This is a genomic window from Amycolatopsis sp. NPDC104863, from assembly GCF_055582965.1.
The window spans coordinates 252,155-307,621 of sequence record NZ_JBVJOW010000003.1; the positions used below are offsets into that span (position 1 = coordinate 252,155).

At 71.9% G+C, this 55,467-nt stretch carries 51 protein-coding genes (1 of these 51 running past the window's edge); 30 read left to right on the forward strand and 21 right to left on the reverse strand.

Annotation, left to right across the window (positions count from 1 at the left end):
- The first annotated feature begins 225 nt into the window (after positions 1-225).
- On the forward strand, positions 226-1,068 hold the full coding sequence (locus ACZ63J_RS17820; protein WP_465403226.1) for an NUDIX domain-containing protein: 843 nt from the start codon (positions 226-228) through the stop codon (positions 1,066-1,068).
- On the opposite strand, the gene ACZ63J_RS17825 is transcribed toward ACZ63J_RS17820, so the two are convergent.
- Genes ACZ63J_RS17825 through ACZ63J_RS17835 form a run of 3 tightly spaced genes read right to left on the reverse strand, consistent with a single transcriptional unit; the run spans position 1,065 to position 3,513 of the window.
- Entirely contained in the window at positions 1,065-2,204 is a 1,140-nt protein-coding gene (locus tag ACZ63J_RS17825) for a glutamate--cysteine ligase (RefSeq protein ID WP_465403228.1), read from the reverse strand. The genes ACZ63J_RS17820 and ACZ63J_RS17825 overlap by 4 nt on opposite strands.
- An 11-nt stretch (positions 2,205-2,215) precedes the next feature.
- Positions 2,216-2,749 (reverse strand): hypothetical protein, encoded by a 534-nt coding sequence (locus ACZ63J_RS17830; protein WP_465403230.1) that lies wholly within the window; start codon positions 2,747-2,749, stop codon positions 2,216-2,218.
- A complete protein-coding gene (locus ACZ63J_RS17835) occupies positions 2,746-3,513 on the reverse strand; it encodes an alpha/beta hydrolase (RefSeq protein ID WP_465403232.1) in 768 nt (255 codons plus the stop codon). The genes ACZ63J_RS17830 and ACZ63J_RS17835 overlap by 4 nt, the downstream gene beginning before the upstream one ends.
- A 211-nt stretch (positions 3,514-3,724) precedes the next feature.
- Between ACZ63J_RS17835 and ACZ63J_RS17840 the strand changes: the two genes are divergently transcribed.
- Both ACZ63J_RS17840 and ACZ63J_RS17845 read left to right on the forward strand, forming a co-directional pair.
- Complete coding sequence (locus ACZ63J_RS17840; RefSeq protein WP_465307680.1) at positions 3,725-4,486, forward strand: lysophospholipid acyltransferase family protein; 762 nt, start codon at positions 3,725-3,727, stop codon at positions 4,484-4,486.
- 17 nt (positions 4,487-4,503) lie between these two features.
- The gene (locus tag ACZ63J_RS17845) at positions 4,504-4,992 is read left to right on the forward strand and encodes a polyadenylate-specific 3'-exoribonuclease AS (protein ID WP_465307678.1); all 489 of its coding nucleotides are present in this window, start codon (positions 4,504-4,506) and stop codon (positions 4,990-4,992) included.
- Positions 4,993-5,004: 12 nt separating this feature from the next.
- On the opposite strand, the gene ACZ63J_RS17850 is transcribed toward ACZ63J_RS17845, so the two are convergent.
- Positions 5,005-6,090, reverse strand: coding sequence for a 3-deoxy-7-phosphoheptulonate synthase (locus tag ACZ63J_RS17850; protein WP_465403234.1), 1,086 nt, complete (start codon positions 6,088-6,090; stop codon positions 5,005-5,007).
- Positions 6,091-6,377: 287 nt separating this feature from the next.
- On the opposite strand from ACZ63J_RS17850, the gene ACZ63J_RS17855 reads away from it, so the two are divergent.
- Complete coding sequence (locus ACZ63J_RS17855) at positions 6,378-7,403, forward strand: 6-phosphofructokinase (RefSeq protein ID WP_465307674.1); 1,026 nt, start codon at positions 6,378-6,380, stop codon at positions 7,401-7,403.
- A gap of 23 nt (positions 7,404-7,426) precedes the next feature.
- On the opposite strand, the gene ACZ63J_RS17860 is transcribed toward ACZ63J_RS17855, so the two are convergent.
- Complete coding sequence (locus tag ACZ63J_RS17860) at positions 7,427-8,863, reverse strand: aromatic amino acid ammonia-lyase (RefSeq protein WP_465403236.1); 1,437 nt, start codon at positions 8,861-8,863, stop codon at positions 7,427-7,429.
- 35 nt (positions 8,864-8,898) lie between these two features.
- The gene (locus ACZ63J_RS17865) at positions 8,899-9,384 is read right to left on the reverse strand and encodes a group II truncated hemoglobin (protein ID WP_465338017.1); all 486 of its coding nucleotides are present in this window, start codon (positions 9,382-9,384) and stop codon (positions 8,899-8,901) included.
- A 67-nt stretch (positions 9,385-9,451) separates the two neighbouring features.
- Here ACZ63J_RS17865 and ACZ63J_RS17870 point away from each other — a divergent pair, with 67 nt between their 5' ends.
- Positions 9,452-9,787 carry a winged helix-turn-helix transcriptional regulator gene (locus ACZ63J_RS17870; RefSeq protein WP_465338016.1) on the forward strand — a complete coding sequence of 112 codons (336 nt, stop codon included), beginning with the start codon at positions 9,452-9,454 and terminating at the stop codon, positions 9,785-9,787.
- A 141-nt stretch (positions 9,788-9,928) separates the two neighbouring features.
- On the opposite strand, the gene ACZ63J_RS17875 is transcribed toward ACZ63J_RS17870, so the two are convergent.
- Positions 9,929-10,237: an ArsR/SmtB family transcription factor gene (locus tag ACZ63J_RS17875; protein ID WP_465338107.1), complete on the reverse strand. Its 309-nt coding sequence runs from the start codon at positions 10,235-10,237 to the stop codon at positions 9,929-9,931.
- Positions 10,238-10,406: 169 nt separating this feature from the next.
- On the opposite strand from ACZ63J_RS17875, the gene ACZ63J_RS17880 reads away from it, so the two are divergent.
- From ACZ63J_RS17880 to ACZ63J_RS17915, 8 genes are all read left to right on the forward strand, one after another.
- On the forward strand, positions 10,407-11,630 hold the full coding sequence (locus tag ACZ63J_RS17880) for a glycoside hydrolase family 18 protein (protein ID WP_465403238.1): 1,224 nt from the start codon (positions 10,407-10,409) through the stop codon (positions 11,628-11,630).
- Positions 11,631-11,692: 62 nt separating this feature from the next.
- Positions 11,693-12,358 carry a DUF2461 domain-containing protein gene (locus ACZ63J_RS17885; protein WP_465307664.1) on the forward strand — a complete coding sequence of 222 codons (666 nt, stop codon included), beginning with the start codon at positions 11,693-11,695 and terminating at the stop codon, positions 12,356-12,358.
- Between the two features lie 83 nt (positions 12,359-12,441).
- Entirely contained in the window at positions 12,442-13,866 is a 1,425-nt protein-coding gene (gene pyk, locus ACZ63J_RS17890; RefSeq protein ID WP_465338013.1) for a pyruvate kinase, read from the forward strand.
- A gap of 36 nt (positions 13,867-13,902) precedes the next feature.
- Positions 13,903-14,799, forward strand: a complete 897-nt coding sequence (locus tag ACZ63J_RS17895; RefSeq protein ID WP_465307660.1) for an acyl-CoA thioesterase — start codon at positions 13,903-13,905, stop codon at positions 14,797-14,799.
- A 379-nt stretch (positions 14,800-15,178) separates the two neighbouring features.
- Positions 15,179-16,081 carry a helix-turn-helix domain-containing protein gene (locus ACZ63J_RS17900; protein WP_465338011.1) on the forward strand — a complete coding sequence of 301 codons (903 nt, stop codon included), beginning with the start codon at positions 15,179-15,181 and terminating at the stop codon, positions 16,079-16,081.
- Between the two features lie 13 nt (positions 16,082-16,094).
- The gene (locus tag ACZ63J_RS17905) at positions 16,095-16,298 is read left to right on the forward strand and encodes a DUF397 domain-containing protein (RefSeq protein ID WP_465403240.1); all 204 of its coding nucleotides are present in this window, start codon (positions 16,095-16,097) and stop codon (positions 16,296-16,298) included.
- A 158-nt stretch (positions 16,299-16,456) separates the two neighbouring features.
- Complete coding sequence (locus tag ACZ63J_RS17910; RefSeq protein WP_465338009.1) at positions 16,457-16,666, forward strand: hypothetical protein; 210 nt, start codon at positions 16,457-16,459, stop codon at positions 16,664-16,666.
- 61 nt (positions 16,667-16,727) lie between these two features.
- Positions 16,728-19,751: a helix-turn-helix transcriptional regulator gene (locus ACZ63J_RS17915; RefSeq protein WP_465403242.1), complete on the forward strand. Its 3,024-nt coding sequence runs from the start codon at positions 16,728-16,730 to the stop codon at positions 19,749-19,751.
- A gap of 132 nt (positions 19,752-19,883) precedes the next feature.
- Here ACZ63J_RS17915 and ACZ63J_RS17920 read toward each other — a convergent pair whose 3' ends face one another.
- From ACZ63J_RS17920 to ACZ63J_RS17930, 3 genes are all read right to left on the reverse strand, one after another.
- On the reverse strand, positions 19,884-21,494 hold the full coding sequence (locus tag ACZ63J_RS17920) for a succinic semialdehyde dehydrogenase (RefSeq protein ID WP_465403244.1): 1,611 nt from the start codon (positions 21,492-21,494) through the stop codon (positions 19,884-19,886).
- A gap of 111 nt (positions 21,495-21,605) precedes the next feature.
- Positions 21,606-22,535: a hypothetical protein gene (locus tag ACZ63J_RS17925; protein ID WP_465403246.1), complete on the reverse strand. Its 930-nt coding sequence runs from the start codon at positions 22,533-22,535 to the stop codon at positions 21,606-21,608.
- 85 nt (positions 22,536-22,620) lie between these two features.
- On the reverse strand, positions 22,621-23,238 hold the full coding sequence (locus tag ACZ63J_RS17930) for a TetR/AcrR family transcriptional regulator (protein ID WP_465338005.1): 618 nt from the start codon (positions 23,236-23,238) through the stop codon (positions 22,621-22,623).
- A 94-nt stretch (positions 23,239-23,332) separates the two neighbouring features.
- On the opposite strand from ACZ63J_RS17930, the gene ACZ63J_RS17935 reads away from it, so the two are divergent.
- Together ACZ63J_RS17935 and ACZ63J_RS17940 are read left to right on the forward strand one after the other, a co-directional pair.
- Positions 23,333-24,484: an acyl-CoA dehydrogenase family protein gene (locus tag ACZ63J_RS17935; RefSeq protein WP_465403248.1), complete on the forward strand. Its 1,152-nt coding sequence runs from the start codon at positions 23,333-23,335 to the stop codon at positions 24,482-24,484.
- Between the two features lie 11 nt (positions 24,485-24,495).
- Positions 24,496-25,632: a CaiB/BaiF CoA transferase family protein gene (locus ACZ63J_RS17940; RefSeq protein ID WP_465403249.1), complete on the forward strand. Its 1,137-nt coding sequence runs from the start codon at positions 24,496-24,498 to the stop codon at positions 25,630-25,632.
- On the opposite strand, the gene ACZ63J_RS17945 is transcribed toward ACZ63J_RS17940, so the two are convergent.
- Positions 25,629-26,159, reverse strand: coding sequence for a GNAT family N-acetyltransferase (locus tag ACZ63J_RS17945; protein WP_465403251.1), 531 nt, complete (start codon positions 26,157-26,159; stop codon positions 25,629-25,631). The two genes, ACZ63J_RS17940 and ACZ63J_RS17945, sit on opposite strands and share 4 nt — an antisense overlap.
- A gap of 315 nt (positions 26,160-26,474) precedes the next feature.
- Complete coding sequence (locus ACZ63J_RS17950) at positions 26,475-27,248, reverse strand: crotonase/enoyl-CoA hydratase family protein (RefSeq protein WP_465403253.1); 774 nt, start codon at positions 27,246-27,248, stop codon at positions 26,475-26,477.
- Between the two features lie 104 nt (positions 27,249-27,352).
- Between ACZ63J_RS17950 and ACZ63J_RS17955 the strand changes: the two genes are divergently transcribed.
- The 5 genes from ACZ63J_RS17955 to ACZ63J_RS17975 all read left to right on the forward strand — a co-directional run bounded on the left by ACZ63J_RS17955 (position 27,353) and on the right by ACZ63J_RS17975 (position 30,215).
- Positions 27,353-27,520 carry a hypothetical protein gene (locus tag ACZ63J_RS17955; protein ID WP_465307636.1) on the forward strand — a complete coding sequence of 56 codons (168 nt, stop codon included), beginning with the start codon at positions 27,353-27,355 and terminating at the stop codon, positions 27,518-27,520.
- A gap of 360 nt (positions 27,521-27,880) precedes the next feature.
- Complete coding sequence (locus ACZ63J_RS17960; protein ID WP_285483327.1) at positions 27,881-28,363, forward strand: helix-turn-helix transcriptional regulator; 483 nt, start codon at positions 27,881-27,883, stop codon at positions 28,361-28,363.
- 124 nt (positions 28,364-28,487) lie between these two features.
- Complete coding sequence (locus tag ACZ63J_RS17965; protein ID WP_465403255.1) at positions 28,488-29,402, forward strand: lytic transglycosylase domain-containing protein; 915 nt, start codon at positions 28,488-28,490, stop codon at positions 29,400-29,402.
- Between the two features lie 65 nt (positions 29,403-29,467).
- Entirely contained in the window at positions 29,468-29,860 is a 393-nt protein-coding gene (locus tag ACZ63J_RS17970) for a hypothetical protein (protein ID WP_465403257.1), read from the forward strand.
- A 10-nt stretch (positions 29,861-29,870) separates the two neighbouring features.
- Positions 29,871-30,215, forward strand: coding sequence for a DUF3817 domain-containing protein (locus ACZ63J_RS17975; protein ID WP_284741204.1), 345 nt, complete (start codon positions 29,871-29,873; stop codon positions 30,213-30,215).
- Here ACZ63J_RS17975 and ACZ63J_RS17980 read toward each other — a convergent pair.
- Positions 30,193-31,617, reverse strand: a complete 1,425-nt coding sequence (locus tag ACZ63J_RS17980) for an MFS transporter (protein ID WP_465403259.1) — start codon at positions 31,615-31,617, stop codon at positions 30,193-30,195. The genes ACZ63J_RS17975 and ACZ63J_RS17980 overlap by 23 nt on opposite strands.
- Positions 31,618-31,752: 135 nt before the next feature.
- Between ACZ63J_RS17980 and ACZ63J_RS17985 the strand changes: the two genes are divergently transcribed.
- Entirely contained in the window at positions 31,753-32,313 is a 561-nt protein-coding gene (locus ACZ63J_RS17985) for a TetR/AcrR family transcriptional regulator (protein WP_465403260.1), read from the forward strand.
- Between the two features lie 18 nt (positions 32,314-32,331).
- Here ACZ63J_RS17985 and ACZ63J_RS17990 read toward each other — a convergent pair whose 3' ends face one another.
- Together ACZ63J_RS17990 and ACZ63J_RS17995 are read right to left on the reverse strand one after the other, a co-directional pair.
- Entirely contained in the window at positions 32,332-33,924 is a 1,593-nt protein-coding gene (locus ACZ63J_RS17990) for a solute symporter family protein (protein ID WP_465307626.1), read from the reverse strand.
- Entirely contained in the window at positions 33,921-34,355 is a 435-nt protein-coding gene (locus tag ACZ63J_RS17995; RefSeq protein WP_465403262.1) for a DUF485 domain-containing protein, read from the reverse strand. Before ACZ63J_RS17995 ends, ACZ63J_RS17990 begins: the two co-directional genes overlap by 4 nt.
- 973 nt (positions 34,356-35,328) lie before the next feature.
- Between ACZ63J_RS17995 and ACZ63J_RS18000 the strand changes: the two genes are divergently transcribed.
- Genes ACZ63J_RS18000 through ACZ63J_RS18015 form a run of 4 tightly spaced genes read left to right on the forward strand, consistent with a single transcriptional unit; the run spans position 35,329 to position 41,068 of the window.
- Positions 35,329-39,300 (forward strand): sensor histidine kinase, encoded by a 3,972-nt coding sequence (locus ACZ63J_RS18000; RefSeq protein ID WP_465403396.1) that lies wholly within the window; start codon positions 35,329-35,331, stop codon positions 39,298-39,300.
- Positions 39,297-39,749, forward strand: a complete 453-nt coding sequence (locus ACZ63J_RS18005) for a roadblock/LC7 domain-containing protein (protein WP_465307622.1) — start codon at positions 39,297-39,299, stop codon at positions 39,747-39,749. Before ACZ63J_RS18000 ends, ACZ63J_RS18005 begins: the two co-directional genes overlap by 4 nt.
- Before the next feature lie 7 nt (positions 39,750-39,756).
- Entirely contained in the window at positions 39,757-40,476 is a 720-nt protein-coding gene (locus tag ACZ63J_RS18010) for a DUF742 domain-containing protein (RefSeq protein ID WP_465403264.1), read from the forward strand.
- A gap of 28 nt (positions 40,477-40,504) precedes the next feature.
- Entirely contained in the window at positions 40,505-41,068 is a 564-nt protein-coding gene (locus ACZ63J_RS18015) for a GTP-binding protein (protein WP_155542172.1), read from the forward strand.
- A gap of 39 nt (positions 41,069-41,107) precedes the next feature.
- Here ACZ63J_RS18015 and ACZ63J_RS18020 read toward each other — a convergent pair whose 3' ends face one another.
- Genes ACZ63J_RS18020 through ACZ63J_RS18030 form a run of 3 tightly spaced genes read right to left on the reverse strand, consistent with a single transcriptional unit; the run spans position 41,108 to position 42,562 of the window.
- Entirely contained in the window at positions 41,108-41,767 is a 660-nt protein-coding gene (locus ACZ63J_RS18020) for a DUF899 domain-containing protein (protein ID WP_465403266.1), read from the reverse strand.
- A complete protein-coding gene (locus tag ACZ63J_RS18025) occupies positions 41,764-42,216 on the reverse strand; it encodes an SRPBCC family protein (RefSeq protein ID WP_465403268.1) in 453 nt (150 codons plus the stop codon). The genes ACZ63J_RS18020 and ACZ63J_RS18025 overlap by 4 nt, the downstream gene beginning before the upstream one ends.
- Complete coding sequence (locus ACZ63J_RS18030) at positions 42,209-42,562, reverse strand: ArsR/SmtB family transcription factor (protein ID WP_465307614.1); 354 nt, start codon at positions 42,560-42,562, stop codon at positions 42,209-42,211. The genes ACZ63J_RS18025 and ACZ63J_RS18030 overlap by 8 nt, the downstream gene beginning before the upstream one ends.
- Positions 42,563-42,700: 138 nt before the next feature.
- Between ACZ63J_RS18030 and icmF the strand changes: the two genes are divergently transcribed.
- Positions 42,701-45,934 carry a fused isobutyryl-CoA mutase/GTPase IcmF gene (gene icmF, locus ACZ63J_RS18035; RefSeq protein ID WP_465403270.1) on the forward strand — a complete coding sequence of 1,078 codons (3,234 nt, stop codon included), beginning with the start codon at positions 42,701-42,703 and terminating at the stop codon, positions 45,932-45,934.
- Positions 45,935-45,950: 16 nt separating this feature from the next.
- Here icmF and ACZ63J_RS18040 read toward each other — a convergent pair whose 3' ends face one another.
- Positions 45,951-46,634, reverse strand: a complete 684-nt coding sequence (locus tag ACZ63J_RS18040; RefSeq protein WP_465403272.1) for a class I SAM-dependent methyltransferase — start codon at positions 46,632-46,634, stop codon at positions 45,951-45,953.
- A 76-nt stretch (positions 46,635-46,710) separates the two neighbouring features.
- On the opposite strand from ACZ63J_RS18040, the gene ACZ63J_RS18045 reads away from it, so the two are divergent.
- The gene (locus ACZ63J_RS18045) at positions 46,711-47,541 is read left to right on the forward strand and encodes an LLM class F420-dependent oxidoreductase (RefSeq protein ID WP_465337988.1); all 831 of its coding nucleotides are present in this window, start codon (positions 46,711-46,713) and stop codon (positions 47,539-47,541) included.
- Here the strand turns inward: ACZ63J_RS18045 and ACZ63J_RS18050 are convergent.
- Complete coding sequence (locus ACZ63J_RS18050) at positions 47,495-48,187, reverse strand: maleylpyruvate isomerase family mycothiol-dependent enzyme (protein ID WP_465403273.1); 693 nt, start codon at positions 48,185-48,187, stop codon at positions 47,495-47,497. The genes ACZ63J_RS18045 and ACZ63J_RS18050 overlap by 47 nt on opposite strands.
- Complete coding sequence (gene kstR / locus ACZ63J_RS18055) at positions 48,184-48,816, reverse strand: cholesterol catabolism transcriptional regulator KstR (RefSeq protein WP_465307604.1); 633 nt, start codon at positions 48,814-48,816, stop codon at positions 48,184-48,186. The genes ACZ63J_RS18050 and kstR overlap by 4 nt, the downstream gene beginning before the upstream one ends.
- A gap of 145 nt (positions 48,817-48,961) precedes the next feature.
- Here kstR and ACZ63J_RS18060 point away from each other — a divergent pair, with 145 nt between their 5' ends.
- From ACZ63J_RS18060 to ACZ63J_RS18070, 3 genes are all read left to right on the forward strand, one after another.
- Entirely contained in the window at positions 48,962-51,013 is a 2,052-nt protein-coding gene (locus ACZ63J_RS18060) for an acyl-CoA dehydrogenase family protein (RefSeq protein WP_465403275.1), read from the forward strand.
- A gap of 93 nt (positions 51,014-51,106) precedes the next feature.
- Complete coding sequence (locus ACZ63J_RS18065) at positions 51,107-54,643, forward strand: SNF2-related protein (RefSeq protein WP_465403276.1); 3,537 nt, start codon at positions 51,107-51,109, stop codon at positions 54,641-54,643.
- Positions 54,643-55,467: the 5' portion of an SWIM zinc finger family protein gene (locus ACZ63J_RS18070; RefSeq protein ID WP_465403278.1), read on the forward strand. It continues 336 nt past the right edge of the window; the window shows 825 of its 1,161 coding nt (coding positions 1-825); the start codon lies at positions 54,643-54,645; the stop codon falls past the right edge of the window. The genes ACZ63J_RS18065 and ACZ63J_RS18070 overlap by 1 nt, the downstream gene beginning before the upstream one ends.

Genomic DNA, 55,467 nt, shown 5'->3' on the forward strand with positions numbered 1-55,467 from the left:
CGGAGGCGTGCTAGTTCGACCAAGCCCCGACGCTAACCACAGAGCCCCCACCCCCCCCCCCCCCCGCCCCCCCCGGCCGTGTTCTGGCTTCGGATCGGGGTTGCGGGGGGTGTGGGCTCCTGCCGTCTTCCGGTCGTCTGCTGCCGTGGCCTTTCCCGGCTTCGCCCGTGGCCGTCGGAAGTGCGCGGAGCGGTGATTCGGGGCCGACTGTGAAACGCTGGACACGTGAGCCAGCCGTCCGCGAGCGTCTTTGTCCGGTGCTCCTGCGGGCATCTCCACTGGGGGCGCTACGGTGCCGCCGGGCTGCTGCTCTTCGATCCCGCTCGGGGTGTTCTCCTGCAGCGCCGTGCCTGGTGGGTGCACCACGGCCGGACCTGGGCGCTGCCTGGCGGGGCCATCGAAGCCGGTGAGACCGCCGTGACCGCCGCCGCGCGTGAAGCCTTCGAAGAAGCCTCCGTTTCCGCTGATGCCTTCCGAGCGGTCTCTGCCTCCGTGGTGGACCATGGGGACTGGAGCTACACCACCGTCCTCGCCCTGGCCGATGGGGCCGAGGCGCGGGTTGCCAACACCGAAAGTGCGGAGGTGCGCTGGGTGGATCCCGACGACGTCCCCTCCTACCGGCTGCACCGCGACTTCGCCGCCGCGTGGCCGCGCCTGCGTGACCGCGTCGGGGAGGAGCTCGTTTTTGTCGTCGACGCAGCGAACGTCGTCGGCTCGCGGCCGGATGGCTGGTGGCGGGATCGGCACGGGGCCGCCGAACGCCTGCGTGACCAGCTCGTGAAACTCGCCGAGGCCGGCGTACCGGACCCGGATGACCCGGCCGTGACCTGGTGGCCGCGCGTTGTCCTGGTTGTCGAGGGCAAGGCCAAGCACGTCGAGTCCGTGCCCGGGGTCGAGGTTGTCGCCGCGGACGCCGATGGGGACTCGAAGATCGTCGAGGTCGTCGGGCAGCAGAAGGGCCGGGTGCTCGTCGCGACGGCCGATCGTGAGCTGCGGGGCCGGGTCGAGGCCCTCGGTGCGTCGATTCTCGGCCCCGGCACGCTGCGTAGCCAGCTCGACGAGCTCTAGTCCTTCGAGATGCCGTCGCGCATCTCGGCGACCAGGGACGCCATCACGGCCTTCAGGCTGCCCTTGTGCTGCTGCGCCACCGCCCGCTGCCGCCGGTAGCTCGGGCCGTACTCCAGGATCGTCTCGACGTCGCGCAGCTCGGCGACGCAGTCCAGGCGCCGCGCCACCGGCTCCAGGCGGTCCAGCAGGTCGGCGACGTCGTCGGTGACCAGGCGCTCGCGTCCGGCCGCGTCCAGGATGATGATCGCGTCGGTGCCGTAGCGGGCCGCGCGCCACTTGTTCTCCTGGACGTGCCACGGCGGGAGCGTCGGCAGGATCTCGCCGTCGTCGAGGCGCTCGCTGAAGTCGTCGACCAGGCACTGCGTCAGCGCCGCGATCGCGCCGACCTCCTCCAGCGTCGGCAGGCCGTCGCAGACCCGCATCTCGATCGTGCCCAGGTGCGGGGCCGGCCGGATGTCCCAGCGGATCTCCGAGAAGTGGTCGATCACGCCGGTGGTGAACATGTCGTCGACGTAGCTCTCCAGCTCGGCCCACTTCCGGAACTGGAACGGCAGCCCGGCCGTCGGCAGCTGCTGGAACATCAGCGCCCGGTTCGACGCGTACCCGGTGTCCTCGGCGCCCCAGTACGGCGACGACGCCGAGAGCGCCTGCAGGTGCGGCGCGTAGTTGAGCAGCGCGTCGAGGATCGGCAGCACCTTGTCGCGGTGGTCGACCCCGACGTGCACGTGGACGCCGTAGATCAGCATCTGCCGGCCCCACCACTGGGTGCGGTCGATCAGCTTCGCGTACCGCTCCTTGTCGGTGACCTTCTGCTGGTACCAGTTGGAGAACGGGTGCGTCCCGGCCGAGAACATCTCCACGCCGAGCGGGTCGGCGACGCTGTGCAGGACGTCGAGGGAGTCGTTCAGGTCGGCCTTCGCCTCGGCGATCGTGTCGCAGACGCCGGTGATCACCTCGATGGTGTTGAGCAGCAGCTCCTGCTTGATCTTCGGGTGCTCGGCCGCGCCGTCCGGGCGCACCGCCTCGAGGATCTGCCCGGCCACCGAGGACAGCTCGCCGCTGCGGCGGTCCACGAGGCCGAGCTCCCACTCCGCGCCGACGGTCGACCGCCGCGAGGGACTGAACTCGATGGTCATCGCCCGACCGGTCAGACCTGGGCGCCGTTGCTCGGGTCGGCGCCGGGCGGCGGACCTTGGCGGACGCGGAGCAGCAGCAGCGCGATCGCCGTCGCCAGCGCGAGGATGCCCAGCGGCGTCGCGACCGTCGGGCCGACGCCGATGGCCCCGGGCAGGATCAGCAGGAACAGCCCGGCCAGGAACAGCAGCAGGATGAGGAACGCGCCCATCTTCGGCCGCGGCAGCGGCGGCGGCTCCGGCGGGACATAGTGCTCGTCGTCGTCGGCCGGGTCGTCGGAGAACATCGTGGCGTCCCACGTCGTGCCCCCGGACCGCCAGCCGGTCTCCGGCGGGCTCTCGGCCGCGGGCGGCTCGGCCGGCCGGTCCGGCGTCTTGCGCGACTCGGTCCCCGGGCCCGCGGCGTCGGCGGTGTCCGCCGCGTCGACGGTGTCCGCCGTGTCCGCGGTGTCCAGCTCGGGCAGCCCGAACCCGCCGGCCCGCAGGTCGGCGACGATCTCGGCGAACGTCGCGTCGACGTCCTCCGGCCCGTCCTTCCCCCGGCTCATGCGGTCTCCTCCGGCTGTCCGGCGTGCGCCTTGGCGAACTCGACGCTGCGCGTGAAGATCACCTCGGCGTCGTTGTCCTGGGTCGCCACGTGGTAGCTGTTCTCCAGCACGACCTCGGTGACGTCGGTGCTGGCCACGCCCTCCAGCACCAGCTGAGAGTTCACCGGCTCGACGACGTGGTCGACCGACGAGTGCAGCAGCAGCACCGGCTGCGTCACCTTGCCCAGGTCGGCGCGCACGACGGCCCACAGCTTCGCCAGGCTCGCCGCGGCGCGCACCGGCGTCCGCGGGTAGGCCAGCTCCGTCTCGCCCGGCTTCTTGATGTCGTTCGCGATCGCCGGCACCGACGGCACGATCTTCCCCAGCACCGGCAGCAGCTTCGTGTCCCACTTCAGCCGGGTCACCGACGGGTTGACCAGGACGATCCCGGCGATCCGGTCGCCGAACTCCTCGGCGAGGCGCAGGGTGAGCGTGCCGCCCATCGAGAGGCCGCCGACGAAGACGGTCTTGCACGTCGAGAGCAGCTCGAGGAGCGCTTCGCGGACGGCGCCGTACCAGTCTTCCCACGTCGTGCGGTTGAGGTCCGGCCAGCGGGTGCCGTGACCCGGCAGCAGCGGGCAGCGCACGGTGAACCCGGCCCCGGCCAGGTGGTCACCCCAGGCCCGCATGCTCGCCGGGGTCCCGGTGAACCCGTGGCAGAGCAGGAACCCGGTGTCGGCCGAACCGGTGTGGCCGAACGGTTCCGCGCCGGCGAGCACGCCCATGCGATCGCCTTTCGTGTGAGCGGTGGATCTGTCCATGCTCTCACGGCCGACGGGCCTTGTGGGGCTCCGCCCGGACCGGGAATTCGCTGTGAGATCGATCGCTGACCGAGTGGTAACCGGGTGGCCGCCGTTGTGCGGCGGGCCCCGGGGTTCGTAGGCTGGCCGACGCGGGTGACAGGGGCTACAGCTGCGATGGAGGACTGAGGCACCGGTGCTGTACTGGCTCATGAAGTGGGTGTTCATCGGTCCGCTGCTCAAGACGCTGTGGCCGACGAAGGTCGTCGGCGCGGAAAACATCCCCGAGACCGGGGGCGCGATCCTGGCCGGCAACCACCTGGCGGTCGCGGACTCGTTCTTCATGCCGCTGCGCGTCAAGCGCAAGGTGACCTTCCCGGCCAAGTCCGAGTACTTCACCGAGCCCGGCTTCAAGGGCCTGCTCAAGAAGTGGTTCTTCACCGGCGTCGGCCAGTTCCCGATCGACCGCTCCGGCGGCAACGCCGCCCAGGCCGCGCTCGACACCGCGACCCGCCTGGTCAAGGCCGGCCACCTGCTCGGCATCTACCCCGAGGGCACCCGCTCCCCGGACGGCCGGCTGTACAAGGGCAAGACCGGCGTCGCCCGGATCGCGCTGGACTCCGGCGGCGTGGTCGTCCCGGTGGCGATGATCGGCACGGACAAGGTCAACCCGATCGGCTCCAAGATGTGGTGGCCGCGCCGCCTCGAGGTCCGCTTCGGCAAGCCGCTCGACTTTTCGCGGTACGAGGGCCTCGCGGGCGACCGCTTCATCGAGCGGTCGATCACCGACGAGATCATGTACGCGCTCATGGAGCTCTCCGGCCAGGAGTACGTCGACATCTACGCGGCGAAGGCGAAGGAACTGCTCGCCGCGGAGGCGTCCGGCGTCAAGCCGAAGGTGCCGGCCCAGCCGTCGGCCTCGGACGCGGCCCGGGTGCCGGACTCGAAGGTCGGCTGACCCACTAGGGTTCACCGGTGCGTTTCTTCTACGACACCGAGTTCATCGAGGACGGCGTGACGATCGACCTGGTGTCGATCGGTGTCGTTGACGAACAGGGCCGCGAGTTCTACGCGGTTTCGACCGATTTCGACCCGGCCAAGGCCGGGCCGTGGGTCCGCGACAACGTCCTGGACAAGCTGCCGTCCCCGGCGGATCCGGCGTGGCAGAGCCGCGAAAAGATCCGCGCGGGGCTGCTGGAGTTCTTCGGCAAGCCCCCGGGCGGCATCGAGCTGTGGGCCTGGTTCGCGGCCTACGACCACGTCGCGCTGGCCCAGCTGTGGGGCCCGATGCCGGCGTTGCCGCGGCAGCTGCCGCGCTTCACGCGCGACCTGCGCCAGCGGTGGGAGGACGCCGGGAAGCCGAAGCTCCCGGCGGCCCCCACCGACCAGCACGACGCTCTGGCGGACGCGAAGCACAACCTGGCCCGGTGGGAAGTCATCGAGGAGTACTTCCGCCGCCGCTGAGCGGGACCGCCGTCAGCGGCGCGCCCGGACCGCCCCGGCCAGCTCGTCCAGCAGCGGCGCGGTGTCGTCCCAAGCCAGGCACGCGTCCGTGATCGACTGCCCGTACGTCAGCTTCTCGCTGTGCCCCAGGTCCAGGTCCTGGCGCCCCGCCGCCAGGAAGCTCTCCATCATCAGCCCCACGATCCCGCGCTCGCCCTCGCCGATGCGCGAAGCCAGCTCCCGCACCACCCCGGCCTGCCGGACGTGGTCCTTGCCGCTGTTGCCGTGCGAAGCGTCGATGATCACCCGCTCCGGCAGCCCCGACCTGGCCAGCCGCGCCAGGGTGTCCGCCACCGTCGCCGCGTCGTAGTTCGGGCCGGCGTTGTGGCCGCGGAGGATCACGTGGCAGTCCGGGTTGCCGGACGTCGTCAGCAGGGCCGCGAGGCCGTCGGTGTTGATGCCGGGGAACACGTGGCTGGCCGCGGCCGCGCGGGTCGCGTCGACCGCCACCTGGACGTCGCCCTCGGTGGAGTTCTTGATCCCCACCGGCATCGACAGCGCGCTGCACAGCTGGCGGTGCACCTGGCTCGCCGCGGTGCGCGCGCCGATCGAGCCCCACGTCACGACGTCGGAGATGAACTGCGGCGTGATCGGGTCGAGGAACTCACAGCCCACCGGCAGGCCGAGCGCGGAGACGTCGAGCAGCAGCTTCCGCGCCATCCGCAGGCCCTTGTTGACGGCGAACGTGCCGTCGAGGTCCGGGTCGTTGATCAGGCCCTTCCAGCCCAGCGTGGTGCGCGGTTTCTCGAAGTACACGCGCATCACGATGTGCAGTTCGCCGCGCAGGTCGTCGGCCTTCGCGGCCAGCCGGCGGGCGTAGTCGAGGGCGGCTTCCGGGTCGTGGACCGAGCACGGGCCGACCACGACGAGGAGGCGGTCGTCGCGGCCTTCGAGGATGTCGACGGTGTCGGCGCGGCCGTGCCGCACGACCTTCGCGACCCCGGCGTCGGCCGGATGGTCCTCGCGCAGCATCGCGGGGGAGATGAGCGGGCTGATCGACGTGGTGCGCGCGGCGTCCAGGTCACCGATGGTGGTCGCTGGACCGGCGGAGAGCGTCATGGCGGGGGTGTTCCTTCCTGATGGACACCGACCCGCGCGGGGGACCCTCGCCGAGCCGGTTCACGAATCCGGCTCGGGGGTGGACGTCAGCGCAGGTTCACGCCGCCGAGCCCACCCGGGGCCGGCTTCGTAAACCAGTAATAGCGCTGCACAGCCCCAAGTTAGCACAACCCGGAGCCGGACCGATTCGGCAGGTGGTACGGGCTGCACCGATCCAGACGAAAGCCGCTACGCTGGCGCTCGACGAACTGTGACTGTCATCTCCAGAGAACAGACGGAGGCTTCTCATGCGTGTCGGTGTGCTGACCGGCGGCGGCGACTGCCCGGGGCTCAACGCGGTGATCCGCGCCGTGGTGCGCAAGGGCGTCGAGGTGCACGGCTGGGACTTCGTGGGCTTCCGCAACGGCTGGAACGGCCCCCTGACCGGCGACAGCCGCCCGCTCGGCCTGAACGACGTCGAGGACATCCTGACCCGGGGCGGCACCATCCTGCGGTCCTCGCGCACCAACCCGTACAAGGTCGACGGCGGCGTCGACAAGATCAAGCAGGTGCTCGCCGACCAGGGTGTCGACGCCCTCGTGGCGATCGGTGGCGAGGACACCCTCGGCGTCGCGAAGCGCCTCACCGACGACGGCGTCGGCGTCGTGGGCGTGCCCAAGACGATCGACAACGATTTGGGCGCCACCGACTACACCTTCGGCTTCGACACCGCGGTCTCCATCGCGACCGAGGCGATCGACCGGCTGCACACCACCGCCGAGTCGCACCACCGCGCGCTGGTCGTCGAGGTCATGGGCCGGCACGCCGGCTGGATCGCGCTGCACTCCGGCCTGGCCGGCGGCGCGAGCGTGATCCTGGTGCCGGAGCGGCACTTCAACGTCGACCAGGTCGTCTCCTGGGTCGAGCGCCGCTTCGAGAAGGAGTTCGCGCCGATCATCGTCGTGGCCGAGGGCGCGCTGCCCGAGGGCGGCGAGGAGAAGCTGCTCACCGGCGAGAAGGACGCCTTCGGGCACGTTCGCCTCGGCGGCATCGGCACCTGGCTGGCCGACGAGATCGCCCACCGCACCGGCAAGGAGTCCCGCGCGGTCGTGCTGGGCCACGTCCAGCGCGGCGGCACCCCGACGGCCTACGACCGCGTGCTCGCGACCCGCTTCGGCCTGCACGCCGTCGACGCGGTCGCCGACGGCGACTTCGGGGTCATGGTCGCCCTGAAGGGCACCGACATCGTCCGCGTGAAGCTGTCCGAGGCGACGGCCGAGCTGAAGACGGTCCCGGTCGAGCGTTACCAGGAAGCCGAAGTCTTCTTCGGCTGAGGTTCCCGTCTCCGCGGTCGGCGTCAGATCCGGGCGAGTGAGTCCAGGACGCCGACCGCGGCGGCGATGTCGTCCGTCAGCGGCCGGTCCTCGACGCTGAGGTCGAGCACCGCCGACGCCGCTTCGAAGGCGTCGCGCACCGGGAGGTCGACCAGGTCCGCGTCGCGCATCCGCAGCGCGCGGACCGCCGCGACCAGCTCGCACGCCAGCACCTGCTGGTACGCCGTGCAAGCCGCGGTCGCCGCGCGCGCCGCCTGCGTCGAGAAGCTCGCGTGGTCCTCGATGCCGCGGGACACCACGGCCGTGCCGAGCGTCGCCGGGAGCGCCGCCTGCCGCAGCTCCGTGAGCGCGTCGTGCGCCACGTACTCCAGGATCATCACGCCGGAGCTGCCCGCCGGGCCCGCCGCGAGGAACGGCCGCAGCCCGGTGAACTCCGGCTCGACGAGGTCGCCGAGGCGTGCCACCGACAGCTCCGCGACCTGGTGCACGGTCGCGCGGGCCTGGTCCAGCGCCGTCGAGACGTACGCCGTGTGGAAGTGCGCGTGGTGGTAGGCGTCCCCGTGCACCGTCGAGATCATCGGGTTTTCGGTGCTGGCGTTGATTTCCACGGCCAGCACGTCGCGCAGGTAGTGGATCGCGTCCAGCGCCGGGCCCTGCACCTGCGGGAACGCCCGCAGCCCGAACGGGTCCTGGATGCGCCGTCCCGGTTTCGGCGTCTGGTGCATGCCCAGCAGCCGCCGCATCTCCGCCGCGCACGCGACCTGGCCGGCGTGCGGCCGCGCTTCGTGCACCGGTGTCGCGTACGCCTCGGGGTTGCCGTCGAGCGCGACGTACGTCAGCGCCGCGATCGCGTGGCTCGCGCGGGTCAGCGTGTCCAGCCGCATCGCCGCGAGGGTCGCTTCGGCGAGCGTCGCGGCGTTGCTGCTCATGAACGCCAGCGCGTCCCCGGCGTGCACCGGCACCGGGGGCACGTGCCCGTCGACCCACGAGCGTTCGCCGGTGAGCGCGAGCGCCGCCTCGGCCAGCGGCGCGAGGTCGCCGGTGCCGATCGCGCCGAGCCGGTGCACCAGCGGCAGCGCGCCGGTGCGGACCGCTTCGGCGAGCGCGCCGATCAGCTCGGGGCTGATGCCCGAGCGGCCGGCCATCAGCTGGTTCAGCCGGATCAGCATCATCGCGCGGACCTGGCCGCGCGGCATCTCCTCGCCACTGCCACCCGCGTGGCTGCGCAGCAGCCGCAGGCCGTGCTCCTTCGAGCTCGCGACCGTGTCGTCCTTGTTGGCCCCGACGCCGGTCGTCCGGCCGTAGACCATCCGCCGTGTGCTGAGCTCTTCGGCGAGCTTCCAGGCGTGCTCGGCGCCGCGCAGCGCGGCGATCGAGACGTCGATGCCCAGTGGGCCCTCGGTGCGTGCCGCCGTGACGACGTCCGCGCAGCGCAGGGTCCGGCCGTCCACCCGGATCAAGGGCAGCCTCCTTTCCGGCTGCCCTCACTATGCGGCTAGGACGCCGGTGGCTGCCAGGGCGGCATCGGCCAGTCCCACTTCGGGACCGGTTCGTGGAGGTTCGGCTCGGCTCCCGGCGCCGAGAAGAGCACGGCCAGCCGGCTGCCCCACTCGAGGTAGCCGGCGAACGCGGCGCGGAACTCCGGGTCGCCGGGCAGGCCGGCCTCGTCGGCGGCGTCGAGCAGGAGGCTTACCCAGCGGCGGCGCTGCGGCTCGGTGATGCCGCGCCCGAGGTGCCGGCCGATCATGTGGGCGTGGCCGCCGTGGCTGCCGGAGTAGTCGGCCGGCCCGCCGAAGACCTCGCCGAGCCAGACCGCGACGTGCTCGGCGTGCCGCGGGTCCATGTCCCGGAAGACCGGCTCGAGCAGCGGGTCTTCGAGGACGTGGCCGTAGAAGATCGTGAGCAGCTTCACGAGGGCTTCGTGGCCGCCGGCCCACTCGTAGAGGGTCGGCGTGGCGGGCGGGTCTTCTGGCACGATCACCCGGCAAGGCAACCAGCGGCGGCCCGGCCGGGCAACCACTTACTTTCCGGTGCGTGGGAGGAGCGGGATGAAGCGCTACCACTGCGCGACGGAGCTGGCGCTCGATCTCATCGGTGGCAAGTGGAAGCCGGTGATCCTGGCGCACCTCAAGGAGGGCGCGCACCGCTACGGCGAGCTGCGCCGCCGGATGCCGGGGATCAGCGAGAAGATGCTGACCCAGCAGCTGCGCGAGCTGGCCGCCGACGGCATCGTCCGCCGCGAGGAGTTCGACGGCCGCGTCCCGCACGTCGAGTACCACCTGACGGCGGTGGGGGAGGAGCTCCGCCCGGCCCTGACGGCCCTGTACGAGTGGGGCGAGCGCCGCGCGGCGGCCGCGGGAATCACGTTCGAGCCGGCCGACTAGGACCGGACGACACGCGTACCCGCCCGGACGACACGCGTACGTGGACGGACGACACGCCGCACCCGGCCTGGGCACCGCTGTGTCGTCCACCCAGGTACGCGAGTCGTCCGCCTGAGTACGCGTGTCGTCCGCGCGGGTACGTCAGGCGGGGTCCGTCTCGTTCAGCCGGCGTTCCAGCGCGTCGAGGCGGCCGTCCCAGAAGCGGCGGTAGGGTGCGAGCCAGGCGTCGACCTCGGCCAGCGGGTCCGGGCGCAGCGCGTAACAGCGCCGCTGCGCCGCGACCCGCACCGTCACGAGCCCGGCTTCGCGCAGCACCCGCAGGTGCTTGGACACCGCGGGCTGGCTCAGCTCGAGCTCCTCGACGAGCTCGCCGACGGAGCGTTCGCCGTCGCGGAGCAGGTCGAGGATCGTCCGGCGACGGGGCTCGGCGAGGACGTCGAAAGTCTGCATCACCCTGGAAATGTGCTCCGGCGGGCATATGCCTGTCAAGGAATGCCGGACTCGTCCACTGGGCTGTTTGGTCTGAACCATTGACCTGATGGTCTAGTCCATTTACGGTGAGTGTGGTCTCCACCACGTGGTCCCCCTGGTTGTCAGAAATTCTCCGAAGGGAGAAGGCATGTCCCGTTTCCGCAGGAAGAGCTTGTCTGCGCTGTTGACCGTGGCCGCCGCCGCGGGCCTGGTGGCGGGCGCCGCCGCGGCCCCGGCCGCCACCGCCGCACCCGCGTCGGCCGAAGCCTCCGTCGGCAAGGTCGTCGGTTACTTCACCGAATGGGGGGTCTACGACCGCAACTACCACGTCAAGAACATCGAGACGTCGGGCTCGGCGGCCAAGCTGACCCACATCAACTACGCCTTCGGCAACGTGACGAACGGCGGCTGCGCGATCGGCGACGCCTACGCCGACTACCAGAAGACCTACGACGCGGCGGGCAGCGTCGACGGCGTCGCGGACACCTGGGACCAGCCCCTCGCCGGCAGCTTCAACCAGCTGAAGAAGCTCAAGGCCAAGCACCCGGGCCTCAAGGTGATCTGGTCGTTCGGCGGCTGGACCTGGTCGGGCGGCTTCGGGCAGGCCGCGCAGAACCCCGCCGCGTTCGCCGACTCCTGCTACAACCTCGTCAACGACCCGCGCTGGGCCGGCGTCTTCGACGGCATCGACATCGACTGGGAGTACCCCAATGCCTGCGGCCTGAGCTGTGACAGCAGTGGCGCGGCGGCGTACAAGAACCTGATGTCCGCGCTGCGCGCCAAGTTCGGCTCGCAGCTGGTCACCGCGGCGATCACCGCCGACGGCACCGACGGCGGCAAGATCGACGCGGCCGACTACGCCGGCGCCGCCCAGTACGTCGACTGGTACAACGTGATGACCTACGACTACTTCGGCGCCTTCGCCGCGCAGGGCCCGACCGCCCCGCACTCGCCGCTGACGTCGTACGACGGCATCCCGACGCCGGGCTTCTACTCCGACGCGGCGATCCAGAAGCTGAAGAGCAAGGGCATCTCACCGGGCAAGCTCCTGCTGGGCATCGGCTTCTACGGCCGCGGCTGGACCGGTGTCACGCAGGACGCCCCAGGCGGCACGGCGACCGGCGCCGCCCCGGCCAAGTACGAGCCGGGCATCGAGGACTACAAGGTGCTGAAGACGTCCTGCCCGGCGACCGGCACCGTCGCGGGCACGGCGTACGCGAAGTGCGGCAGCAACTGGTGGAGCTACGACACGCCGTCGACCATCGCCGGCAAGGTCTCCTACGCGAAGACCCAGGGCCTGGGCGGCGCGATGTTCTGGGAGCTCTCGGGTGACACCACCGACGGCGAGCTGATCACCGCCGTCGCGAAGTAGGGCCTCCGGCAGCGGGGGGGACCGGCGGAAAACCGTCGGTCCTCCCGATTATCGTTCCCCCCGTGAAGTTCAGCGGATTCGGCGAGTACGCCGTCGACTTCTTCGACGGCCTGGTCGAGGACAACTCCAAGCCCTACTGGGACGACCACGTCGAGGTCTACAAGAACGACGTCCGCGCCCCGATGGAGGCGCTGCTCGCGGAGCTGGCTCCCGAGTTCGGGGACGGCTTCGGCGAGCCCAAGGTGTTCCGCCCGTACCGCGACGTGCGCTTCGCCAAGGACAAGACGCCCTACAAGACCCACTGCGGCGGCGTCATCGAGCAGGGCCGCGGCGGCGGGGCCTACTACGTCGAGGTCGGGCCGGACGGCCTGCGGGTCGGCGGGGGCTGCTTCCACCTCGAGTCCGACCAGATCGCCCGGTTCCGCTCGGCCGTCGACACCGAGCTGCACGGCGAAGCGCTCCAGAAGATCATCACGAAGCTCGAGCGTGCCGGCTGGGAGGTCCGCGGCGACCGCCTCAAGTCGAAGCCGCGCGGGTTCGACGCCGAGCACCCGCGCCTCGACCTGCTGCGGTACCGCTCGGTCTACGCCGTGCGCGCCTGGGAGCCGGACGACGTGCTGCACGAACGGGGCGCCCTCGACCGGGTGCGCAAGGCCTGGCGGCAGGTCCGGGAGTTCAACGAATGGGCCCGTGACCGGGTCGGACCCACCGAAAAGCCACGTCGCTGACCGGACAGGTTTCTGAACAGTTTCTCTGAACTTTTCGGGATCGGTACAGACGAACGCGCGACGAGGGACTACGCTGTGCGAACGTGAGCCGACGCGCGAAGATCGTTTGTACCCTGGGTCCTGCCACCGCCACGCCCGAGAAGATGCGGGCCCTGGTGGACGCGGGCATGGACGTGGCCAGGATGAACTTCAGCCACGGCAGCCACGGCGACCACAAGCAGGTCTACGACCTGATCCGGGACGCCGCGGCCGCGAGTGGCCGGGCCGTCGGCATCCTCGCCGACCTGCAGGGCCCCAAGATCCGGCTGGGCACCTTCGCCGGCGGGCCGGTCGAGTGGCAGAACGGCGACATCGTCCGGATCACGGTCGAGGACGTCGCCGGCACCCACGACCGCGTCTCGACGACCTACAAGGGCCTCGCCAAGGACGCCAAGCCCGGTGACCGCCTCCTGGTCGACGACGGCAAGGTCGGCCTGGTGGTCAAGGAGGTCGACGGCCAGGACGTGGTGTGCGAGGTCACCGAGGGCGGCCCGGTCAGCAACAACAAGGGCGTCTCGCTGCCGGGCATGGACGTCTCCGTGCCGGCACTGTCCGAGAAGGACATCGAGGACCTCGAGTTCGCGCTCGAGCTGGGGGTCGACTTCATCGCCCTGTCCTTCGTCCGCTCGCCGGCCGACATCGACCTGGTCCACCAGGTGATGGACCGCGTCGGCAAGGGCCGGCTGCCGGTCGTCGCCAAGATCGAGAAGCCCGAGGCCGTCTACAACCTCGAAGCCATCGTGCTGGCCTTCGACGCGGTGATGGTCGCCCGCGGCGACCTCGGTGTCGAGCTGCCGCTGGAGCAGGTCCCGCTGGTGCAGAAGCGCGCCATCCAGATCTGCCGCGAGAACGCGAAGCCGGTCATCGTCGCGACGCAGATGCTCGAGTCGATGATCAACAACTCCCGGCCGACCCGCGCCGAAGCCTCCGACGTCGCGAACGCGGTGCTCGACGGCACCGACGCGGTCATGCTGTCCGGCGAGACCAGCGTCGGCCGGTACCCGATCGAGACCGTGCAGACCATGGGCCGGATCGTCGAGGCGGTCGAGACCGACTCGCCGGTCGTCCCGCCGCTGACGCACGTCCCGCGCACCAAGCGCGGCGTGATCTCCTACGCCGCCCGCGACATCGGCGAGCGGCTCAACGCGAAGGCCCTGGTGGCGTTCACCCAGTCCGGCGACACCGTGCGCCGGCTGGCCCGGCTGCACACGCGGCTGCCGCTGCTGGCGTTCACGCCGGAGGACTGCGTGCGCAGCCAGCTGTCGATGACCTGGGGCACCAACACCCACATCGTGCCGCGGGTGGAGTCCACCGACCAGATGATCCAGCAGGTCGACCACGCGATGCTGGAGATGGGCAAGTACCAGAAGGGCGACCTGGTCGTCATCGTGGCCGGCTCGCCCCCGGGCACCGTGGGTTCGACCAACCTGATCCACGTGCACCGCCTCGGTGAAGACGACCACGCATAAGGGACGTCCCACCCGTCCAGCACATAGGGTCTGGCCATGACTGAAATGGCCAGGACGGCCGCCACCGAACTGGAGATCCCGGGTGGCGGCCAGCCGGTGCTGGACCGCCTGATCGCGCTGCTGGACCTCGAGAAGATCGAGGAGAACATCTTCCGCGGCGTCTCGCCCGCCCACTCGCCGGTGCGGGTGTTCGGCGGGCAGGTCGCCGGGCAGGCGCTGGTCGCGGCCGGCCGCACCGTCCCCGACGAGCGCCGGGTGCACTCGCTGCACGCGTACTTCATCCGCGGCGGCGACCCGAGCGTCCCGATCATCTACGAGGTCGACCGGATCCGGGACGGCCGCTCGTTCACCACCCGCCGGGTCGTCGCGATCCAGCACGGCAAGGCGATCTTCTCGCTCTCGGCGTCGTTCCAGAAGGACGAACCGGGCATCGAGCACGCCGAGGCGATGCCCGAAGGCGTGCCCGCGCCCGAAACCCTGCCGACGCTGATGGAACGCGCGGAGGGCTACTCGATCGGCGCGCACAGCCGGCCGCGGCCGATCGACCTGCGCTACGTCAACGAGCCGCCGTGGGTCACCCGCCAGACCGGCGAGCGGCCCGCGCGCAACCAGGTCTGGATGCGCGCCGACGGCAAGCTGCCCGACCAGCAGCTGCTGCACGTCTGCGTGCTGACCTACGCCTCGGACATGACGCTGCTGGACTCGGTGCTCGCGCGCCACGGGGTCTACTGGGACACCGACCAGGTGCTCGGCGCGAGCCTCGACCACGCGCTCTGGTTCCACCGGCCGTTCCGCGCCGACGAGTGGTTCCTCTACGACAGCGCGTCCCCGACCGCCTCCGGCGCGCGCGGCCTGGCCACGGGCCGGTTCTTCGGCGCGGACGGCACGCTCATCGCGACGGTCGTCCAAGAAGGACTCTTGCGCGTCCTCTGAAGCCCGCCGGGAAATCACCCTTACGGGCGACGAATAGGCAGAATAATCAATCTGCCAATAGGGCACCAAGACCGGTGAAGAGGGCCGGGACCGATCGGGGGACGGCCCCGGACCTCTTCTCCCGACGACCGCGCGGCGCGCCGCGAAGTCATCGTCTACGCTGCTCACAGGCCTTGAACAGGGCCGGAGGGTGATCCTTCCGGGCGCTTCTCGCGGCCTGCCGCAGTGCAGGGTGCGAGCATACAGAAGCATTCTGCAAATTGCAGACACGACACCGGCGGCGTGGCGGTAATAGGTACCGTGCGATTACTCGAACGTCCCTGTTAGATACTGGCAGCAAGCGAACGGCTACGACGCCGTCGACATCCGGAGGTGCGCGATGGCAAGGGGACAGAGCCCCACGGTTCGCCGCCGGAGGCTCGCGGGCGAGCTGCGCCGGCTGCGGGAAGCCGCGGACCTGACGATCGACGAGGTCGGCGAGAAGCTCGAGTGCTCCGCCTCGAAGGTGAGCCGCATCGAGACCGGGCACGTCGGGGTCACCCCGCGCGACGCCCGCGACATGCTGGCGCTCTACGGGATCACCGGTGACGAGCAGGAGGCGCTCGTCCAGCTGGCCAGGGAGGCCCGCAAGCGCGGCTGGTGGCACGCCTACAACGAGGTCTTCACCGGCACCTTCGTCGGGCTCGAGGCCGACGCCAGCTCGCTGCGCGCGTTCCAGGCGCTGCTGGTTCCGGGGCTGCTGCAGACCGAGCGGTACGCCCGCGCGGTGATCCGGGCGCTGCGGCCGGACGCCGAGGACGCCGAGACCCGCCGCCGCGTCGCCGCGCGGATGGCGCGCCAGGAGCTGCTGTCCGACACCCCGCCGCCGGAGTACTGGGCGGTGATGGACGAGGCCGTGCTGCGCCGCGTCGTCGACGGGCCCGAGGTGATGGCCGAGCAGCTCTACCGCATGGTCGCGCTCGCCGAGAAGCCGAACGTGACCATCCAGGTCGTGCCGTTCGGCGCCGGCGCGCACCCCGGCATGGAGGGCCCCTTCCTGATCATGGGGTTCCCCGAGCAGGCCGACCCGGACGTCGTCTACGTCGACGACAGCACGTCCAGCGGCCTCTACCTGGAGGAACCCACAGACGTGCGGCGCTACGGGCTGATGTTCGACCATCTGCGCGCGGCCGCACTGAAGCCGGACGACTCGGTGGCGCTGATCGCCGAGGCGGCCGGGCGGTTCGCCGAGCAGGCGGCCGTACCGGGTCCGGTGCACCATCCGGAACCGAGGACACAGTAAGGGAGTGGGGACCATGGAAACCGAACTTTCCGGGGCGCGGTGGCGCAAGAGCAGCCACAGCGGCGGCGGCAACGACTGCGTCGAGGTCGCGTTCGTCACCGGCGGCGCCGCCGTGCGCGACTCGAAGGACCCCGAAGGTGGTGCCTTCCGCCTGCCCGCATCGGGTTGGCGTGGGCTGCTGGCCGCGGTGCGGCCCGGCGGCCCGGCCCACGACTGAGGCGGTTGCGAAGACCCCTTACCCCCGCCGAGCTGGGCTCGGCCGGGAGTAAGGGGTCTTTTCACGCCCAGGCCTGCGTGATCACCCGATGCCTGAGGGGCCCCCTCAGGACGAACCTGAGTGCTACCAACCGGTGAACTCGGGAACAGGGGAACATGATGCACAGCGATCTGCTGCTCGACGCGGTCCGGGCCGAAGCGGCTTACCGGGCCGAGGAACTGCGGAAGGCCGGGCGCAGCGCCTGGGCCGCCCGCGCACGCCGCGCCGTCCGGCACATCCGGGCCGCGCGGAGCGACGTCGACGTCCCGGCGCAGGAGCGCCGCGAAGCCGCGCGGGAGACCGCCGGCGTCGGCGAGACCGCCCGGTAAGGGGCGGGTGATGGTGTCCAAGGCGATAAGCGTGCGGAACTTGTCGGTGGGGTGAGACAGAATGCTCATCGTGCCCCGACTCGGCTCCGGAATCCCGCTCGTCGCCCGTACCCACGAGATGCGGCGGCTCCGCGCCGCCTTCGCCCGGGCCGAACGGGGCGAAGCCGGCGCGGTGCTGCTCTCGGGGGACGCCGGGGTCGGCAAGACCCGGCTGCTGACCGCGCTCGGCGAGCACGTCGGCGGCTGCGGTGGGCTGGTGCTCACCGGTCGCTGCATCGACGTCCGCGAGGGTGGTCTTCCTTATCTTCCCTTCGCCGAGGCGCTCGCCCCGCTGGGCAGCGCGACGGACCCGGCGGTCGCCGCCGCGGTGCGGTCCCGGCCCGCGCTCGGGCGGCTGCTGCCGCAGGGCGCCGGGGTCGAGGAACCCCGCACGGCGGAACACCCGCCGATGACTTCGAACGACCGGGAAACCATGGTGCGTCCCCGGCCGGAGCAGGATCTCGGTCAGCTGCAGCTGTTCGACGCGGTACTGGGGGTGCTGACCGAGATCGCCGAGACGCGGCCGGTGGTGATCCTGCTCGAGGACCTCCACTGGGCCGACGCCTCGACCCGCAACCTGCTGTCGTTCCTGCTCAGCAGGCTGCGGGCGCAGCGGCTCCTGGTCGTGGGCAGCTACCGGGAGGAGGACGTGCACCGGCGCCACCCGCTGCGCGGCCTCCTCTCGGAGCTGGTCCGGCTCAACACCGTCGAGCGCGTGGACCTGCACCCGTTCGGCGCGGCCGACGCCCGCCGGTTCGTCGAAGCGCTGGCCGACGAGCCGCTGCCCGCGGACGTCGTGGCCGACATCGTCAGCCGCTCCGAGGGCAACCCGTTCTTCGCCGAGGAGCTGCTGGCCACCAAGACCGAGTGCAACGACCTGCCCGCCGGGCTCGCCGAGGTGCTGCTGTCCCGGCTCGAGCGGCTCTCGCCGGACACCCGCCGGGTGGTCCGCGTGATCTCCGTAGCCAACGAGCCGGTGATGCACGGCGCCCTCGCCGAGGTGTCCGGGCTGGGGGAGCTGGAGCTCGACGACGCGCTGCGCGAAGCCGTCCAGCACCACGTGCTGGTGGTGCTCTCGGACGGCTCGTACACGTTCCGGCACGCGTTGCTGCAGGAAGCGGTGTACGGCGACCTGCTGCCGGGAGAGCGGTCGCGCACGCACGCGGCGTACGCGGCCCGGATCCAGGCGCGGCCGCAGGGCCGCGGGCACGACGCGAAGCTGGCGTACCACTCGATGCAGAGCAGCGACCTCGTCACCGCGCTGCCGGCGTTGCTGCGCGCGATGGACGAGGCCGAGAAGCTCGGCGCGCCCGGGTCGGCGCTGCAGCACGTCGAACAGGCACTGTCCATCTGGGACGCCGTCCCGAAGGCGGAGCGGCCCGAAGGCTTCGACGAGCTACGGCTGCTGCACGAGGCGTCGTACTTCGCGGGCACGTCCGGCGAGCCCGAGCGGGCCGCCGCGTTCGCCCGCTCGGCCACCCAGGCCCTGACCCCGGAGACCTCGAACGACCGGGCGGCGAAGACGTGGCGCCGGCTGGCGGAAGCCCTGCTGGCCCTGGAAGGCACGCTCGACGAGGCGACCGCGGCCATGGACCGGGCCTGGGACCTGGTCAAGGACACCGAGCCGAGCGGGACACGCGCGTGGGTGCTGGCGGGCCGGGCCGGGTTCCTGCGGATCCTCGAACAGCCGGAGGCGGCGCTGGAGAGCGCGCGCGACGCCGTCGCCGACGCGCAGGCGGTCGGGGCGGCGGCCGCGGAAGCCGCGGCCCTGATCACCTTGGGCACGCTCGCCGACTCGGCGGGTGATCCCGTCGAAGCGCGTGAATGGCTGCGCAAGGCGCAGCGGAAGGCGCGGGACGCCGGCGCCCCCAACACCGAGATCCGCGCGACCTACTTTCTCGCGCTGAGCCACGACGACCACGCCGAGTTCGCCGAAGCGCTGGAGCACGTCGCGACCGGCGTCACCCGGGCCGAAGAGGCCGGGCTCAGCTGGAGCGTCTACGGGCTGGAGCTGCGCGCGCGGCAGCTGACCCTGCGCTACCTGATGGGCGATTGGCCGGACGAAAGCGCGAGCCGGGCCGGGCGCGGGGTGTCGAGCGCGGTCGCCGCGCGCATCCTGGCGATCTGGTCGCTGTTCGTCGTCGCGCGCGGCCGGTTCGACGAAGCCGCGAAGCTCATCGCCGGGCTGCGGCAGCACTGGACGGCGGACATCCAGATCCCGCTGTCGGTCGGGGACGCGGGCATCCAGCTGGCGTTCTGGAAGGGTGAGCACGCCGAAGCGGTGCGCCGGGCCGAAGACCTCATCGGCTGGCTGGAGCGGATCGAGCCCGGCCTGCTGGCCGGCATCCGGGTGGCCGCGGTCGGCGTGACCGCCGCGGCCAGGGCAGCCGCCGAAGCGCGGGTCCACGGTGACCAGGCCGCGGCCGACGCCGCGGTGGCGGCGGGCGAGCGGATGCTGGCGCACGGCCGGATGTGCGCGGTCGTCGGGCAGCCGCGCTCGGGCACGCTCGGGCCGGAGGGCCGGGCGTGGCTGGCCCGGCTGGAGGCGGCGGCGTCCTGCCTGACCGGCCGGGGCGACGCGGCGAAGTGGGCAGCCGCGGCGGAGGCGTTCGGCTACGGCGCCGTCTACGAGCAGGCGATCTGCCGGTGGCACGAAGCCGAAGCGCTGCTGGCGACGGACGCGGACGCGAAGCCCGCGCTCGAAGCGGCCCACGCGGTGGCCATGCGCCTGGGCGCGATCCCGTTGCGCGACGCGGTTCGCGACCTCGGGCACCGGGCCCGCGTCGAGCTGGCGGGAGCCGAACCGCCGGCCCCGGTCCGCACGGTCGCCGACCCGCTGACCGACCGCGAGCGCGACGTCCTGGAGCGCGTCGCGCTGGGCCGCACGAACCGCCAGGTCGGCGAAGAGCTGTACATCAGCGAAAAAACGGTGAGCGTCCACCTCTCGCGGGTGATGGCCAAACTCGGCGCGAGCCGCCGCGCGGAAGCGGTGGCGATCGCCTACGACCGCGGTCTCCTCACGGCCCCCACCGCCGAACACGCGTGACCAGAGGGTCGACACGCGTGATTGAGCAGCCGACACACGTGATTGAAGGGTCGACACGGCAAGCAGAGCCGTGTCGACCCTTCAATCACGCGAGTTGACCCTCAGATCACGCGTGTCGGCTGCTCAATCACGTCAGCGGGGGAGGCGGCGGAGGGCCTTGAGGCCCAGGGTCATGCCGCGTGACCACAGCGAACCCGGGACCCGCTTCGGCGGGCGAAGGGCCAACCCGCGCTGCAGCGCGATCGACTGGGCTTCGGTGTACTTCAGCAGGCCTTCGGCGCCGTTGCGGCGGCCGACGCCCGAGTCCTTCATGCCGCCCATCGGGACGCCGACGCTGCCGAACGTCGCCGCGTACCCCTCGTTGACGTTGACCGTCCCGGCCTTGAGCCGCGCCGCGACCTCCCAGCCCGCACGGCCGTTGCGCGACCAGACGCTGGCGTTCAGCCCGAACGGCGTGTCGTTGGCCCGGTTGATGGCCTCGGTGACGTCGGTGTAGCCGTAGATCGAGACCACCGGCCCGAACGTCTCCTCCGCGAACGGCACCATGTCGGGCGTGACGCCGGAAAGCACGGTCGGCTCGTAGAACAGCGGGCCGAGGTCGGGCCGCGCGCGGCCGCCGGTGAGCACCGAAGCGCCCTTCGCGCGGGCGTCCTCGACGTGCGCGGACACCGTCGCGAGCTGGTCTTCCGACGTCAGCGAGCCCATCCCGGCCTGGTAGTCGAGCGCGCCGCCGAGCTTCAGCGCCGCCGTCCGCGTGACGAACGCGCGGGTGAACTCCTCGCGGATCGACTCGTGGACGTAGATCCGCTCGACCGACACGCACAGCTGGCCGGCCGAGGAGAAGCACGCCGTCACCGCGCCCGTCGCGGCCTTCGCGACGTCGGCGTCGGGCAGCACGACCATCGGGTTCTTGCCGCCGAGCTCCAGCGAGTACGACGTCAGCCGCTTCGCCACCTGCCCGGCCAGCTCCTTCCCAGTGGGCGTGGACCCGGTGAAGCACAGGTAGTCCGACTCCTCGACCAGCGCGTCGCCGATCTTCGAGCCACGGCCGAGCACGATCTGCCAGGTCCCGGCCGGCAGCCCGGCCTCCTCGGCGAGCTCGTGCAGCCACAACGCGGACAGCGCGGTCTGGTTGTCCGGCTTCTGCACCACGGCGTTGCCGGCCGCGAGCGCCGGGAGGACGTCCATCGCGGTGAGGGCGAGCGGGTAGTTCCACGGCGAGATGACCCCGACGACACCCTTGGGGTGCCGGATCTCCCCGGCGCGGGTCAGGCCGGGGATGACCCCGGCGACGCGGCGCGGGGCGAGCAGCTTCGCCGCGTGCTTGCCGTAGTAGGCCGCGACGAGCGCGGTCGCGCTGACCTCGTCGAACGCGTCGAGCCGGGCCTTGCCCGCTTCGACCTGGACCAGGTCGAGCACCTCGTCCTGCCGGGCGAGCACCAGGTCGTGCAGCCGGGTGAGGACGCGGGCGCGCTCGGCGGGGGAGCGGTCCGCCCACGCGTGCTGCGCGGTCCGGGCGCCGGCGAACACCGCGCGGACGTCGGCGTCGGTGGCCTGGGGCAGGGTCGCGATCGGCTGCCCGGTGAAGGGCGCCCGCATCCGGACCGTCGCCGAGTCCGCGCCACCGGCCACGCGCGCGACGAGCTGGGCCGCCCGCGCCGAGCCCGGCGCCCTGGCCACCCCGCCGACGGTCGGCGGCAGGGGAGTGGCTTCGAGCGCGTTCGCGGGGGTCGTGCTGGTCATGACGTCTCCGTTCCGCGGCGTCCGGAGTCCGCGCGACGCCGCGCGCAGGTGTTACCGACGAGTAGAGCATACCGTCGGTACGTCAGATGTCCAGCCTGATGTGAATATGTTTCATGTATTGGGCGGGTTCAGCGGCGGCAGCTGGTAGTTCGGCTCGGTCGGGGACGCCGGCCCCTGCCCGGGGTGCGGGTGGGCCTGCGTGGCGCCGCCGTAGGGGTCGTCGGGCTGCTGGGGCACCGGCTGGGCGGGGAACGGCTGCGACTGCGGTCCGGGCTGCGCCGGGAACGGCTGGGACGGCGGCCCCGCCTGCGCCGGGAACGGCTGCGAAGCCGGGTACTGCTGGGCCATCGGGTACTGCTGCGGCGGAACGGGGTAGGGCCGCGACTGCTGCTGGTGCAGCTGAGGCCCGCCGTAGGGCGCCGGTATCCCGGACGGCGCGGTGGCGGGCGCGCGCCGGCCGGCCAGCACCGCGAACACCAGTGTCAGCACCGCGACGGCCCCGCCGCCGAGCAGCAGCCAGAAGCCGGTCCCGGTCGAGTAGTGCGACCGGATCGTGCCCTCGTCGGACTCGTAGCTCAAGGTCGCCGAGACGTCCATGCCGAGCATCCACACCGCCGCGGCCGCCCCGGCGGCGCCGGCCACCAGCGCGGTCCGCGCGCCCGAGCGCACCCCGGCGCGGGCCGAGCGGCGCGAGCCGGCGAACGCCAGCACGGCCCCGGCCAGCAGCACCACGGCGGCCGCGGTCAGCGGGATCCCGTAGTGCGCGACGTGGGTGTTCTCGTAGAACTTCGCGGCCTCGGCGCCCGGTTCGACGCCGAACGTGCGTGACCAGGCGCTGATCGTCTGGCTGCTCTCGGTCTTGTTGTCCACGATCTGCTCGAACGACGTCTGCGGCAGGAACGACCCGGCCACGACGAGCACCGCGGCCAGCGCGCCGAGCATCCCGGCGAGCAGCCGGAAGAGCGCGCCCGGATCGGTGGGCGCCGCGGCGGGCGGAGGGGTGTAGGCGTACGGATACGGGGCTGGCGCACCGGAGGTCATCGGGAACTCCCCTCGTTCGCAGGGGATTGGACCACGAATCCGACGGCGGGATAAGGGGCACTTCGCCTCTTGCCCGGCGGGCTGCTCAGCTCGGCGCAGTCGCTGCGTCCTGGTAGAGCAGGACGGCGATGCGCTTCCACTCCTCGAGCAGCTGACGGCGCCGGTTCGGGTCGCCGCCGAGCTCGGCGTCCAGCGCCAGCCCGCGGGTCAGGTTCACGGTGAGCCAGAACAGCATCTCGGCGCGTTCGGGCGGGAGGTCGCCGGCGACCTGCGTGACGTGCTCGAGCGTCGCGCGGCCGAGCGCGCGGTCGACCGGGCGGATGGCCGCGCGCAGCTCGGGGTCGGTGCGGGCGGCGACCCACAGCTCGGTGACGGCGGTCGAGAGGGTGCCCGAGTAGCCGGTCCAGAGCAGGTCGATCGCCGCGGCGACTCCCGTGCCGCCGCTGGGCAGCTCGTCGAGCGACGCCGCGAGCTGGCGCCGCAGCTTCGTCGTCAGGTGCTCGACGGCGGCCGCCATCAGCTCGGCCTTCGCGGTGAAGTGGTGCTGCACCGCGCCCTTCGACACGCCCGCCCGCGCGCAGATCTCCTGCACCGACGTGCGTGCGTACCCGACGTCCACCAGGCAGTCGATGGTGGCGTCGAGCAGCGCCGTGCGGGTCTGCTCGCGCCGTTGCGCCTGGGTCCGGTGTGCCGTTTCGGTCACCGCGGCCTCCCTGCTTTACCTACAGGCCGGTACGGATGTACATTCCGCAGTGAACTTACATGCTGTTCGTCATGTTTTCCAGCAGGAGGGTCCCGTGCCGCTTCAACTCCCGAAGAGCTCCTGGAGCACGACCGAGCTCGAAGACCTCCGCGAGCTGTCGCGGTCGTTCCTGCAGAAGGAGGCCGTCCCGCACCAGGAACGCTGGGCCGCCGAGAAGAAGGTCGACCGAGAGTTGTGGACCAAGGCGGGCGACGTCGGCCTGCTCTGCCTTTCCATCCCCGAGGAGTACGGCGGGGGCGGCGGCACCTTCGCCCACGAGGCCGTGCTTTACGAGGAGCAGGCCCGCTCCGGCGACAGCGCGTGGGGCGTCACCGTCCACAACGGAATCGTGGCGCACTACCTGAACGCGTACGCCTCCGAAGAGAAGAAGCGCGAGTGGCTGCCGAAGCTGGCCACCGGCGAGCTGGTCGGCGCGATCGCGATGACCGAGCCGGGCACCGGGTCCGACCTGCAGGGCATCAAGACACGCGCGGTCCGCGACGGCGACCACTACGTCCTCAACGGCGCGAAGACCTTCATCACCAACGGGTTGCACGCCGGCCTCGTGGTCGTCGCGTGCAAGACCGACCCGGACGCGGGCGCGCAGGGCGTCTCGCTGATCGTGGTCGAGACCGACACCCCGGGCTTCCGCCGCGGCCGGGTGCTCGACAAGGTCGGCCTCAAGGGCCAGGACACCGCCGAGCTGTTCTTCGACGACGTCCGCGTGCCCGTCGCCAACCTGCTCGGCGACGCCGAGGGCCAGGGGTTCATCCAGCTGATGCTGCAGCTGCCGCAGGAACGGCTGATCATCGCCGTCACCGCGGTGGCCGGGCTGGAGGCGGCGGTCGACCTCACGCTCGAGTACACGAAGGAGCGCACGGCGTTCGGCCGGCCCATCTTCTCCTTCCAGAACACCAAGTTCACCCTCGCCGAGGCGGCGACCGAGGCCGCTGTCGCGCGGGCGTTCCTCGACCAGTGCATCGAACGCCACCTCAAGGGCGAGCTCGACGTCCAGGGCGCGGCGATGGCGAAGCTCTGGACCACCGAGCGCGTCAACAAGGTGGTCGACGACTGCGTCCAGCTCTTCGGCGGCTACGGCTACATGACCGAGTACCCGATCGCGCGCGCCTGGGCCGACGTCCGCATCTCGCGGATCTTCGGTGGCACCAGCGAGATCATGAAGGAAATCATCTCCCGCTCGCTCTGAGAGGACCGACTATGAAGGCAGGTCCGCTCAGCGGCCTGAAGGTGGTGGAGCTGGCCGGGCTCGCGCCCGGCCCGTTCGCCACGATGATCCTCGCCGACCTCGGCGCCGACGTGGTCCGCGTCGACCGCGCGACGCCGGGGGAGGACGTGCTCGGCATCCCGACCGACCCGCTCGCGCGCGGTCGCCGCTCGGTCGGCATCAACACCAAGACGCCCGAAGGTGTCGAGCTGGTGCTGAAGCTGTGCGACACCGCCGACATCCTCATCGAGCCGTTCCGGCCCGGCGTCGCCGAGCGGATCGGGCTCGGCCCCGAGGTCGTGCACGCCCGCAACCCGCGGCTCGTCTACGGCCGGATGACCGGCTGGGGCCAGGACGGGCCCCTGGCGAAGGCGGCCGGCCACGACATCAACTACATCGGCATCGCCGGCGCGCTCGAGCCGATCGGGCGCGCGGGGGAGCGGCCGGTGCCGCCGCTCAACCTCGTCGGCGACTTCGGTGGCGGCGGGCTGCTGCTCGCGATGGGCATCCTGGCCGCGCTGTACGAACGGACCGGCTCCGGTCGCGGCCAGGTCGTCGACGCGTCGATGGTCGACGGCGCCGCGCTGCTCACCACCAGCCTGCACGGCATGGCCGCGGCCGGCCTGTGGGGCGGCGGCCGCGGGGACAACATGCTCGACGGCGGTGCCCCGTTCTACGACACCTACGAGACCGCGGACGGCAAGTACGTCGCCGTCGGCGCGATCGAGATGCGGTTCTGGGGCGACCTGGTGAAGGTGCTCGAGCTCGACCCGGCCGAACTGCCGCTGCACGTGGACAAGACGCAGTGGCCGCGCCTTCGGGAGATCCTCGCGGCGGCGATCGGCAAGCACACGCGGGACGACCTCGTCGCCCGCGCCGAAGGCACCGACGCGTGCCTGACCCCGGTGCTCGCGCCCGGCGAAGCGGCGTCGCACCCGCACAACGCGGCGCGCGGGACGTTCGTCGAGATCGGCGGGATGGTCCAGCCCGCGCCGGCGCCGCGGTTCGACCGGACGCCGCCGGAGACGCCGGAAGCCCCGCGCGTCAAGGGATCCGACACCGAAGCCGTGCTCGCCGAGCTGGGCGTCACGGACCTCGGCGCGCTGCGCGAAGCCGGGGTGATCGCCTAGTTCCGGGCCAGGTCGGAGCGCACGACCGAGTAGATGACGCTGTCGCGCCAGTCGCCGTCTCGGAAGCCGTAGCCGCGAAGGACTCCTTCGCGGGTGAAGCCGGCCTTCTCGAGCGAGCGCTGTTCGGCGCGGTTGCCGGTCTCGGTCGTCGCTTCGATCCGGTTGAGCTGGGTGTGCGCGAAGAGGTAGTCGACGAGCAGGCGCTGGGCTTCGGTGCCGTAGCCGTGGCCGCGCGCTTCCGAGGCCAGCACGAGCCCGACGTTCCAGCAGTAGGACGTCGGCCCGGTGCGGCTGCGGTGCCAGGAGACGAGCCCGAGCACGCGGCTCCCGAGCACCGGCACGAGCATGCCGCTTTCGGTGGTGAGCATCCCGGTCTCGTGCCATCGGCGGCGCAGGTAGCCGGGATCGTGCCAGCCGAACCACTGGTGCTCACCGGACGCGGCGGGATCGTTGGTCAGCCGCTCCAGCAGGCCGAGATCGGCTTCGGCGACGGGCCGGAGCACGACTCTGTCGACATCGTCGTCCATCCGGCGACCTTATCGGCCGCTCACCCGGAATCGCGGCGGCATCGCGAGATCCACTCACTAGAGGCATGCCCCGTAACTCCGGGCATCCCCCGTGCTTGCGCAGGCATCACGCGTGTCTGCGCGGGCATCACGCGTGAGTAGGCAGGCATCACGCGTGATTGAGCGGGCATCACCCGTGACTAGGCGGGCATCACGTGTGACTGCGCGGGCATCAGCGCGATACCCCGCTCATCACACGTGATACCCCTCTCGACACGCGTGATGCCCCTCTGGACACGCGTGATGCCTCTCCAGTCACGCTTGATGCCTCTCGGGTCACGCGAAAGTGCCGTGCCGGCCCTCGCCGTCGCTGAACCTCGCCGCGCCGTCGACCGCTTCCGCCGCCAGGACTCCCGCGCCCATCGCCGCGGTGAACTCCGCCGTCAGCGCGTCCTCTTCGGACCGGCCCCACTGCCCGAGCGCCGAGAGCCGGTCGCCGCGCAGGCAGGCCTGCGGGAACGCCGCGAGCTGCCGCGCGAGCTCCTGCGCCGCCGACACCGCCTCGCCCGCCGGCACGAGCCGGTTGGCCAGGCCGATCGAAAACGCTTCGTCCGCCTCGACCGGACGTCCGGTCAGGATCAGGTCCATCGCCCGCGACTGGCCGATCAGCCGCGGCAGCCGCACCGTGCCGCCGTCGATCAGCGGGACGCCCCAGCGGCGGCAGAACACGCCGAACACCGCCGTCGTGTCCGCGACCCGCAGGTCGCACCACAGCGCCAGCTCCAGCCCGCCCGCGACGGCGTGCCCGTGCACCGCCGCGATCACCGGTTTGCCGAGCGTCATCCGGGTGGGGCCCATCGGGCCGTCCCCGTCCGGGTGAGTCCGGTTCATCCGCCCGGTGCCGATCGCCTTGAGGTCCGCGCCCGCGCAGAACGCGCCGCCCGCGCCGGTCAGGACCGCGACCGCAGCGTCGGGGTCGGCGTCGAAGGCGCGGAACGCGTCGGCCAGCTCCACCGCGGTCGGCCCGTCGACGGCGTTGCGGGCGCCCGGCCGGTCGAGGGTGATCGTCGTCACCGCGCCGTCCCGCTCGACCAGCACGTTCCGGGTCATCGCGGCTCCTAGGGGGTTGATCGGGGTGTCTTCCGGGCAAGCCTTCCCTAGAGTATGGGCGTGGCCACTCCCAGGACGGGGACGGCGAGCCGGGGAGGAAGCGCATGTCGAGTGGCGTGAAGAAAGTCCTGATCGTGGGCGTCGTGGCCCTCGTGCTCTTCTTCCTGATCACCCAGCCCCACCAGTCCGCCGACTTCGTGCACCGCGTCCTCGGCTGGCTGAAGGACGGCGCCGAAGCGATCGTCACGTTCTTCCGGACGCTCTTCTCCTGACCTCGCACGACCCGCTCACCGGCACCGCATCGGCGGCGCCGGCGGTCACCGTGCGTGTTACCGGACGGTAAATCACCGAGCGTCACCAATCTCGGATTTCGGACCCTGCACTCGACCATCCGGGTGGATTGCCGCCGAAAACGCGCAGGTCGGCGAATTCGTGGCACCGGGGGTCTGGCGAAGGAGACCACCCCGGCCCTACGGTGCTCACATTGCGTGATCGGGTGGTTCGCCCTCCCCCTCGGAGACCCCCGGTACGCAGGCAGTTTCCACTCAGCAAGGTGCAGGTGGGTGCGTGCGGCACCACCGCGTGGGACAGGCGTCAGGGCCTGTCCGTCGGGGACCTACAAGGAGGCAGGGATGACCGGAGATCCCGGAGTGGACGCGCTGATCCGGCAATGGGCCGCCGAGCGCGAGCAGACCCCCGAAGAGCAGGAGGTCGACCGCATCGCTTCCGCGTGGCTGGCCGACGCGCCTGCCCAGGCCCCGGGCATCCCGGGCCAGCGGGCCCGGTCCGGGCAGCAGCGGTTCGTCCCGGTCGAGTCGGCCGACCCCGGCTACCTCGACGCCATGCGCCGCCGCCTGCCGGAGGTGCCCGAAGAGCTGCTCACGGCCGCCGCGGGCTGGTGGCAGATGGTCGGCGGGGTCGCCGAGGCCGAGGAGTGGTGGGACGCCGGTCTCAGCCCGCTCGACCAGCGAGCCCTCGACTACCGGGCGGCCGGCCTCGCGCCGTCCGACCTGAGCCGGCGCCTCGGCCCGATGACCGTTCTGCAGCACCTCCGCCGCGGCAGCGCCCCGGCCTGGTGCGTCGCGCGCCTCGCGCGGCAGCAGAAGTCCGCCTGACGAGACACTTTTCCACTCGGCCGGGTGAACCGGTGTGGTGAGACGATTTCGGCGACCCGCGTAACGGTAACCTGCGCGGGCTCGTTGACAGTCTGTCGACACCACGCTGGAGGACCGGAGTTTCGTGCGCACCCGTACCGGAAAGAACGAGGACGACCCGATCGACGCGAGCGTCGAGGAAGCCGCCCCCGCCGCACCGGCACCGGCGCCGCGCTCCGCGAGTGTCGCGGTGCTCACCCGGCTAGTCGTCGTCGCCGCCGTGCTGGCCGTGGCCGGCGGCGGGATCTGGCTCGTGACCCGCGCGTCGACACCCGAGGCGAGCCCGCTCACCACCGAGATCCCCGCCCTGCAGGTCAAGGCGGTCGACGTCCGCCCGGGGTCGGTCGCCCCGGCCGGGGGTGCGGTCGCGGGTGGGGCCGAACAGCAGACGTCTCCCCAACAGGCCCGTAGCACCGGTCCCGCGACGCTCTCCCAGTGGGCGAGCCAGGTCGCGGGGGCCAGCGGCGTGCCGGCGCGGGCGTTGCAGGCCTACGGCAACGCCGAGCTGGCGATGCGCGCCGACCAGCCGAAGTGCAAGATCTCGTGGGCCACGCTCGCCGGCATCGGCCGGATCGAGTCGAACCACGGCCAGTACGCCGGCGCGGTGCTCGGCGCCGACGGCCGGCCGTCCAAGCCGATCATCGGCGTCCCGCTCGACGGCTCCTCGGGCGTGCAAGCGATCGGGGACACCGACGGCGGCCGTTACGACGGTGACGCCGGCGTGGACCGCGCCGTGGGCCCGATGCAGTTCATTCCGAGCACGTGGCGTAAGTGGGCCTCCGACGGCAACGGCGATGGTCTGGGCGATCCGCAGCAGATCGATGACGCAGCGTTGGCAGCGGCGCGGTACCTGTGCGCGGGCGGCCGGGACATGGCGAGCCCGTCGGGCTGGTGGGCCGGGATCCTCTCCTACAACAACTCGACGGAGTACGCGCAGAAGGTGTTCGGCCTCGCGGACGGGTACGCGAAGGCCGCCCAGTCGGTCCGCAAGCAGGGCTGAGAGCCCGGCCACCCCGCACGCGGTCGGCCGTCGGGCCTCAGCCGCCCAGTGCTAGCGTCGGGTCCGTGCCAGCCTCCCCTCCGCCGGCGGGGTCCCCCTGGGGACGCCGGATCGCGATCGTCGCGACGTGCCTGGTGAGCCTGCTCGTCTGCTGCGGGCTCGCCTGGTGGCAGTGGGACCGCTTCACCTCGGCCAACGGCACGTTCCAGAACCTCGGTTACGTCCTGCAGTGGCCGTTGTTCGGGCTGTTCCCGGCGTTCATGTTCTGGCGGATCCGGAAGCTGCGGCAGAAGGCCGAAGCCGAACCGGAGCCCGTCGTGGCGCCCGTCGCCGAGGTGCCCGCCCCCCGCCCCCGTCCGGACGCGCCGCGGCACGACACGGACGAAGACGAGGAGCTGGCCGCCTACAACCGGTACCTGCGCGAGCTGAACGCCCGCGACCAGCAGGCCGCAGAGTGAGGACGACCCGATGACCACCAGCACCGAAGGCGCCGCGCAGACCGCGGTGCCGCTCACCGGCCCCCTGGTCCGGTTCCGCACCGCCGCCTACGTCACCGGTGTCGGCCTGCTCGGCCTGTGCTTCGTGATGGTGCTGCGGTACGGCTTCGACAACCCGACGCCGTCGGCGGTCTACTCGCCGATCCACGGCGTGCTGTACATGATCTACCTGGTGCTGACCATCGACCTGGCGATCAAGGCCCGCTGGTCGATCAAGGGCACCGTGCTCGTGCTGCTTGCCGGCTGCGTCCCGTTCGTCTCGTTCCTCGTCGAGCGCCGGGTGACACACAAGGTCAAGGCCGGGCAGAAGCTGTAACCCGCCGGAAGGTCAGCGCCACGACGAACGTGCACGCCGCGAACACGGCGGACGTGGCGAACGCGGCCGTCATGCCGTCGACCGTGAGCTGGGCGCCGGTCGTGCCCGCCGAGCGGGTCGCCGCCCCGAACACCGTGATGAGGATGCCGAGCCCGAGCGTGCTGCCGACCTGCTGCATCGTCTGCAGCACGCCGCCCGCCGCACCCGCGTCCTCGGCGGGCACCGTCGCCATGACGATCACGTTGAGCGGCGCGAACGCCAGCCCGACGCCCAGCCCCATCAGCAGCAGCGGCCCGAACAACGCCATGAAGTACGGGCTTTCCGGGGTGAGCAGCGCCAGCCAGCCGACCCCGGCGACCATCAGCAGCGACCCGGTGACCGACAGCGGTTTCGGCCCGTAGCGGGGCAGCAGCCGCGGCACCAGCCGGCTCGTCGTGAAGACCAGCGCGGCCATCGGCAGGAACGCGAACCCGGTGGTCAGCGCGGCGAAGTGCCGGATGTCCTGCATGAACTGCGTCAGGAAGAAGAACAGCGACATCATTGCCATCGGCCCGAAGAAGAAGTTGACGTAGGCCGCGCTGCGGTTGCGGTCGGCGAACAGCCGCAGCGGCACCAGCGGCATCGCCGTGCGGGCCTCGATGGCGACGAACGCCGCGAGCAGCACGAGCCCGCCGACGAGCGAGGACAGCGTCACGGTGTTGCCCCAGCCGTCGGACGCGGCGTGGGTGAAGGCGAACACGAGCGAGCCGACGCCGAGGGTGCCGGTGACCGCGCCGGGCAGGTCCAGGTGGGCGGGCCGGCGCGGCGGCTCGGGCACGAACCGCGGTGCGAGCAGGACGATCGCGAGGCCGAACGGGACGTTGATGAACAGCGCCGCCCGCCACGAGATCCACTCGGTGAGCAGGCCGCCGACGATCAGGCCGATCGCGAACCCGCCGCTGGACATGGCGGAGAACAGTGCCAGCGCCCGGACGCGGGCCTTGGCCTCGGAAAACGTGGTCGTGACCAGGGCCAGGGTGCTCGGGCCCGCCATCGCGGCGCCGACACCCTGCAGGACGCGGGCGGTGATGAGCAGGGCGGCCGAGTCGGCGAGGCCGCCGGCCAGCGAGGCGAGCGTGAACACGGCGACCCCGGCGACGAACATCCGGCGCCGCCCGAACAGGTCGCCCGCTCGGCCGCCGAGCAGCAGCAGGCCGCCGAAGACCAGGCTGTAGGCCGTCATCACCCAGGACAGGCCGGTGGCGGAGAACCCCAGGTCGGCCTGGATGCGCGGGAGCGCGACGTTCATCACCGTCGCGTCGAGGATGAGCATGAGCTGGCAGGTGAGGATGATCGCGAGGACCAGCCCGCTGCGGCGGGCCGGGGCAGGCTCGACCGCACGATGGATCGTTTGCTGGGACAAGAGATACTCCCCCGAGGAGTAAGAGAAGAAGCGGAGATGTTCTCCACTTGCGTGCGATCCGATAATATGGAGAGCGTCTCCGGATGTGCAAGTGAATTCGGAGAATCTCTCCGGTTAAGTGGCGAGGAGGCCGGGATGTCGGGCACGGAGCGGCCGATGCGCGCGGACGCGCGGCGCAACTACGAGCGCATCGTCGCGACGGCGAACGAGCTCTTCACCGCGCACGGCGCCGACGTGCCGCTCGACGACGTCGCCAAGAAGGCGGGCGTCGGAGCGGGCACGCTCTACCGGCACTTCCCGACCCGCGAGAAGCTCTTCGAAGCGGTCTACCGCGACGAGATCGAGGTGCTCGCCGACCGCGCGTACGTGCTGCACGACGAGCTGCCGCCGTGGGAGGCGCTCGAGGCGTGGCTGACCGAGCAGGTCACGTGGGTCGTGGAGCGGCACAAGCTGGCCACGATCCTCAAGGAGTCGATCGACTCGGGCTCGGAGACGTTCCTGTACTGCCAGCAGCGCCTGCGCGCGGCCACGGGCGTGCTGGTCGACACCGCGCGCGAGGCGGGCCTGATCCGCGGCGACGTCGTCGGGGCCGACGTCCTGCGGCTGGGGCACGGCGCCGGCATGGCGGTGCGCAACTGCAGCCCCGAGGACGGCAAGCGGGTGCTGACCGTGATCCTGGACGGCCTGCGCGCGTGACGCAGGCCGTCCGCCGGGTCAGCCGCCGATCCCGGTGAGGGACCGGACCTCCATCTCCGCGTGCTTCTCCGCGTCCGCCTTCGGCTTGCCCAGCAGGGTGCCGACGAAGCCGCAGAGGAACGAGAACGGGATCGACACCAGGCCCGGGTTCTTCAGCGGGAACCAGGCGAAGTCGATGCCCTTGACGATCGAGTCCGCCGAGCCGGAGACGACCGGGGAGAAGAGCACCAGCACCAGGGACGCGGCCAGGCCGCCGTAGATGCCCCAGAGCGTGCCGGTCGTGTTGAACCGCTTCCAGAACAGCGAGTACAGCAGCGTCGACAGGTTCGCCGACGCGGCGACGGCGAACGCCAGGGCCACCAGGAACGCGATGTTCTGGCCGTTCGCCAGCACGCCGCCGACGATGGCGAGCGCCCCGACCGCGATCGCGGTCAGCCGCGCCACCCGGACCTCGTCGGCCGGTTCCGCCTTGCCGCGCTTGAAGATGTTCGCGTAGACGTCGTGGGCGAACGAGGCCGACGCGGTGATCGTCAGCCCGGCCACGACGGCGAGGATCGTCGCGAAGGCGACCGCGGCGATGATGCCCAGCAGCAGCGTCCCGCCGACGTGCAGGGCGAGCAGCGGCGCCGCCGAGTTCTCCCCGCCCGGCGCGGCCTTGATCTCGTCCGCGCCGACCAGCGCGGCGGCGCCGAAGCCGATCACGAGCGTGCACAGGTAGAAGACGAACATGCACGCCGTCGCCCAGACGACGCTTCGCCGCGCTTCGCGGGAGTTCGGCACCGTGTAGAAGCGCATGAGCACGTGCGGCAGGGCCGCCGCGCCGAGCACCAGCGCCAGGGCGAGCGACACGAAGTCGAGCTTGGTGGTGCCGTTCTTGCCGTACGAGCCGCCCGGTTCGAGGAGCTTGTCGCCGAGCGGGCTGTTGTCGGCCGCCGAGGACAGCAGGTTCGAGAACCCGAAGCCGAACTTGCCGAACAGGAACACCGTGAGCAGCACGCCGCAGAGCAGCAGGATCGTCGCCTTGATGATCTGCACCCAGGTGGTGCCCTTCATCCCGCCGACCAGCACGTAGAGCACCATGACCAGCCCGACGACGCCGATCACGAGCGCCTGGCCGAGCTTGGAGTGCACGTTGAGCAGCAGGGCGACCAGGCCGCCGGCGCCCGCCATCTGCGCGAGCATGTAGAAGAACGAGATCACCAGCGTCGACGTCGCCGCCGCCGCGCGGACCGGGCGCTGCTTCATCCGGAAGCTCAGGACGTCGCCCATCGTGAACCGGCCGGTGTTGCGCAGCAGCTCCGCGATCAGCAGCAGGTCCACCAGCCACGCGACGAGGAACCCGATGGAGTAGAGGAAGCCGTCGTAGCCGTGGATCGCGATGGCGCCGGCGATGCCGAGGAACGACGCCGCCGAGAGGAAGTCGCCCGACAGCGCGATGCCGTTCTGGCGGCCGGTGAACGCGCTGCCCGCGGCGTAGTAGTCCGCGGTCGAGGAGTTCCGGGTGCTGGCCCGGTAGACGACGTACAGCGTGATCGCCACGAAGAGGGCGAACACGGCCGTGTTGACGATCGGGTTGCTGGCGGGGGTGCCTTCGGCGGCGAGGGTGGTCATCGGCGCGGTCCTTCCGGAAGGCCCGCCCGGGCCCGGAGCTCGGCGACCCGCGGGTCGAGGTGGCGGCGGGCGTAGCGCAGGTAGAGCCAGGTGACGAGCGCGGTGCTGGCGAACTGGCCGATGCCGAGCAGGATGCCGACGTTGACCTGGCCGAACACCTTTTGGCTCATGAAGTCGTGCGCGTAGGCCGCGAGCAGCACGTAGGTCATGTACCAGGCGAAGAAGGCGAAGCTCATCGGGAAGACGAACGCCCGGAACCGCCGCCGCAGCGAGACGAACTCGGGGCCGGCCTGGATCCCGGCGTAGTCGGGCCCCGTGCGGGGAGGGGGTTGGCGGTGGGCGCCGGACGGGCGGTCCCCGGTGAACAGGGCCGGCAGCTGACCGGTCTCCTCGAGGGCGTTGCCCGTCACGGGGCGCGCGACGTCGTACATGGGTGCCTCCGGCGGAATGCCTGCGTGGCGGCGGTGGCCCGGGGGCGCCTGCGGGCAGGGCGCCGGGCCGCCCTTGCGGACTGCGAGCGGCCATCGTAACTAGGCCGTCCGGCGGAGTCGGCAGGCGGCCGGGTGGTCGAAGCCGCCGGAACGCGCGGTATTCGATTTCCTGTCGAAAGTGTCGAATCCGCGCTCGCTCTGTGATCACGGGCAGATCACCCTAATGATGAGAAGAATTGTGACACGACGTTGTCGCGTTGTGCCGGGACTGCGGCGAACGAGCTAATCCTGAGGGGACTGCGTAGTCATTCGTCACTCAGAGTGGCTCCACCGGGGGTTCGTAGCGCGGGAGAGGGTCCTCCGAGGGCGGGCGTGGCGGCGAAGATCCACTGGTCAGCCGGGGGTCTCGAAAGAAATCACCGGGTCGGGCGACGGTGGGGGTGAACGCCACAACATCGGGCACACCTTGAGACTTGACCCACCCGATGGGGGTACGGAGTGTAGATCGTCCGAGGGATGCGGTTGCCCTGGGTGGGCTAATCGGGTGACGGCCGGACGCCTCCGGGCACCGCGTCCGGTAACCGGAATTCCCTCTTCGGGGGCGGCGAGGCAGAATGTCGCGGACCACCCTCGGACCCGAAAGCACTTTTCGCAGGTCAGCGACCGAACGGGGAACAAAATTGACCGGCAGGACCGCGGGGGTACGATTCTTTGGCCCAGCTGACCGCAGCGATCGATTGGCACCGATAAAGTTGATCTCGACGACCGTGCAGAACGCAAGTTGCGCCGTGCACGTGCAGAGTCCCGGGCACGGGACGCCGGGACGGTGCCTGCCCGGAAACGGGCGTGCGGACAGCGCGGACAGCGGGGCAGCCGGGGGCGAGCGAGGGCGGACACCGACGCCGCGCCGCCGACGCGGATCCATGACGCCGGACAGGGAGTCACTCACGTGACCGTTGCAGGAGAAGGTCAGGTGCCCGTGGGGGAGCTGCTCGGCCGAGCGCCCCGGCGGTCCAAGGGCAAGGACGCCTGGCGCGCGCTGGTGCGCTGGCGCGACTGGAGCCTGCCCGTCAAGCTCTCGGCCGTCACCGTCGTGCCCATCGTCCTCGCGCTGGTGCTCGGCATCACGACGATCGCCGCGCAGGTGAGCCGCTCGGACGAGTACCAGCGGCTCGACCGGCTCGTCGCGCTCGGCGGCCAGACGCGCGCGCTGACCGGCGCGCTGCAGCAGGAGCGCACGGTCACCGCGGCGATGCTGACCGACGGCACGGTCGGCGGCACCCCCGAGCTGGCCGCGGCCCGCAAGGCGACCGACGCCGCGATCGACCCGTTCACCTCGGCGCAGGCCCGCGCGGCCGACGTCGAACCCGGGGTGGCCGGCGCCGCCGGCGCGGCGACCGCGCAGATCAGCACGCTGGGCTTCCTCCGCCGTCAGGTCGACGGCGGCCAGCTCGGCCCGGCCCAGGCCGTCACCGCCTACTCCGGCGTCACCGGCGCGCTGATCAGCCTCGACACCGCCGCCACGGCGGGCGCCGGCGACGGCACCCTCGGCGGCACGCCCGCCGGGCTGCACGAGCTGCTGGTCGCGGGCGAGCAGGTGTCGCTCAGCCAGGCCCTGGTCTCCTACGGCATCACCGGCGCGTCGCTGACGCCGAGCGAGCTGGCCACCGTCCGCGCCGCCGAGCTGCGGCTGGCCGACCGGCTCGTCGACTTCCGCTCCGCGGCGGGCGACACGCTGCAGCGCGACTTCGCGGCGATCGCCGAAGGCACGCAGGCGCAGAGCCGCGCCCGGATGGTCGAGTCGGTCGTGAACGCGCAGAGCAGCGCCGTCGACGACGCCTTCCGCGCGCTGTCCGCGGCCGACTGGAACGCCGCGTCCGCCGCGATGCGGACGCAGATCGGCCAGGTCGCCGACCGGCTCGGCGCGTCGGCGTCGGCGACGTCGACCGAGCTGGTCGACGAAGCCAGCAGCGGCGCGGGCCTGCTCGCGGTGCTGCTGTTCGCCGCCATGGTGCTCGCGGTCGCGGTCGTCTTCCTCATCACCCGCCAGCTGCTGCGCTCGCTGAAGGTGTTGCGGCGCAGCGCTCTCGACGTCGCCGAGACGGCGCTGCCCGAGGCGGTCCGCAACATCCAGGAAGGCCGCGCGCAGGGCACGGACGTCGTGCCGGTGCCGGTGCGGACCGACGACGAGGTCGGCGAAGTGGCCCGCGCCTTCGACAAGGTGCACCACCAGGCGCTGCGGCTCGCGACCGAGCAGGCCGCGATGCGCACCGGGTACGGCAGTGTCTTCGTCAACCTCTCCCGCCGCAGCCAGAGCCTGGTGCAGCGGCAGCTGCAGCTGATCGAGCAGCTGGAGCGGGACGAAGAGGACGCCGACCAGCTGGCGACGCTGTTCCAGCTCGACCACCTCGCCACCCGGATGCGCCGCAACAACGAGAACCTGATGGTCCTCTCCGGCGCCGAGCCGGGCCGCCGGTCGGGGAAGCCGGTCGGCACCACGGACATGCTCCGCGCGGCCGTGTCGGAGATCGAGCAGTACCAGCGGGTCCAGGTGCAGCCGCCGCCCCCGGCCCGCGTGGTCGGGTATGCCGCGAGCGACCTGATGCGCCTGGTCGCCGAGCTGCTGGACAACGCGACCGCGTTCTCCGCGCCGGAGACCTCGGTGACGGTGGCGTCGCGGCTGGGTGAGGACGGCTCGCTCAACATCGACATCCTCGACAAGGGCATCGGCATGAACGAGGCCGAGGTCGGCGAGGCGAACACCCGGCTGACCGAAGCCGGGTCGGTCGACCTGGCCACCTCGCGCCGGATGGGCCTGTTCGTCGTCGGCCGGCTCGCCAGCCGGCACCGGATCGGGGTTTCGCTGCACGGCGGCAAGGACATCGTCGGGGTCCGCGCGACCGTCGTCGTCCCGCCGGACCTGGTGATGCCGGTGACCGACGGCCCGGTGACCGGCCCGATCGGCTCGCCCCAGCAGCACCCGGCGAGCCCGGCGGCGGGCAACCGCCTGCCGCGCCGCCCGGTCAACGGCAACTCCCGCCCGCGGCCGCTGGTCCCGCCGCAGCCGGCGATGGGGGAGGAGCGCTGGCCGTCGGCGAACGACCTCGCCGGGCTGGCGAACGGCCACGGCCCCACGGCCCCGCGCCCGCCGTCCGACCTCGAGATCTCCGGGACGGCGCTGTTCGCCCCGATCCCGAAGGACGAAGAGGCCCCGCCGCAGCGCCCGACGCTGCCGCCGGTGCCGACCGTGCTCCCGGTCCCGCAGCCGGAGCAGCCCCCGCGCGCGGGTGACCTCCCGGCGGGCAAGGACCTGTTCTCCGCCAACGAAACCACACTCGGCGACTGGTGGCGCCAGGCGACGACGACCCCGGCGCCCGCGGCCCCGGCCACCCCGCAGCCGGCGGCCGCCCCGGCACCGGACCGCTCGGAGACGACGCCGATCTTCGACGAGATGCTGTCGGCGTGGTTCCGCGAGGACAAGCCGGCGGCCGGAGAAGAGCCGGCCGCGGCCGCCGCCGCTTCGCCCGCGGTGGAGAAGAAGGCGGCGGAGGAGCCGCAGGAGCAGGAGCCTCGCAGCTGGGACTTCGCGAGCGACGAGAACTGGCGCACGGTCCAGGCGGTGACAAAGGCCGAGCCGACGGCGTTCACCGACGCGGGCCTGCCCCGCCGCCGCCGCGGCGAGCAGCTGATGCCGGGCAGCGCAACCTCGACCCCGCCGGCCCAGACCCCGTCGGCCCCGGCCCGCCCCGAGCTCCCGGTCCGCGACCCGGCGGACGTCCGCGGCCGCCTCAGCAGCTTCCAGCAGGGCGTGACCCGAGGTCGCCAGCAGGCCCGCAAGGCCGCGGCGGACGCGGCCCAGCAGCCGGAATCGCCGGCTCTGCCCCAGCGCGGGGCGGGGGAGCAGGCTGGGCAGGCGAACGGCTTGGTGGCGCCGGGTCAGCAAGGGGCTGGCGGATCGCAGCCGGGCGCTTTCGAGTCGCCGCAGGCAGGGCAGGCGAACGGCCTGGGCCAGCAGGGACCAGCGGTTGGTTCGCAGCCGGGCGCGTTCCAGCCGCCTGCGGCCGCGCCGCAGGCGGGCCAGCACGGGCCTGGCGGATCGCAGCCGGGCGCCTTCGAGTCGCCCGCGGCGGAGCAGCCGGGGTCTGGGCAGGCGAATGGCCTCGGCCAGCAGGGACCGGCGACCGGTTCGCAGCCGGGCGCCTTCCAGCCGCCTGCGGCCGCGCCGCAGCCGAATGGCCTGCCGCAGCCGGGACAGCAAGGACCTGCCGCGGCGCAGGCCGGGCAACAGAACGGCCTCCCGCAGCCGGGCCAGCAGGGACCCGCGGCGCAGTCCGGGCAACCGAACGGCCTGCCCCAGCCAAGCTCCCGGCAGGCCAACGGGCTCGCCCAGCCAGTCCAGCGGCCCGACGAGCCGCAGCCGAATGCCTTCCAACCGGCGCCAGGCCAGCCGAATGGCCCGGCTCAGCCCCAGCCCTTCCCACAAAGCCAGGCACCCGGCGGCCTCCCCCAACCAAGGCAGCAGTCACCCGGCGCGGAGCCACCCCACGAGCCACCCCCGACAACCGGCCAGCTGCCACCCGCCGGCCGTCCAGCCACCCCGCCGTCCGCACTCCCGTCCCGCCGCTCCGCCCCACCGGAAGTCCGCGCCGAAGAGGCCACCGCGGAGTGGACCTTCGGCACCGACGAAGGCTGGCGCGCGGTGCAAGCGGTGTCCCAGTCGGCGCCCGCCACCTTCACTTCGGCAGGATTGCCCCGGCGCCGTCGCGGGGAGCAGCTTCTCCCAGGCAGCGCCGGACCGCCCACCGGGGCCACGGCCCCCCGACCCCAACGTGACGCCCACGACGTGCGCGGCCGCCTGCGGAGCTTCCAGCAGGGCATCGAGCGCGGACGCCACCGCACCGCGCGGGCGACCGAGACCAACCACGAGACACTGGAGGGTGAATGACCTCGCCGAGTAATGCGCAGCCGACGCAGAATCAGTTCGGCTGGCTGATCAACGACTTCGCCGAGCGGGTGCCGGGAGTGGCGCACGCCGTGGTCGTCTCGGCGGACGGCCTGCTGCTGAGCGCGTCGAACCGGCTGCCGCTGGACCGGGCCGACCAGCTCGCCGCGGTCGCCTCCGGGCTGGTCAGCCTCACGCAGGGCGCGGCCCGGTGCTTCGAGGCGGGGGCGGTCAACGAGACCGTCGTGGAGATGGAGCTGGGGATCATGGTGCTGATGTCCATCAGCGACGGGTCCTGCCTGGCCGTGCTCGCGGCCCCCAACTGCGACATCGGTCAGGTCGCCTACGAGATGACGATGCTCGTCGACCGGGTCGGCCAGATCCTGACCCCGGAGCTGCGCGCCCAGCTCCAGGGCTCGGGTGGGTCGCTGATCGGCGAACCGGTGGGATGATGGCGCGATGAGCACGGGGTCCGGATCTTTCGGTGAACCACCGGAGGCGCACAACGCCGCCTCCGGCGCAGGGGACGACGGCACCTTCGCCGACGTCCTCAACGGGTTCACCCTGGATTCCGGCCGTGCCCGCCGGAAGCGCAAGAAGAACAAGGAGTCCCCGCCATCCCCGGCCGCCGGTGCGCACGCGGCCGCGGAACCGACGGCGCCCGCGCCGTCGGCCGACCAAGGAGATCCCGTGACCTCTTTAGTCTCTCCACCCGGCAGTACCGACGGGGACGGCCCCAGACCGGGCGGCCTGTTCGACCCGGGCCCGCCCAGCGGCGAGTTCGTCATGCCCGCGGTGTTCGAACAGCCCCCGGCTCCCGAAGACCAGACGGCGATCGTCCGGCCGTACGCTTTGACCGGTGGCCGCACCCGCGCGAACTATGCCCTGGAGCTGGAGACACTGGTCTCCGCGAAGGACTACGCTGCCACCGGTGGCTTCCCCGAGGTGGCCGCGGAGCAGATCGAGTGCGTCTCGATCATGGAAGAGTGCCGGACCCCCCGTTCGGTCGCCGAGATCGTGTCGGCCTTGCGGGTGCCTTTGGGCGTGGCCCGGGTGCTGATCAGCGACGCGGCGGACGCGGGGCTGGTCACGGTGCACAAGACGATTACGGGCAATGACGGCGCCGAGGCACATCTGGTGTTGATGGAAAGGGTTTTGAGTGGACTCCGTCGGCTTTAAGGCACCGCGGGACACCGCGCCCCCGACCATGACATCCGCCAAGATCGTGGTGGCGGGCGGCTTCGGCGCGGGCAAGACGACGTTCGTCGGATCGGTGTCCGAGATCGTGCCGCTCACCACCGAGGCGATGATGACCGACGCCAGCGTCGGCGTCGACAACCTCGACCACACCCCGGGCAAGTCGACGACCACCGTCGCGATGGACTTCGGCCGGGTGTCGCTGGACGCGGACCTGATCCTCTACCTGTTCGGCACGCCCGGGCAGCAGCGGTTCTGGTTCATGTGGGACGACCTGGTCCGCGGCGCGATCGGCGCGGTCGTGCTGGCCGACACGCGCCGGCTGGCCGACTCGTTCGCCCCGATCGACTTCTTCGAAGACCGGGGGCTGCCGTACATCGTCGGCGTCAACACGTTCGACGGCGTGCTGGAGCACGACATCAACGACGTGCGCGAGGCGCTGTCGATCGACCCGAACATCCCGATCGTCCGCTGTGACGCGCGGGACCGCGAGTCGACGAAGCAGACGCTGATCACGCTGGTCGAGTACGCGATGCGGCAGTGGATCGCGCTGCGGGCGGCCAAGTCGCGCTGACGCCGCCGGGCCCGGGGGAGCGCCCCGGGCCCGCGACTTTCAGTACTCGTCGTGGAGGCGCCACCAGGAGCTGGGGCCGGCATCGCCGTGGCTCCCGTCCTCCCACGCCTCCTGCCGGCCCAGCGGGGTGATGTCGAGGTAGCGGTGCGTCACCAGGAACTGCTCGCCACCCCGGCCGTTGGTGAAGTACGTGCGGTACACCTGGTCGCCGTCGCGCAGGAACACGCTGACGCCGAACGCGCTGCCGACGCCGCAGTCGTCGGGGAACTCCGTGCTGTTCGCGGACACCCACGGCACGTCCCAGCCCATCCGGGTCTTGAACCGCTCGATCTCCGCCAGCGGGGCCGGCGCGACGACCTTGAGCGTGACGTCCCGGGCGTGCAGATGCGCCAGGTGCGGCAGGTTGTCGACGATCATCGAGCAGCCGGGGCAGACCGCATCGCCGCTGCCCGGGTAGAGCATGAAGTGGTAGACGACGAGCTGGGGCCGGTCCTCGAACAGGTCGAGCAGGCTCTGCTCGCCCTCCGGCGAGTCGAACACGTACGGCTTGGTGAAGGGCACCATCGGCAGCCGGCGGCGTTCGGCGGCGAGGGCGTCCGCCGCCTTCATGTGCGCTTTCTCCTTGGCGAGCAGCGCGTCCCGCGCGGCCTGCCACTCTTCCGGCGAGGCGATCGGGGGCAGGGCGAAGGTCGAGGTCATCGGGGGTCCTTTCCTCGGGAGTGGATGAAGCCGGCCAGATCTTCGAAGCACGACGTCCAGCCGTCCTGGTGGCTGTCGCGGTCGGCGGCGGCAGGGAAGCCGCTCTGGGTGAAGGTCATCTCGGTCTTGCCGCCGTGGTCGGCGAAGTCGATCGTCACCAGGGTCTCGGCGCGCAGATCGCCCTCGGAGTCCCAGGCGAAGGTGAACACGAGCCGTTCGGGGGCGGTGATCTCGCGGTAGACGCCGTGCATCCAGTGCTCGTCGCCTTCCGGGCCGCGGATGCAGGCGCGCCAGGCGCCGCCCGGCCGGGGCGCGAGCGTGACGGCGGCGCCGGTGAACCCGTGCGGGCCCAGCCAGCTCGCGAGCTGGTCGGGGTCGGTCCACGCGCCGAACACGAGCTCGCGGGGCGCGTCGAAGACACGGGTGATGGTGAGGACGTCGTCAGGCATCTTCGGGTCCTTCGGTCGTGCGCTGCAGGGTTCGCAGGTGTTCCTCGAGGCGGTCGAACCCCTCGTCCCAGAACGGGCGGTAGGTCGCGACCCAGTCGGCGACGTCTTCCAGGGGTTTCGCCTCCAGCCGGCAGGGCCGCCACTGGCGGGTGCGGCCGCGGGTGATGAGCCCGGCCTGCTCCAGCACCTTCAGGTGCCGCGAAACTGCGGGCAGGCTCATCGGGAACGGCTCGGCGAGCTCGTTCACGGTCGCCTCGCCGGCCGAGAGCCGGGCGAGGATGGCGCGCCGCGTGGGGTCGGCGAGGGCCGAGAACGTGCGGCTCAGGTCATCGGCGGCAGTGGTCATTTCAGCACCTTGTTAATTAAGGGACTCGTTAAACATAGCGCCGAGCTGGGTCTTGTCAAGGCTCCCGCGTGCGGTCGTGAGAGCCGTGTCACTGGTCCTCGGGTTTCCAATAGTAGGAAGTCAAAGTATTTTGGGAGGATGAGCAGTGAGCTGCACCGCCCCGCGCACCCCGTCCGGTTCGTCACGTCGTCGAGCCTCTTCGACGGTCACGACGCGTCGATCAACATCATGCGGCGGATCCTGCAGTCGCAGGGCGCGGAGGTCATCCACCTCGGGCACAACCGCTCGGTGGACGAGGTCGCCACCGCGGCCATCGCCGAGGACGTGCAGGGCATCGCCGTCTCCGCCTACCAGGGCGGGCACGTCGAGTACTTCTCCTACCTCGTCGAGCTGCTGCGCGAGCGCGGCGCCGGGCACATCAAGGTCTTCGGCGGCGGGGGCGGGGTGATCGTGCGCGAGGAGATCGAGCTGCTGCACTCGCGCGGCGTCGCCCGGATCTTCTCGCCCGAGGACGGCTACGAGCTGGGCCTGCCGGGCATGATCAACCTGATGATCAAGGCCTGCGACGTCGACCTCGCGGCCGAAGGCCCGTCGCTGGACAAGGTGCTCTCCGGCGACGTCGCGGCACTCTCGCGCGTCATCACCCAGCTGCAGGCGGAGCAGCTCTCCGGCGAGCTGCTCGCCGGGCTCACCGAGGCCGCGGGCAAGCGGGAGGTGCCGGTGCTCGGCATCACCGGCACCGGCGGTTCGGGCAAGTCCTCGCTCACCGACGAGCTGATCCGCCGCTTCCGCCTCGACCAGGAGGACAAGCTGCGGATCGCGGTGCTCGCCGTCGACCCGTCGCGGCGCAAGGGCGGTGGCGCGCTGCTCGGCGACCGCATCCGGATGAACTGCCTCGACGGCTCCCCGGTGTACTTCCGCTCGCTGGCCACCCGGACGACGTCCGGCGAGATCCCGGCCGGGCTGAGCGAGGCGATCGTGGCCTGCAAGGCCGCCGGGTTCGACCTGGTGATCGTCGAGACGCCGGGCATCGGCCAGGGTGACGCCGGGATCGTCGACTTCGTCGACCAGTCGCTGTACGTGATGACGCCGGAGTTCGGCGCCGCGTCGCAGCTGGAGAAGATCGACATGCTCGACTTCGCCGACGTCGTCGCGATCAACAAGTTCGAGCGCCGCGGCGCCGAGGACGCCCGCCGCGACGTCGCGCGCCAGCTGGTGCGCAACCGCGAGGCGTTCGACTCCGGCCCCGAGGACATGCCGGTGTACGGCACGAGCGCGGCGAAGTTCAACGATGACGGCGTCACCGCGCTTTACCAGCACCTGCGCGGCCTGCTCGCCGAGCGGGGCCTGACCGTTTCGGCCGGCACGCTGCCGGTGGTCGAGGGCAAGGTGTCGACCGACGCGAGCACGATCATCCCGGGCAACCGCGCGCGCTACCTGGCCGAGATCGCCGACACCGTGCGCGGTTACCACACGAAGACCGGGCAGCAGGTCGCCGCGATCCGCAAGCACGAGGCGCTGGCGACCACCCGCGCCGAGCTGGCCAAGGTGGACGCGGCCACCGACGCGCTGGACGGCCTGCTCGCCACCGCGGAGTCCGAAGTGGACGGTGAGTCGGCAAAGCTCCTCGAGCGCTTCCGCGCGCTGGCCGAGGAGTACCGCCAGGACGAGCTCGTCGTCAAGATCCGCGACAAGGAGCTGCACACGCAGCTGTGGCGCGACACGCTGTCCGGCAACCGGATCCCGCGCGTCGCCCTGCCGCGCTACACCGAGTCCGGCGAGCTGCTGTCGTTCCTGCGCCGCGAGAACCTGCCGGGCTACTTCCCCTACACTGCCGGGGTTTTCCCGTTCAAGCGCGAGGGTGAGGACCCGGCGCGGATGTTCGCCGGCGAGGGTGACCCGTTCCGCACCAACCGGCGGTTCAAGCTGCTCTCGGCCGACTCCGAGGCCAAGCGGCTCTCGACCGCGTTCGACTCGGTCACCCTCTACGGCCACGACCCCGACACGCGCCCGGACATCTACGGCAAGGTCGGCACCTCGGGCGCGTCCATCGCGACGCTCGAGGACATGAAGGTCCTCTACGACGGCTTCGACCTGACCGCGCCGAGCACGTCGGTGTCGATGACGATCAACGGCCCGGCGCCGACGATCCTGGCCTTCTTCCTCAACACCGCGATCGACCAGAAGCTCGACGCCTTCCGCGCCGAGCACGGGCGCGAGCCGTCCGACGCCGAGGCCGCCGAGCTGCGCGAGTGGGCGCTGAAGAACGTGCGCGGCACCGTGCAGGCCGACATCCTCAAGGAGGACCAGGGCCAGAACACCTGCATCTTCTCCACCGAGTTCAGCCTCCGGATGATGGCCGACATCCAGGAGTGGTTCATCGAGCACGGCGTCCGCAACTTCTACTCGGTCTCGATCTCCGGCTACCACATCGCCGAGGCCGGGGCGAACCCGATCTCGCAGCTGGTGTTCACGCTGTCCAACGGGTTCACCTACGTCGAGTCGTACCTGGCCCGCGGCATGGACATCGACGACTTCGCGCCGAACCTGTCGTTCTTCTTCTCCAACGGCATGGACGCCGAGTACACGGTGCTCGGCCGGGTGGCGCGGCGGATCTGGGCCGTGGCCATGAAGGAGCGCTACGGCGCGAACGAGCGGTCGCAGAAGCTCAAGTACCACGTGCAGACGTCCGGGCGGTCGCTGCACGCGCAGGAGATGAGCTTCAACGACATCCGCACGACGCTGCAGGCGCTCTGCGCGCTGTACGACAACGCGAACTCCTTGCACACCAACGCCTTCGACGAGGCGATCACGACGCCGTCGGAGTCGTCGGTGCGCCGCGCGATGGCCATCCAGATGATCATCAACAAGGAGTGGGGCCTGTCGAAGAACGAAAACCCGCTGCAGGGTTCGTTCATCGTCGACGAGCTGACCGACCTGGTCGAGGAGGCCGTGCTGGCCGAGTTCGACCGGATCTCCGAGCGCGGCGGCGTGCTCGGCGCGATGGAGACCGGCTACCAGCGCGGCAAGATCCAGGACGAGTCGATCCTTTACGAGCGCAAGAAGCACGACGGCTCGCTGCCCATCGTCGGGGTCAACACCTTCCGCAACCCGCGCGAGGGTGAGGACGACGTCGAGGTCGAGCTGGCGCGCGCGACGGAGGCGGAGAAGAAGTCGCAGCTGGACCGGCTCGCGGACTTCAAGAACCGCCACCACGAGGAGGCCCAGCAGGCGCTGAAGGCGCTGAAGGAGGCGGCCACGCGCGGCGGCAACCTGTTCGGTGTCCTGGTGGACGCGGCGCGGGTGTGCTCGCTCGGCCAGATCACCGAGGCGTTCTTCGAGGTGGGGGGCCAGTACCGCCGCAACGTCTGACCCCCCGCGCCCGAGGTCAGCGGCGGGTCGCCGCCAGCTGCCAGACCGGGACGAGGACCCGGCCGTCGGCGTCGGTGTCCATCCCGGCCAGGCCGGCCGCGTCGGTGTCGAGCACGACCTGGACGCTCTGGCGCAGCTCGTCCGGGGTCATCGACGTGGTGTAGACGGTCGGTTCGAGCCGGTCGATCGTCCAGTCCTTGCCGACCGTGTCGCGCAGGTTGGCCTCGCTGATCAGGTACGGCGCCGGGAACGTGTCGGGCACGTCGGGGGAGAAGGCGAACAGGTGCAGCCGCGCGCCCGGCCGCGTCGCGCGCGTGAGGGCCGCGAGATACTGACGCCGCTGGTCTTCGGACAGGCAGTGGTAGAGCGCGCTGTCGAGGACCGTGTCGAAGCGGCTTTCGTAGCCTTCGAGCTTCGTCGCGTCGGCCACCGCGAAGGGGACGTCCGGGGTGCGGGTGCGGGCCTGCTCGATCGCCGAAGGCGCGCCGTCGAGGCCGGTGACGTGCAGGCCGCGGGAGGCGAGGAACGCCGAGTTGTCGCCGAGGCCGCAGCCGATGTCGAGCACCTCGCCGGTGAACTCGCCGGCGTCGGCCAGCGCGACGACGGCGGGCTGCGGCGCGCCGATGTCCCACGGCATCTTCCGCCCGATCGGGGTGGCGCCCTGGTAGAGCTCTTCGAAGTCGATGTCCTGAACGTCCATCACTACCCCCTTATTCAACGTATGATGAGATCACTCCATCCTGCACCACCTGTCAACCTGGTGGTAGTCGTTGAGTATGAAATTCGGGATCTCGACGTTCGTGACCGACGAAGGCATCCGGCCGGACGTGCTGGGCGCGGCGCTGGAAGAGCGCGGCTTCGACTCGCTGTTCCTGGCCGAGCACTCGCACATCCCCGTCAGCCGGGAGAGCCCGTACCCGGGCGGGGGAGACCTGCCGGAGAAGTACAAGCGCACCCTCGACCCGTTCGTGGCGCTCACCGCCGCCGCCACCGCGACGTCGGAGCTGCTGCTCGGCACCGGGATCGCGCTGCTGATCCAGCGTGACCTCATCCACACGGCCAAGGAGGTCGCGTCCCTCGACCTCGTCTCCGACGGGCGTGCGCTGTTCGGCGTCGGCGTCGGCTGGAACCGCGAGGAGATGCGCAACCACGGCACCGACCCGAAGACCCGCGGCGCGCTGATCGACGAGCAGCTGGCCGCGCTCAAGGAGATCTGGACGAAGGACGAGGCCGAGTTCCACGGCCGGCACGTCGACTTCGACCCGATCTACGCCTGGCCGAAGCCCGTCCACAAGCCGCACCCGCCGATCTACATCGGTGGTGAGAGCGAAGCGGCCCTGAACCGTCTGGCCCGCTACGGGGACGGCTGGCTGCTTCGCGGTCACACGCACTTCGACGAGGCCAAGCGCGTCCGCGGCTGGCTCGCCGACCAGGGCCGCACGGACGTCGAGTTCGCCGTTTTCGGCGGTGACACGAAGGCCAAGGTGATCGACGGCTTCCGCGAGGCGGGCGTCGAGCGCTACACGTTCCTGCTGGAGACGATGCCGGAGGCCGAGACGCTCAAGGCGCTCGACGAGCTGGCCGCCGTGGTGGCCGAGCACCGCTGACCGGCCACGGGCCCAGGTCCGGGAGGACGCCGGTCAGGCCGTCGCCGCCGGCCCTCCCGGACAGCCACGCGGCCAGCTCGCGCACGGTCCCGGTCACTTCGGCGTCTCCTCCGCCCCAACGCCGGTCGCCGTCGCGGACGGCGACGCCGTCGGGCAGGCGGTCCTGGAGGAAGTCCACGGCGTGGCCGCAGAAGTCCGCCGGCCAGTCGGCGAAGCCGACCCCGACGTCGAGGTCCACCGCGTGGATCCAGACCTCGCGCCAGCGGGCGAAGACGGTGCTCGACAGCTTCCCGTCGCGGTAGTCGACGTGCTGGTCCCAGTCGGTCACCCGGGCCCAGGCGTCTTCCAGGCGGACGGAGTGGCGAAGCAGGGCTCGCCGGTGCTCTTCGGCGGAGCGGCCCGCGGTCGCCTCGATGATGCCGTCGCGGTCGTGCGTCTTCGGGTCGTAGAGCGGGACGAGCACCCCGCGCAGCGCGCTCTCGACGAGGTCGGCCAACGCGCGTCCGGCGTCGGTGACGTGGGCCAGCACGTGCCCGCGGGTCCAGCCCGGCAGCGGTGACGGCTCGTGGACCCGCTCGTCGGTGAGGGGTTCCAGGGCGCGGTGCAGCCGGCTGTGGGCCACGGCGACCGCGGCCGTCGGGATCACTTGTCGAGCAGCAGGTGGACCGACAGCTCGAGCCGGTTCGCGACGTCGGCGGCCGACGCCCGGCGGGTCACCCAGGCCACCAGGTTCGCCATCCAGACGTCCGCGACGACGTGGAAGATGTCGCGGTCGGCCTCGGTCGGGTCGGAGATCCCCATCGCCTGGCCGAACATGTTCTCCATCAGCCGCCCGACCTGCTCGACCTCGGCGGCGGCGGAGGTGTCGGCGAACATGAACGCGCGCACCATCGCCTCGGTGAGGTGCGGGTCGCGCTGCATCAGCCGGGTGTTGCGGCCGAGCACGAACATCAGCCGCTCGGCCGGGGTGTCACCCGGGATGGCCTGGCGTTCCAGCTTCTCCTGCGCGCGTTCGAACTCGCGCGCCAGGCCGGAGACGAGCAGGTGGATCTTCGACGGGAAGTACCGGTACAGGGTGCCGAGCGCGACGTCGGCCTTCTCGGCGACGGCCCGCATCTGGACGGCGTCGTACCCGCCCTTCGAGGCCAGGGCGAGGGTCGCGTCGATGATCCGGCGGCGGCGGTCGCGCTGGGCGGCCGAGCCGAGTTCGTCGGCTCCGATCGCGCTCAGCCCGTTGCCGCGTGCCTTCACCGGCGCTTTGGCTTTGCCGGGCATCGGTGTTCCCCCGTCCTTCGGAACTTGTTCCAGTTCACGACGTAGAGTACCTGTCCTGGCGAAACGTTCAACCAGTGACCCACTGGCCGAAAAACTGTAACACGTTCTACACTCGCGAGTAGTGTTCTTACCGCGAGGAGGGCCCATGCCGGTCGCGCTCACCGAGGAACAGGCCGCCCTGGCCGAGGCGATCCACGCCTGGTCGGCCGCGCACCACCCGCGAGAGGCGGTGCGGGCGGCGGAAACCGGTGGCGCCGCGGGGGTTCCCGCCGGCTTCGCCGACCTCGGCCTCTTCGGGGTCGCCTTGCCGGGCTCGGTCGGCGGCGCCGACGGCAGTGTCGCCGACCTGGCCGCCGGGCTCGCCGCGGCCGCCGAAGAACTTGTTCCCGGACCGGTGCTTTCGACGGCGCTGGCCGGGCTCCTCCTGGCGGAGGTGCCCGAGGCCAAGGAGCTGCTCGCGGCGGTGGCCGAGGGAGCGGCGACGGTCGCGGTGCTGCTCGACGCGCCGTCGCTCGAGGACGGCGTCTCCGGGCCAGTGCCCGGCGCCGACGCCTCCTCCTGGCTGCTGGTGCCGGCCGCCGGTGGTCACGTGCTCCTCGCGCCGGGCGCACCCGGGGTCACGGTCGAGCCGCTGGCGCCGTTCGACTTCTCGCGCCCGCTGGCGCGCGTCCGGTTCTCCGGTGTGCGCGGCGACGTCCTGAGCCTGCCGCCGGTCGCTCCGCTGGCGGCGACCCTGGCCTCGGCCGAGGCGGCGGGAGTGGCGCGTCGCTGCCTGAGCGTCGCCGTCGAGTACGCGAAGGTCCGCGAGCAGTTCGGCCGGCCGATCGGCGCGTTCCAGGCGATCAAGCACCTGTGCGCGGAGATGCTGTGCCGCGCCGAAGCGGCCGAAGCGCTGGCGTGGGACGCGGCGTCCGGGCGGCACCCGCTTTCGGTGGCGAGCGCGGCCGTCGTCGCCCTCGACGCGGCCGTCGCCAACGCGAAGGACTGCGTCCAGGTGCTCGGCGGGATCGGGTTCACCTGGGAACACGACGCCCACCTCTACCTGCGCCGCGCCGTCGCCCTGCGGCAATGGCTCGGCGGGTCGTGGCGCCGTCGGGCGGCTTCGCTGGCGCTCGAGGGGACCGAACGCACCCTCGGCGTCGACGTCGGAGACGATTCTGACCTGCGGGACGAGGTGGCGCGGATCGCCGCGCTGCCTTCGGATTCACAACGCGTCGCGCTGGCCGATGCGGGGCTGCTGACGCCGCACTGGCCGGCGCCGTACGGCCGCGGGGCCGACGCCGCCGCGCAGCTGCGGATCGACGCCGAGCTGGCGGCCGCCGGCGTCCGCCGTCCCGACCTGGTGATCGGGGCCTGGGCCGTCCCGACGATCCTCGAGCACGGCAGCGACGAGCAGCGTGAGCGGTTCGCGCGGCCCACCCTGCGCGGTGAGCTCACGTGGTGCCAGCTGTTCAGCGAGCCCGGCGCCGGGTCCGACCTGGCGGCGCTGCGGACGGCCGCGCGGCGCGTCGACGGCGGCTGGCGGCTGACCGGGCAGAAGGTGTGGACGTCGCTCGCCCGTGAAGCCGACTGGGGGATCTGCCTGGCGCGCACCGATCCGGACGTGCCGAAGCACAAGGGGATCACGTACTTCCTGGTCGACATGCGCGCCGAGGGCATCACGACCCGGCCGTTGCGCGAGATCACCGGCGAGGCCGTGTTCAACGAGGTGTTCCTCGACGACGTGTTCGTCCCGGACGCCGACGTCGTCGGCATCCCCGGCGGCGGCTGGCGGCTGGCGCGGACGACCCTGGCCAACGAGCGGGTGGCCCTCGGGAGCGGGTCCGCGGTCGGCGAGAGCGTGCAGTCACTGGTGTCCACAGTGGACGCCTCGGCGCTGGACGACGTCGCGTTGGACCGGCTCGGGTCGTTGGTGGCCTTCGGGGTCGCGGGTTCGGTGCTGGACCTGCGCGCGGCGTTGCGGCAGCTCGGCGGGCAGGACCCGGGCGCGGAGTCGAGCGTCCGGAAGCTGCTCGGCGTGCAGCACCGGCAGGACGTCGCGGAGTTCGCGCTGGAGCTGGCGGGGGCGGGCGGTCTCGTCGCGGGTGATCCCCGGCAGCACGAGTTCCTCCTGACGCGCTGCCTGTCGATCGCCGGTGGCACGACGCAGGTGCTGCGTTCGCTGACGGCGGAACGGCTGCTGGGGCTGCCCCGCTGAGTCTCCTCGTGAGTCTTCTCGTGAGACGGTGCGAAAGGACCGTTCGTGCCGCCGGGCCCGAAACTGTCGGGGGCGTGTTCTAGCGTTGCGGTCGTGGAGTTCAGCGCAGACACCCAGGCCACCTACCTTCCCGCGGACCCGCCGCGGGAAGGCGTGCTGGCGTTGTGGGGCGACGACGTGGCCGGCGGGACCACGATCGAGCTCGTGCTGCCCCGGGGTGCGAAGTTCGCGCGGACGAAGGTCGACGCGGAGCTCGTCCCGCTCGAACGCGCGTTGCCGCGGCTGCTCGCGGTGGGTGAGGACGCCAGCCCGGCCGTCGCGGCGTGGTCGGCGGCCGTCAACGCGGGGGTGAACCTCGTCGCGCGCGGGCGGCTGCGGCCCGCGGCGTCCCCGGGTGGCGCGGCGGCCTGGCGGATTGGCCCGCTCGACGCCGCCGACGAAGAACTGCTGCGCGGCCTGGCCGGGGCGTTGCCGCCGGAGGCGTACGCGCTGCCGCTGACCGGGCTGAAGCGCATCCGCCTGCATTCACCGGACTCCCTGGTGCGCGCCCTCTGGGACGCGACCGCCGACCTGCTGGTCCGCAGCCCGGCGGCGCCGGTCGGGGCGGGCGATCCCGCGTTCGCGGCGCGCGAACCGGCGCTGCTCGGCCCGGACGCCGCGGCCTGGCTGGCCGAGCTGGAGGCGCGCGAGCCCCGCGGGGTGCAGGTGCTGCTGCGGGTCGAGGGCCGGGAGGACGACTCGTTCGCCGGGGTGCTGGCGGTGCGCAGCATGGCGGAGCCGAGCCTGGTGGTGGAGGCGTCAACGCTGTGGGACGCGCCGGACGCGGTGCTGAACCGCCTCGGCGACCAGGTGGAGACCCAGCTCCTCCTCGGCCTCCGCCGCGGCGCGCGAGCCTGGGCCCCGCTCAGCCGGGCGCTGGCCGAAGCCGCGCCCGCAGAGCTGCCGCTGTCGGACGACGACGTCGTCGACCTCCTGACGAACGGCACCCGCGACCTAGGCGGCGCCGGCATCGAGGTGCTCTGGTCGAAGGGGTTGTTCGCGGGCGAGGTGAAGGCGAAGGCGAGCGCGACCCAGGCCCCGGCGAGCGTCACGGAGGCGGAGTTCGCGCTGCGAAGCCTCCTGGAGTTCCGCTGGCAGCTCAGCCTGGGCGGCGAGCAGCTGACGGAGGCCGAGGTGGCGGCCCTGGCCGAGGCGAAGCGCCCCTTGGTCCGGCTGCGCGGCCAGTGGGTACGGGTCGACCCCCAGCTGCTGGCCCGGGTCCGAGGCCGAACCCGCAAGCTCGAGGCGGGCGAAGCCCTGGCAGCGGCCCTGACGGGCGAGCTGGAACTGGACGGCGAACGGGTGGAGTTCGCGGCCCCACCGGTCTTGGGAGGGCTGGCCTCACGCATCCGGGACCGGGATGGCGTGGCGGTGGCGGTGCCCCCGGGGCTGCAGGCGACGCTGCGGCCGTACCAGCAGGCGGGTTTGGCGTGGATGGCCACGATGACGGGCCTTGGCCTGGGCGCGTGCCTGGCTGATGACATGGGTCTGGGCAAGACGATCCAGCTGATCGCGTTGCACCTGCACCGCCGAGCCCTGGCACAGGCACGCCCCGAGACGCGAGGGATGGGCGGGCTGCCGGGCGCGCCTGTGGCCGGACAGGTCGCCGAGCTGCCGGGCGAACTCGTGCCGCCCGAGGCCGGGCCGATCGGCAAACCGGCGGGCGCGCCTGTGGCCGGACAGGTCGCCGAGCGGCCAGGCAAACTCGTGCCGCCCGAGGCGGGGTCGGTTGTCGAGTCGCCGGGCGATCTCGTGTCGCCTGTGGTGGGGTCGGTTGTCGAGGTGCCGGGCGATCTCGTGTTGCCCGAGGTGGGGTCGGTTGTCGAGGTGCCGGGCGATCTCGTGTTGCCCGAGGTGGGGTCGGTTGTCGAGTCGCCGGGCGATCTCGTGTCGCTTGCGGCGGGGTCGGTCGCCGAGGTGCCGGGCAAACTCGTGCCGCCCGAGGTGGGGTCGGTTGTCGAGTCGCCGGGCGATCTCGTGTCGCCTGTGGTGGGGTCGGTCGCCGAGCTGCCGGGCAAACTCGCGCCGCCCGAGGCCGGGCCGATCGGCAAGCCGCCGGGCGCGCCTGCAGCCGGATCAAAACGGTCGCGCGCGAAGTCGGTGCTGGCCGATCCCGGCGCCGAGGTGCCATCCATCGGCGCCCCGATCGATCCTGCCGCCGAGCTACCGGCCGATTCCGCCGCCGAAGCTCCCCGATCCGCCGCCGATCCGGAACCAGCCGGTGGCTTGCCGCCCGAGCATGCCCCGGAGCCCGCATCGGAGTCGGTGTCGGCCGCCGAGCCCGCGGCGGATTCGATGCCACCTGCCGAGCCCGCGCCCCCGACCGGCCTCCCGCAACCCGGCGGTCCCACCCTCGTCCTCTGCCCCACCTCCCTCCTCGGCAACTGGGAACGCGAGTTCGCCCGCTTCGCCCCCGACATCCGGGTCCGCCGCTTCCACGGCGGCAGCCGCCACCTCGACGACCTCGCCCCCGACGAAGTCGTCCTCGCCACCTACGGCGTCCTCCGCCGTGACCGCGAAACACTGTCCGAAGTGGACTGGGGCCTCGTCGCCGCCGATGAGGCTCAGCATGTCAAGAACCCGCTGTCCGCCACCGCGAAAGAACTCCGCAAGATTCCCGCGCAAGCCAAGGTCGCCCTCACCGGCACGCCGGTCGAGAACCGGCTCACCGAGCTGTGGTCCATTGTGGACTGGACCACCCCCGGTCTGCTCGGCCCGCTCGACCGCTTCCGCCGCACCGTCGCACGGCCGATCGAGCGCGACCGGGACAAGGCCGTCACCGAACGGCTGGCCGCCACCGTGCGGCCGTTCCTGCTCCGGCGCCGCAAGTCCGACCCGGACATCGCCCCGGAGCTGCCGCCCAAGACCGAGACCGACCGGTTCGTCCCGCTCACCGCCGAGCAGACCACCCTCTACGAAGCCGTGGTCCGGGAAAACATGGCCGAGATCCGGGAGACCCAGGGCATCAAGCGGCGCGGGCAGGTCCTCCAGCTGCTCACCGAGCTCAAGCAGATCTGCAACCACCCCGCGCAGTTCCTCAAGGAGCCGCACGGCGGGCTCACCGGGCGCTCCGGCAAGCTCGCCGCGTTCGAAGAGCTGGTCGACGTCATCCTCGACGAGGGCGAGAGCGTCCTCGTGTTCAGCCAGTACGTCCAGCTCTGCCGGCTGCTCGAACGGCGGCTGTCCGAGCGCGGCCTGCCCACCGAGCTGCTCTCGGGCGAGAGCTCGCCGGCCAAGCGGCAGGACATGGTCGACCGCTTCCAGGCCGGCGAGATCCCGGTTTTCCTGCTGTCGCTCAAGGCAGGCGGCGTCGGGCTCAACCTGACCCGCGCCACCCACGTGATCCACTACGACCGCTGGTGGAACCCCGCGGTCGAAGACCAGGCCACCGACCGCGCCTACCGCATCGGCCAGGACCGGCCGGTCCAGGTGCACCGGTTGATCGCCGAGGGCACGCTCGAGGAGCGGATCGCGCAGGTGCTGGAGAAGAAGCGCGGGCTGGCCGAGTCGATCGTCGGCGCCGGCGAAGACTGGATCACCGAACTGTCCGACGACGCGCTCGCCGACCTGGTGCGCCTCGGGAGCGGGTGATGTCCCCACGGCGGAACTTCGGCCACACCTGGTGGGGCCGGGCCTGGGTCGACGCCCTGGAGCAGCGCGCGAAGCTCGACCCGAACCGGCTGCCCCGCGGGCGGACGTACGCGCGCAAGGGCACCGTCAGCGAGCTGCACGTCGCCGCCGGGGCGGTCACCGCCCGGGTGCGCGGCAGCCGCCCCGAGCCCTACAAGGTCACCATCACCATGCGCACCTTCACCGACGGCGAATGGGACACCCTGCTCGGCGTCGTCGGCACGCAGCTCGGCCACGCGGCGGCCCTGCTCGACGGTGAGCTGCCGGGCGCGCTCGCCGAGCAGGCCCGCGAGGCGGGCGCCGACCTGCTGCCCGGCCCGGGCGACCTGCGGCCGCGGTGTTCGTGCCCGGACTCGGCGAACCCGTGCAAGCACGTCGCCGCGGTTTACTACCTGGTCGCCGACGAGGTCGACCGCGACCCCTTCACGCTGTTCCTGCTGCGCGGACGCCCCCGGGCAGACGTCCTCGCCGAGCTGCGCGCCCGCCGGGCGCCGGCGCGCGGCGAGAAGCCGAAGCTCCCGAAGCCCGTGGACGAGGGTCTGACACCGCGAGCCGCCTACGCGCGACGGCTGGGGGCGCTCCCGGAGCTGCCCCCGCCCCCGCGGGTCGCCGGGTCTCCGGCGGTCCTCGACCTCGACCCGCCACCGAGCACCGGCTGGACGGCGGCGGCGCTGTCCGGCCTGGCCGCGGACGCGGCGGCCCTGGCCCGCGACCTCCTGGTCGGCGGCGCGACGGCCGCGGAGCTGACGTTCGAGGAAGACCTCGCCCGGCGCGCGGCGGGCCGC

Excerpts from the sequence above, each read along its gene's own strand:
- ACZ63J_RS18025 (WP_465403268.1), bottom strand. The coding sequence starts at position 42,216 with ATGCCTGACGACGTCCTCACCATCACCCGTGTCTTCGACGCGCCCCGC.
- ACZ63J_RS17895 (WP_465307660.1), top strand. The coding sequence starts at position 13,903 with ATGACTGAAATGGCCAGGACGGCCGCCACCGAACTGGAGATCCCGGGT.
- ACZ63J_RS18015 (WP_155542172.1), top strand. The coding sequence starts at position 40,505 with ATGACATCCGCCAAGATCGTGGTGGCGGGCGGCTTCGGCGCGGGCAAG.
- ACZ63J_RS18045 (WP_465337988.1), top strand. The coding sequence starts at position 46,711 with ATGAAATTCGGGATCTCGACGTTCGTGACCGACGAAGGCATCCGGCCG.
- ACZ63J_RS17915 (WP_465403242.1), top strand. The coding sequence starts at position 16,728 with ATGCTCATCGTGCCCCGACTCGGCTCCGGAATCCCGCTCGTCGCCCGT.
- ACZ63J_RS17835 (WP_465403232.1), bottom strand. The coding sequence starts at position 3,513 with ATGGGCGTGCTCGCCGGCGCGGAACCGTTCGGCCACACCGGTTCGGCC.
- ACZ63J_RS17945 (WP_465403251.1), bottom strand. The coding sequence starts at position 26,159 with ATGGACGACGATGTCGACAGAGTCGTGCTCCGGCCCGTCGCCGAAGCC.
- ACZ63J_RS17855 (WP_465307674.1), top strand. The coding sequence starts at position 6,378 with ATGCGTGTCGGTGTGCTGACCGGCGGCGGCGACTGCCCGGGGCTCAAC.
- ACZ63J_RS17950 (WP_465403253.1), bottom strand. The coding sequence starts at position 27,248 with ATGACCCGGAACGTGCTGGTCGAGCGGGACGGCGCGGTGACGACGATC.
- ACZ63J_RS17940 (WP_465403249.1), top strand. The coding sequence starts at position 24,496 with ATGAAGGCAGGTCCGCTCAGCGGCCTGAAGGTGGTGGAGCTGGCCGGG.
- ACZ63J_RS18020 (WP_465403266.1), bottom strand. The coding sequence starts at position 41,767 with ATGACCTCGACCTTCGCCCTGCCCCCGATCGCCTCGCCGGAAGAGTGG.
- ACZ63J_RS17905 (WP_465403240.1), top strand. The coding sequence starts at position 16,095 with ATGGAAACCGAACTTTCCGGGGCGCGGTGGCGCAAGAGCAGCCACAGC.
- ACZ63J_RS18060 (WP_465403275.1), top strand. The coding sequence starts at position 48,962 with ATGCCGGTCGCGCTCACCGAGGAACAGGCCGCCCTGGCCGAGGCGATC.
- ACZ63J_RS17995 (WP_465403262.1), bottom strand. The coding sequence starts at position 34,355 with ATGTACGACGTCGCGCGCCCCGTGACGGGCAACGCCCTCGAGGAGACC.
- ACZ63J_RS17910 (WP_465338009.1), top strand. The coding sequence starts at position 16,457 with ATGCACAGCGATCTGCTGCTCGACGCGGTCCGGGCCGAAGCGGCTTAC.
- ACZ63J_RS17850 (WP_465403234.1), bottom strand. The coding sequence starts at position 6,090 with ATGACGCTCTCCGCCGGTCCAGCGACCACCATCGGTGACCTGGACGCC.
- ACZ63J_RS17900 (WP_465338011.1), top strand. The coding sequence starts at position 15,179 with ATGGCAAGGGGACAGAGCCCCACGGTTCGCCGCCGGAGGCTCGCGGGC.
- ACZ63J_RS18030 (WP_465307614.1), bottom strand. The coding sequence starts at position 42,562 with ATGACCACTGCCGCCGATGACCTGAGCCGCACGTTCTCGGCCCTCGCC.
- ACZ63J_RS17920 (WP_465403244.1), bottom strand. The coding sequence starts at position 21,494 with ATGACCAGCACGACCCCCGCGAACGCGCTCGAAGCCACTCCCCTGCCG.
- kstR (WP_465307604.1), bottom strand. The coding sequence starts at position 48,816 with ATGCCCGGCAAAGCCAAAGCGCCGGTGAAGGCACGCGGCAACGGGCTG.
- icmF (WP_465403270.1), top strand. The coding sequence starts at position 42,701 with ATGAGCAGTGAGCTGCACCGCCCCGCGCACCCCGTCCGGTTCGTCACG.
- ACZ63J_RS17985 (WP_465403260.1), top strand. The coding sequence starts at position 31,753 with ATGTCGGGCACGGAGCGGCCGATGCGCGCGGACGCGCGGCGCAACTAC.
- ACZ63J_RS17955 (WP_465307636.1), top strand. The coding sequence starts at position 27,353 with ATGTCGAGTGGCGTGAAGAAAGTCCTGATCGTGGGCGTCGTGGCCCTC.
- ACZ63J_RS17975 (WP_284741204.1), top strand. The coding sequence starts at position 29,871 with ATGACCACCAGCACCGAAGGCGCCGCGCAGACCGCGGTGCCGCTCACC.
- ACZ63J_RS18010 (WP_465403264.1), top strand. The coding sequence starts at position 39,757 with ATGAGCACGGGGTCCGGATCTTTCGGTGAACCACCGGAGGCGCACAAC.
- ACZ63J_RS18040 (WP_465403272.1), bottom strand. The coding sequence starts at position 46,634 with ATGGACGTTCAGGACATCGACTTCGAAGAGCTCTACCAGGGCGCCACC.
- ACZ63J_RS17830 (WP_465403230.1), bottom strand. The coding sequence starts at position 2,749 with ATGAGCCGGGGGAAGGACGGGCCGGAGGACGTCGACGCGACGTTCGCC.
- ACZ63J_RS18005 (WP_465307622.1), top strand. The coding sequence starts at position 39,297 with ATGACCTCGCCGAGTAATGCGCAGCCGACGCAGAATCAGTTCGGCTGG.
- ACZ63J_RS17875 (WP_465338107.1), bottom strand. The coding sequence starts at position 10,237 with ATGCAGACTTTCGACGTCCTCGCCGAGCCCCGTCGCCGGACGATCCTC.
- ACZ63J_RS17990 (WP_465307626.1), bottom strand. The coding sequence starts at position 33,924 with ATGACCACCCTCGCCGCCGAAGGCACCCCCGCCAGCAACCCGATCGTC.
- ACZ63J_RS17880 (WP_465403238.1), top strand. The coding sequence starts at position 10,407 with ATGTCCCGTTTCCGCAGGAAGAGCTTGTCTGCGCTGTTGACCGTGGCC.
- ACZ63J_RS17960 (WP_285483327.1), top strand. The coding sequence starts at position 27,881 with ATGACCGGAGATCCCGGAGTGGACGCGCTGATCCGGCAATGGGCCGCC.
- ACZ63J_RS17870 (WP_465338016.1), top strand. The coding sequence starts at position 9,452 with ATGAAGCGCTACCACTGCGCGACGGAGCTGGCGCTCGATCTCATCGGT.
- ACZ63J_RS17925 (WP_465403246.1), bottom strand. The coding sequence starts at position 22,535 with ATGACCTCCGGTGCGCCAGCCCCGTATCCGTACGCCTACACCCCTCCG.
- ACZ63J_RS17825 (WP_465403228.1), bottom strand. The coding sequence starts at position 2,204 with ATGACCATCGAGTTCAGTCCCTCGCGGCGGTCGACCGTCGGCGCGGAG.